This window comes from Streptomyces sp. E-08 (assembly GCF_049913095.1).
Taxonomy (GTDB): domain Bacteria; phylum Actinomycetota; class Actinomycetes; order Streptomycetales; family Streptomycetaceae; genus Streptomyces.
Genome location: NZ_CP183971.1, coordinates 6,906,129 through 6,963,799, shown reverse-complemented (window position 1 = coordinate 6,963,799; position 57,671 = coordinate 6,906,129). Strand labels below are relative to the sequence as shown.

Sequence of the window (57,671 nt, the reverse complement as noted above, 5' to 3'; positions counted from 1 at the left end):
GTGCTGGACGCGCTGACCGTGTGGCCGGAACGTCACTGCCGGGCGCGTCGGCGCGGGCCGGGCGTGGAGTGGAGCCGGTGTGTCGGGCGAAGGCCGGGTGTCAGCGACAGCCGGTGCCGGCGACGCGCACCAGGTCGATGTGGCGGCGCCGGGTGAGGGCGAGTGGTGCGCGGAGGGCGCCCGGCACGTGTCGTGCGTTCATCGCGGGCCTGCTCCTTCCGGCTCGGTGCCGCGGTGGTGTGTTGGCCGGAACCTTGCCACGGTTGTTCCGCCGCCCACAACTCGACTCCCACGATGTGGGATTGCTTATGAACGGAGTGTTTCCGACCTCGCACCGAGCCCGATTCGGCTCCCGCCATGTGGGAGCGTGGGAGCCCGATCACCCACGGGGAGCGAACCCTATGACGACCGAGGCCGGCATCGCCCGACCCCCGGCGGGCGCCCAGGCGGTCCGCCGCGCACTGGACGTGCTGCACTGTTTCCACGACAACGGGCCCGACCTGAGCGCCTCCGACCTCGCGCGCCGGCTCGGCCTCTCGACCTCGACGGCGCACCGGCTGGCCCGCACCCTGCTCGGCGCGGGCTTCCTGGAGCAGGACGCCCGGACCGCGCGGTACCGGCTCGGTCCGGCGATGACCGAGCTGGGCCGCCTCTCGTACCACCAGCGCGGACTGCACCTGGCCGCGCCCGAGCTGTCCGATCTGGCCGAACGGACCGGCGCCACCGTCGACCTGGCGCTGCGCAGCGGCCCGCACGCGGTGATCGTGGCGGGCGGTTCGGTGACCCCGAAGGTGGGGCTGCGCCGGCCGCTGCACTCGACGGCGCTCGGGAAGGTGCTGCTCGCGTGGCCCCGGGCGGGCGAGGGCGGCCCGCGCTCACTGCCTCCGCTGTACGCGTTCACGGAGCGGACCATCGTCGAACCGCCCGCCCTGGCCGCCGAGTTGGCGCGCGTACGGGAGGCGGGGTACGCCCTCAACGACGGCGAGTCGGCCCTCGGGGTGCGGACGGTGGCCGTGCCGGTCCTGGAGCGCACGGGGCACGCGCGGTTCGCGCTCGCGGTCCGTGCGACCCCCGAGCTGATCACCGAGGCGCGGCTCGACTGGTACCTGGCGCAGGCGCGGTCCTGCGCGCGGGCCCTGGAGGTGCTGCTGCTCGCCCCGTCGGAGCGGCGGGACCCGGGCGAGCGGGCCGGGTAGCCCCGGGGCGTCCCGGACGGCTCCGAGATATCCGCACGGTCGTGCGTTCAGTACGATGGGGGCATGAGCGGCAGCACCGGAAGCGGGACCAAGACCGACGGACGCGTCGAGCGGGGCAACCAGACCCGGCGCCTCGTCCTCGGCCGGACGATGGACATCGCCTCGGTCGAGGGACTCGAAGGGCTGTCGCTGGGACGGATCGCGACCGAGCTGGAGCTGAGCAAGAGCGGTGTCTTCGCCCTCTTCGGCTCCAAGGAGGAGCTCCAGCTCGCGACCGTCAGGGCCGCCGTCGCCGTCTTCGCCGACCGGGTCGTCACCCCGCTGAAGGACGTGCCGCCGGGTGCGCGGCGGGTGCGCGAGCTGTGCCGGAACTGGCTCGCGTACTCCAAGGGGCGGGTCTTCGCGGGCGGCTGCTTCTTCTCCGCGGTCTCGGCCGAGTTCGACGCCCGTACGGGACCGGTCCACGACGCCGTCGCCGGGACCCGCCGCGACTGGACCGCGTACGTGGAGGGGACCCTGCGGGAGGCGCGCGCCGCCGGGGAGCTCGCCGGGGACCTGGACGTGGAGCAGCTCGCCTTCGAGGTGATCGCCCTCATGGAGACGGCCAACGCGCAGTCCGTGCTGTTCGGCGACCCCGGCGTGTACGCCCGCGCCGAGCGGGGCATCACGGCCCGTCTGCTCTCCTCGGCCACGGAGAAGGGCCGCGAGGCCCTGGCCGATCCGGCCTGACGGCGACGGCGGGGGCCGCCGCCCCCGCGGTCACACCGCCGGGCCGACGCCCTCGCGCGTCCTGACCGCAGGCTCCGTGACGGAACCGGCGGTCGCGAACGCCACCGCCTCGGCCACGACGTCGGGATCCGTGAGGATACGGCGGTGGCCGAGGCCACGGGTGACGACGAGCCGGGCCCTTTCGCCATGGGACCGGGCGAGGAACCGGGCCTGGGCGGGCGGCACCATGTCGTCGCCCTCATCATGGAACAGCAGGACGGGCGCGCCGAGTTCGTCCGGCGCGTGGTCGGCGCCGAAGCGGTCCCAGATGCCCGGCTCGCCCGGGGCCAGGCGCCGCTCGACGTACCCGCGCATGGCGCGGACCACCCTTTCGTCCAGGCCGAGTCCGGCCCGGAAGCCCTCCAGGAGCATGGCGAAGGAGCCGACGCCGCCGAGGCCCACGAAGCGGGCCGTGCGGACGCCGTCGCGGAGGGCGAAGAGGGCGGCGAGGACGCCGAAGGAGTGGGCGACGACGGCCTCGAAGTCACCGTGCCGGGCGCGCAACTCCCGGATGATCTCCCGGTATTCGACGATGTTGGTGGCCCTGCCGGGCGAGTCGCCGTGGCCGGGTCCGTCGAAGGCGACCGGGCTGCACCCGCGCGCGAGGAGCTCCTCGGCGAAGGCGCCGAGCCGCGAGGCGCGGGAGGACCAGCCGTGGACCAGCAGGACGGGCCGCCGGCCGTCGCCCCACGCGTAGGTGACGACCTCCTTGCCCCGCACATGGAGCGTGCCGGTGCGGGCGGCGGCGAGGAGCACCCGTTCCCCGGGTCTGACCTTCGCCCGGCCGAGGGGGCGGACGAAGAGGTGGAAGGCCCAGCGGCCGGCGGGGCCGGGGGCGACGCGTGCGGTGGCGTTCAGGGCGGTGCGGATGAGCGGAGCCATCGGGTACATGCCGGATCTCCTCGGTCGTCCTGCCTGTACGAAAATGCTAGCACGACCGTTCGTGTTGTTTTAGAGTGAACGGCGAGGGCCGGTGACGCCCACCCGGAGGCGTCCCGGCCCTCAGCCCTTCTCGTGACCCTCGGGCTCCTTCTTCGCCCGGCTCGGCTGCACCCGCTTCGGCTCACCCGGCATCTTCGGGTACTCCGGCGGGTACGGAAGGTCGCCCAGGCCGTGGTCCGCCTCGTCCCGCCGGGCCAGTTCGAGCAGCGACTCCAGACTGAACCGCTCGTCGTCCATGTCCGCGTGGACGTCGCCGGCCTCCGCGTACCGGGCGGGCATCGTCCTGATGTCGAAGTCCCGCGGCACGGCGTCGTCGATCTCCTCCCAGCGCAGCGGCGCCGACACCGGGGCATGCGGGCGTGGGCGTACGGAGTAGGCGGAGGCGATCGTGCGGTCCCGGGCCGTCTGGTTGTAGTCGACGAAGATCCGCTCGCCGCGCTCCTCCTTCCACCACTTGATCGTGACCCGGTCCGGCATCCGCCGCTCCAGCTCCCGGCCGCAGGCGATCGCCGCCCGCCTGACCTGGGTGAACGTCCATTCGGGGGCGATCGGCACGAAGACGTGGAGGCCCCGGCCTCCCGAGGTCTTCGGCCAGCCGCGCAGTCCGTGCTCGTCGAGGACCGCGCGCAGCTCGTGAGCGGCGCGGACGGCGTCGCCGTAATCCGTGCCGGGCTGCGGGTCGAGGTCGATGCGGAGCTCGTCGGGATGGTCGGTGTCCTCCCGGCGCACCGGCCAGGGGTGGAAGGTGACGGCGCCGAGGTTGGCCGCCCAGAGCACGGCCGCCGGTTCGGTGGGGCACATCTCGTCGGCCGACCGGCCGCTGGGGAAGGTGATGTGGGCCGTCGGGATCCAGTCGGGCAGGTACTTCGGTGCGCGCTTCTGGAAGAAGGACTCGCCGGTCACCCCGTCGGGGTAGCGCTCCAGGGTGGTGGGGCGGTTCCGCAGGGCGCGGGTGACCCCGTCGCCCACGGCCAGGTAGTACTGGACCATGTCCATCTTGGTGTAGCCGGGTTCGGGGAAGTAGACCTTGTCGGGGTTGGAGACCCGTACGGTCCGGTCGCCGACTTCCAGTTCCACCGCTGCCGCCTTGCCTGCCATGCCGGTCAGCCTAGGGCTCGCCGACAACTCCCGCATACCGGACAATCACCCCATGGATCTTCCGGTGATGCCGCCCGTGAAACCGATGCTCGCCAAGTCCGTGAAGCGGATCCCGCCCGGCATGCAGTACGAGGCGAAGTGGGACGGCTTCCGCGCGATCGTGCACCGCGACGGGCCGGAGCTCGTCATCGGCAGCCGTACGGGCAAGCCCCTCACCCGCTACTTCCCCGAGCTGGTCGAGGCACTCGCCGCCCGGCTGCCGCAGCGCTGCGTCGTCGACGGGGAGATCGTGATCGAGCACGACGGGCGGCTCGACTTCGACCGGCTCTCCGAGCGGATCCATCCGGCCGACTCCCGGGTCCGGATGCTGGCCGCGACCACTCCGGCCCGGTTCATCGCCTTCGACCTGCTCGCCCTCGGGGACGACTCGCTGCTCGACACCCCGCTGAGCGAGCGCCGGGCGGCCCTGGAGCGGATGCTCGACGGGGTCGACGCGCCGGTCCACCTGGCGCCGGCGACCCGGGACCCCGAGCTCGCCGCCCGCTGGTTCGAACAGTACGAGGGCGCCGGTCTCGACGGCGTGATCGCCAAGCCGCTCGACCTGGCCTACCGGCCGGACGCCCGCCTCATGTTCAAGATCAAGCACGAGCGGACGGCGGACGTCGTCGTGGCCGGATACCGCTTCCACAAGAGCGGGCCGGTGGTCGGCTCCCTGCTGCTCGGCCTGTACGACTCCGGAGGCGTCCTCCAGCACGTCGGCGTGTGCGCGGCCTTCACCGCCGCCCGCCGCGCCGAACTCGTCGAGGAGCTGGAGCCGCTCCGGATGGACCCCCCGGACGGGCACCCCTGGGCGGCGTGGACGGACGAGGCGGCGCACGAGGGAGCCAGACTGCCGGGGGCCCCGAGCCGCTGGTCGGGCAAGAAGGACCTGTCGTGGGTGCCGCTGCGGCCGGAGCGGGTCTGCGAGGTCGGCTACGACCACATGGAGGGGGACCGCTTCCGCCACACCGCGCAGTTCAAGCGGTGGCGCCCCGACCGGACGCCGGAGTCCTGCGGCTACGGACAGCTGGACGAGCCCGTCTCGTACGACCTGGCCGGGATCCTCACGTAGGCACGGGACACGGCGGCGGGGAAGGGGCCGGACCGCAACGTGATATGCCACACACTCGGCAGTCGGGAACCGCCCGCGCCCGCCGCGGGGTTCCGGGCGATACGCAAGGACGGTGCGCAATGCGTCCGCCGCCACCCGGCCCCGTACCTGCGGGAACGCCCCGCCGTCGGCCGCCCGCACCGGCCGGTCCGGCCCGCCCGGTCCCCCCGTGGCGTGATCCGCCGTTGCCCGGCCGCGACACGGCCGTGCCGGAACCCGTACCGCGATCCGGTACGTATGGAGAGGAGACCCTTCCGTACCCTCCCCGGACCGACTAGGACTGACCCGTGATCACCTCGCCCTCGCGCCTCGTTCCCGTCCCGATCCCCGACAGCGTGGCCGCGATGATCGGCGCCTGCCTGCCGCTGCACGTCCTCCAGGCCGAGGTCGACGCGGACTGCGCGGCGCGCGAGGTGTACCGCTTCCGTGGACCGCTCTGCGCGGAGGACCGGGCGGACCGCGAGCACGCCCTCGCCGCCCTCGCGCGCGCCAACAAGATCCTCGCCAAGCACCACCCCCGACTGCCCGTCACCCCCTGACGGGGGACGCCGTCCACCCTTGACGCGTACACCCGTTCGGCCGACCCCCTCATGCGTGAGGACAGCGCCGGTGTGACGCTGCGAGAGTGACCACGACCAGCGACGCAGCGCCCGCGCCCCCGGCCGCCACCGAGCCACCCGTGCTCGACAGCCGCCGCCGCAACATCGTCTTCGGCACGATCATGCTGGGCGTCCTCCTCGCCGCCCTCGACCAGACGATCGTCGGCACCGCCCTGCCCACGATCGTCTCGGACCTCGGCGGCGCCGCCCACATGTCGTGGGTGGTCACCTCGTACCTGCTCGCCGAGACGGTCGCGACCGTCCTCGTCGGCAAGTTCGGCGATCTCTTCGGCCGCAAGGTGATCTTCCAGATCTCCGCGATCGTCTTCATCACCGGCTCGTTCCTCTGCGGACTCGCCACCAACATGACGCTGCTGATCGTCTGGCGCGGCCTCCAGGGCATCGGCGCCGGCGGTCTGATGGTCACCTCGATGGCGCTCATCGCCGATGTGATCCCGCTGCGCGAACGCGGCAAGTACCAGGGCGCGATCGGGGCCGTGTTCGGTGTCTCGACCGTCATCGGCCCCCTGCTCGGCGGTCTGTTCACCGACCACCTCACCTGGCGCTGGGCCTTCTACGTCAACGTCCCCATCGCGATCCTGGTCGTCATCGCCGCCGCCCGCACGATCCCGTCCGTACGCTCCGCGAGCCGACCCGTCATCGACTACGCCGGCATCGCGCTGGTCGCCGTCGGATCCAGCGCCCTGATCCTGGCCACCAGCTGGGGCGGCAACGAGTACGCGTGGGGCTCCGCCGTCATCATCGGCCTCTTCGCGGGCGGACTCCTCGCGCTGGCGCTGTTCTGCTGGGTGGAGACCCGGGCGGCCGAACCCATGCTGCCCATGCGCCTCTTCGGGAACCCCGTCTTCACCGTCTGCTCCGTGCTCAGCTTCGTCGTCGGCTTCGCCATGCTCGGCGCGATGACCTTCCTGCCGACGTATCTGCAGTACGTCGACGGCGAGTCGGCGACCATGTCCGGCATCCGCACCCTGCCCATGGTCATCGGCCTGCTCATCGCCTCCATCTTCAGCGGCAACGTCGTCAGCAAGACCGGTCACTACCGGACCTTCCCGATCGTGGGCTGTCTGGTGATGGGCGTCGGCCTCTTCCTCCTCTCCCTCATGGGGCCGGACACCGGCACCTGGCTGGAGTCGCTGTACATGTTCGTCCTCGGCACCGGCATCGGCCTGTGCATGCAGGTCCTGACCATCGCCGTGCAGAACACCGTCGACTACGCCGACCTCGGCACCGCCACCTCCGGAGTCACCTTCTTCCGCACCCTCGGCAGCTCCTTCGGCACGGCCGTCTTCGGCACGATCTACGCCAACTCCCTCAAGCCCAACCTCACGGCGGGGATCGGCGAGGCCGCCGCCGTCGCCGGGAGCCTCGGCATCGACCCCGCCGGGATCGCACAGGCCGCGCAGAACCCGGCCGGGCTGCACTCGCTGCCCGACCGGGTCGCGGAACCGATCGTCCAGGCCTACGCCGACACCCTCCACACCGTCTTCCTCTGGACCGTGCCCGTCGCCGCCGTCGGCTTCGTGGTCGCCCTCTTCCTCAAGCAGGTGACGCTCCGCGACTCGGCGCGCGCCGCCGCCCCCGACATGGGCGAGGGCTTCAGCTCCCCCACCGCGACCGGCGACTCGGAGAAGCTCCTCGAACTGGCCGTCGGCCGCATCCTGCGCCGCACCGACTACGAGACGGCCCGGTCGATCGTCGCCGCCTCCGACACCCGGCTCGACACCGCGGGCGCCTGGGCGGTGATGCAGGTCGAACTCTTCACACGGACGGTCGGGCACGCGAGCCTCGGCCTGATCTCGGCCGGACGGCGGGTGCCGCCCGAGGTGCTGCTGCCCGTCTTCGAGCGGATGGTCGACGAGGGGTTCCTGACCCGCGACGGCAACCTGCTCTCCCACACGGCGGCGGGCAAGCGGGAGGCGGACGTGATCACACACGCCTGGGGCGACTGGCTCTCCGACGTCGTCGCACAGGAGCGCGGCCGGCCCACCGGGCCGGAGCTGCGGATGGCGACGGACGCCATCGCCAAGAGGATCGTCGCCGAGGACCTCGCGAGCGGACTCCCCCGGGGCCGGGTGACGGCGGGCGCGGGGGCTCGCTGAGCGTGCGGCTTCGGCGCGGGGGGCCGCCGGTCCGGTTACTCGATGAAGTCGCCGTCCACGTACACCCACGCACCCTCGTGCCGGGCGAACCGGCTCCGCTCGTGCAGGGAGCCCGGTGCGCCGCCGTGGACGTAGCGGGCCGTGAAGGTGACGGTGCCGTGCTGATGGAAGGCGGTGCCCTCGCCGGTCTCCTCGATCTCCAGGCCCGCCCAGCGCATCCCGGGATCGAAGTCGACCTCGCCCGGCCGGGTCTCCGGCGCCCAGGTGCGCAGCAGGTAGGCCTCGTCGCGGACGACGAAGGCGCTGTAGCGGGAGCGCATGAGGAGCTCGGCGGTGGGCGCCGTACCGCCGGTGCCCGCGTGGAAGCGGCCGCAGCACGCGCCGTACGCGGCGTCGAGACCGCAGGGGCAGGGCGAGGCCGCGGTCACGGCGGGCTCGGGGGCGCCCTGGGCCGTACGGGAGGCCGGGGACGTGCGGGGGCGGGTCTTGCGTCGGGACATGGCGTCATTGTCCCCCACTCCACGCGAGGGGCGGGCGCCCGGCATGTGGACGCCCGCGTGGACGACGGCCCGGAATCCCGCTGCTCAGCGGGCTCGTCCGAGTAGCGTACGAGCATGAAACTGACGATTCTCGGAGGCGGCGGATTCCGGGTGCCGCTGGTGTACGGCGCCCTCCTCGGCGACCACGCCGAGGGGCGGGTCACCCACGTCACCCTCTTCGACCTCGACGAGGGGCGGCTCTCGGCCATCGCGCGGGTCCTCGCGGACCAGGCGGAGGGGGTGCCGGACGCGCCGGCGGTGACGGCCACGACGGACCTCGACGAGGCGCTGCGCGGCGCGGACTTCGTGTTCTCCGCGATCCGGGTCGGCGGTCTGGAGGGGCGGGCCGCCGACGAGCGGATCGCGCTCGACGAGGGCGTGCTCGGCCAGGAGACGGTGGGCGCGGGCGGCATCGCGTACGGGCTGCGGACCGTTCCCGTCGCCGTACGGATCGCCCGGAGGATCGCCGAACTCGCCCCCGACGCCTGGGTCATCAACTTCACGAACCCGGCCGGACTGGTCACGGAGGCGATGTCCCGGGTGCTCGGCGACCGGGTCGTCGGCATCTGCGACTCGCCCGTGGGCCTCGGCCGCCGGGTCGCCCGCATCCTGGGCGCGAACCCGGACGAGGCCTGGATCGACTACGTGGGCCTCAACCACCTGGGCTGGCTGCGGGGGCTGCGGGTCGGCGGCCGGGACGAACTGCCCCGGCTGCTCGCCGACGAGGAGGCGCTCGGCTCCTTCGAGGAGGGCCGGCTGTTCGGCCCGGAGTGGCTGCGCTCGCTCGGCGCGGTCCCCAACGAGTACCTGCACTACTACTACTTCAACCGGGAGGCGGTCCACGCCTACCGGACGGCCGAGCGGACGCGCGGGGCGTACCTGCGCGACCAACAGGGCGTGTTCTACGAGGAGATGAACAAGCCCGACACGCCGGCCCTCGCCACCTGGCACCGCACGCTCGCCGACCGGGAGGCGACCTACATGGCCGCCAACCGGGAGGCCGCGGGGATCGGGGACCGCGACGAGGAGGACCTGGAGTCGGGCGGCTACGAGAAGGTGGCGCTCGCGCTCATGCGGGCGATCGCGCGGGACGAGCGGACGACCCTGATCCTCAACGTGCGCAACGGCTCGACGCTCTCCGTGCTCGACGCGGACGCGGTGATCGAGGTGCCGTGCTTCGTGGACGCGAACGGCGCCCACCCGGTGTCGGTGGACCCGCTGCCGTACCACGCCGTCGGTCTGGTGACCGCCGTGAAGGCGGTGGAACGCGAGGTCCTCGCGGCGGTGGAGAGCGGCTCGCGGGCGACGGCCGTCAAGGCCTTCGCGCTGCACCCGCTGGTGGACTCGGTGGCGGTGGCCCGCCGCCTGGTGGAGGGCTACACGGCGGAGCACCCGGGACTGGCCTGGCTGCGAAGCTGACATGGCCGAACGGCGAACAGACGGCTGACGAACACCTTTACGAGGTCGGGGGCGCGGCCTAGGCTCGCGCCCCATGACCTCACAGAACAAGGGCGTTCGACGTGCGGTGGCCCGCCTCGCCGCGGTCTGTCTGCTGGCCGCCGGCCTGGTGGGAACCGTGCCGGCGGCCGCCGGGACACCCGCGTCCGGTGAGGGGCCGGCCGTCGTGCCCGTGCAGACCACCGGTCCCGCCGACCACCGGTTCAACCTGGTGTTCATGGGCGACGGATACACCGCAGCGGAGATGCCGGCCTTCCGCGCGGACCTGGAACGGCACCTGAACACCCTGTGGAGCATCGAGCCCTTCGCCTCCTACCGCTCGTACGTCAACGTGTGGGCGGTGGAGGCCCCCTCGGCGGAGTCCGGCGTCGACTGCGACCCGGGGCTCTCCGCCCCCGCCCGCGACACCGCGCTCGACATGGGCTTCTGGGGCGGCTGCGACCCGGACAGCGTGCAGCGGCTGCTCACCGTCGACAGCCGGAAGGCCGCCGCGCTCGCGGACCTCGTCCCCGGCACGAGCCGCGCCAACCGTCAGATCGTCGCCCTCGCCCACAGCGACACCTACGGCGGCGCGGGCGGGAGTTACGCCACGGCTTCCGGCGGCAACGCGCTCTCCTCGCTCATCACCCCGCACGAGATAGGGCATTCGCTCGGCGGCCTCCAGGACGAGTACGACTACTACGCGCGCGGCGTCCCGGGCGCCGCCTACGAAGGCTCCGAACCCTCCTCCGCCCACCACACGCTCCTGACGGAGCGCCAGATGCGGGAGCAGCAGGCCAAGTGGTGGCGCTGGCTGGGCGAGGAGAGCGAGTCCGGCGGTGTCATCGGCCGCCACGAGGGCGGCATGTACAGCACGCGGGGCGTGTGGCGACCGAGCCGGCACTCCCTCATGAAGACCCTCGGCTACGCCTTCGACCAGGTGGAGCGCGAGGTGATGGTCCGGGCGATCTCGGCCAAGGTGAACCTGGTCCAGGACCACACCCCGGACACGGCGCCGATCGGGGCGGACCGCACGGTGTGGGTGGACACGCTCCACCCGGTGGGCGGCGCGCTCGCGGTGAACTGGATGCTGGACGGGCGGAGCCTCGACACCCGCGGCGCCCGCACCGTCGACCTGCGGAGGCTGCGGGTCTCCCCCGGCACGCACACCCTGACGGCGACGGTCACCGACCCGACCCCCTTCGTCCGCGACCCGGCCGTCCGCGCCTCGGCGGCGCTCACCCGGACCGTGCGCTGGACGGTGGACACCTCGCTGACGACGGTCCGGGGCCCGGAGGCTCCCGGTTTCACCGGGCACACCCCGACCGGGTCCCCCGTCGGCGCCCGGAGCGTCGTCCATGCGGACACCACGCACGCGGCGGACGACACCCCCGCCGTGCGCTGGCGCCTGGACGGGCGCCCGGTCGCCACGTACGACCACAACGACCGCGACCTGGACCTCCGTTCGCTGCGGATCGCTCCGGGGACCCACACCCTCACGGCCCGTCTCGCGGGCACGGACGAGGAGTTGAGCTGGACGGTGGACGCCCGCCCGGCCGCGGCCGCGTACGAGCTGTCCGAGCCGCTGCGCACGGTACGGCGTCCCGGGCACCCGGTGGAGTACGTCTACGACGGCGCGTTCACGATGCGGCTGACCGCGCGGGACGACCGGGAGGGCGCCGTGGTCAGCCAGTTCAGGGTCGACGGCGACGGCTGGTACACGTACTACGGCTGGCCGACCGACGCCGGCGCGCCGTTCCGCTTCTCGCCGGGCGGCACGGTGATCGACGACCTCGTGTACGGGAAGCTGGGGCGCAGCCGCGCGGTGCCGTGGGACGACGCGACCCCGGACTACGGCACGCACACCGTCGAGTACCGCACGATCGACGCGGCCGGCAACATCGGCCGGCCCGGGAGCTTCCTGGTGACCCTGGTGAAGCCGTAGGGAACGCGAAGGGGCCCGCCCGGCATCGCCGGGCGGGCCCCTTCGCGTACGGATCGGGGTCAGGGCTTGCGTGCCACCGCGGCCCACCCGGGGATGGGGTCGTCGCCCTGGACCGGAACGGGCACGCCCAGCTCCGGGTGCCACTCGGCGGTGAGCGAGACCCCGGGCTCCACGAACTCGAGCCCGTCGAAGAACGCGGCCAGCTCGTCGCGCGAGCGGGGCCGCAGAGTCAGCCCACGCGCCTTGTACATGGCAGCCGCCTTCGCCGCTCCCTCGGGGTCGAAGTCCCCGGTGACGTGGGAGAGGACGAGGTAGCTGCCCGGCGCGAGCTTCTCGACGATCTTGGAGACCAGGTCGTACGCGCCGTCCTCGTCGCCCACGAAGTGCAGCAGGGCGAGCATCGACAGAGCGATGGGCTGGTCGAAATCAAGGACCTTTCCGGCCCTTTCGAGGATGACCTCGGGCTCCCGGGCGTCCGCCTGGATGTACTCGGTGGCCCCCTCCGGGGTCGAGCGCAGCAGGGCGGCCGCGTGCGCGAGCACGATCGGGTCGTTGTCGCAGTAGACGATGCGGGAGTCCGGCGCGGCCTCCTGCGCGATCTGGTGCAGGTTGGGCTCGGTCGGGATGCCCGTGCCGACGTCCAGGTACTGCCGGACGCCGTGGGCGCTGAGCCAGCGGATGGCGCGGTGCATGAAGGCCCGGTTGACGCGGGCCATGTCACGGCCCCGGGCGTCGACGGTGAGCAGCTGCCGCGCCATCGCCTCGTCGACCGGGTAGTTGTCCTTGCCGCCCAGGAACCAGTCGTACATCCGCGCGGGATGCGGCTTGCTGGTGTCGATGCTCTGTCCGCTCTTTGGGGCTGCGGGGTCCTGGGTCATCGGCTCTCCTGGTCGGGATGAACGGGCGGCACTGCAACAAGAGTTACGCGATGGTAGGGGTGAGAGGGAAGGGTTCAGGTGAGCAGAAAGTCAGCCTGGCCGGATTTGGCGCCCTGGATGAAAGCGGCGATCTCCCCGTGGGTGTAGATGAGCGCTGGTCCTTCAGGGTCTGCGGACTGTCGCACGGCGACTCTGCCGTCGGCCAGCTTCATGGCCTCCACGCAGTTGCCCCCGTTCCCGCCGCTCCAGGGCTTGTGCCAACCCTCGGCACCGAGCTCAGCGGCGGGCATGCCGTTGTATATGCGATCCATTCACAGCTCCTTGCGGAGATTCCGGAGAATCTCCTTCGTGCGTTGTGCAGTCGCGGCCTGCGCCGCCATGCGGTCCATGACCTCCAGGTGGGACGCCACCTCGGGACGCGCGTCGAGATAGACGGCGCCGGTCAGGTACTCGCTGTAGACCATGTCCGGGAGTTCGGGCATGGCGAAGCGGAAGAGGACGAACGGTCCGTAGGTGCCCGGATGGTGGCCGGACGCGAACTCCGCGATCTGCAGGGTGACGTTCGGCAGCTCCGACGCCTCGAGCAGCCGGTCGAGCTGGTCGCGCATCACTTCGGGCCCGTCACCGACCGGTCGGCGGAACACCGTCTCGTCCATGATCACCCAGAACTTCGGGGCGTCGTCCCTGGTCAGCAGGGACTGGCGCTCCATCCGGAGGGCTACATGGCGCTCGGCGTCCTCGTCCTTGCCGGCATCGCTGCCGCCACCGACCGCCCCGCTGCGCAGAATGGCGCGGGCGTACTCCTCGGTCTGGAGCAGACCGGGGACGAACTGGGGCTCGTAGGCCCGGATGAGACTGGCCGCCCCCTCCAGGCTGACGTACATGGAGAACCAGCCGGGCAGCACGTCGTGGAACCGCTGCCACCAGCCGGGGAGGTTGGCCTCCTCCGCGAGGGCGACGAAACCCTCCGCCTCGGAGTCCGTGATCCCGTACTCCTTCAACAGGAGCTGCACGTACGGAATCTTCAGCGCGACCTCGGCGGTCTCCATCCGCCGGACGGTGGCCGGGGCCACTCGGAGGATCTTCGCGGCCTCTTCCCGCTTCATGCCGGCCCGCTCGCGCAGGTCCTGCAGTCGCTTTCCGAGGACGACCTGTCCCACCGTGGGGGCGGACCGCGGCTCGCTCACTCTCAGACCTCCCCGACGCACTGTTTCGACGAGTGTGCCACGAAGCAGGGCCAGAGAGAACACAGCACTCTGCAATTTTCAGAGTGCCACTTGCCAAGTGTCCGACTCAGGAGGACAGTGTTCCGGTGAACCAGTACACGCTGCCGCCGTGCGCCACCGCGCCACGGCGACAGCGCCGTACGGCAGTCCTGCCCACTGTTGTGAGGAACCGGTCGTGGCTTCTGGTAACGCGCAGCCCTCAGGTCTCATGAGCCCTCGAGCCCCTCGGGTCATGGCCCAGCGCCCACAGCAGCACACCGATCCCGTCCGCCGTTTCGCCTTCGAGCTCCCGGCCCTCACGGCCTCGGTCGCCCGCGCCCGCCGGCTCGCGGAGGAACGGCTCATCCTCTGGGGCTGCGGCCCCGAGATACGCGACACCGTCGCCCTCGTCGTCTCCGAACTCGTCACCAACGCCGTCGTGCACACCGCCAGCGACCGCGTCGTCTGCGAGATCCGCGAGGGCGAGGAGACGCTGCGGATAGCCGTACGGGACGAGGGCGGCCCCGCCGGGCCGCGGATACGCGACTGCGGCGAGGAGGAACGCGGCCGCGGACTCCTCATCGTCGACGCGCTCTGCACCGCCTGGGGCGCCGACCGCACCGGCCACGGCACCGCGCAGGTCGTCTGGGCGGAACTCGCCCACGGCATGGGGGAACCGTGCTGAGGTCCCTCCGCATCGTCCCGCGCACCCGCAAAGCCTCCGAGGCCACCTCCGTACCTCCCCAGCGCCGGTCACGCGAGCCCCTCCGCGACACGTCCCGGATCCACGAACTCGGAGCCACCCGCCTCGCCGTCCCCGTCGGACTGCACACCGGCCTCGGCTGCGACGCCGTCGGCGTCCCCGCCCGCTTCGGCTTCAAGATCCTCTCCCGGCTCCCCGCCAAGGGCTGCGTCTACGCCGACTCCGACTGGTGGTGGTGGCTCGTCCCCGCCGGCTCCGACCACGACCTCACGTGGCCCCTGCCCGCCTGCTACGCCCCCGGCGCCGAGATCCCGGACCGCCGCCCGCGCCTCATCCACCACCCCGACGGCACCTCCCCCTACACCCCGCCGATCCCCCTCTACCTCCTCGTCTGCCAGCTCACGGGCACCGCCCCGTCCTGGCCGGCGCCCTCCGTACGCAGCGCACTCTGACCCGCACGGTCCGCCACCGCCCGGGGAGTCCCCCGGGTTCCACCCCGTCGGCAGGGCACGCCCTAGGCTCGGAGGCATGTTCACCCCGCAGGGTCCCAGCCTCCGCGAGCTGACCGCCCAGGCCCTCTCCTCGGTCGAGCACGGCTACGACCTGCTCGCGAGCAAGTTCGACGCGACCCCCTTCCGCACCTCCGACCGCCTCCTGACCGCGGTCACCCGCACCCTGGAGACCCTCGGCCCGTTCGATTCCGGCCTCGACGTCTGCTGCGGCACCGGCGCGGGCCTCGGCGTCCTCCGCTCGGTCTGCGCGGGCCGGATCACAGGCGTCGACTTCAGTACGGGCATGCTCACCCGGGCCCGGGACGCCCACCCGACCGCCGATCTGGTCCGCGCGGACGCCCTGGCCCTCCCCTTCGCCCCGGTCTTCGACCTGGCGGTCAGCTTCGGCGCCTTCGGCCACTTCCTGCCTGCCGCCCAGCGCACCCTCTTCGGCCAGGTCCACGCGGCCCTGCGCACCGGCGGCACCTTCGCCTTCCCGCTCCCCGCCCCACCACCGGTGGGCTCCCGCCTCTACTGGACCCTGTGGGGCTTCGACGCGGCGATGCGCGTCCGGAACGCCGTCTGGCGCCCGCCGTTCGTCATGTACTACCGGACCTTCCGCCTCCAGGACGTCCGCGCCCGCCTGGAGGCGTCCGGCTTCGAGGTCTCCCTCACCCCGGTCGAAACCCTGGGCCGCCGGGAGGACGGCAGCCCGCACTGCAGGCTGGTGGTGGCGCGGAAGGGGTAGGGCTATTCCACGAGGACCCAGTCCGTGTCCACCCGAACGAGCTTGACGGCCCTTCCCTTCTCTCCAAGCCAGGGGTGTGGCAGACGGAACCTCAACAGGTCCTCCATCGACACGACGACCGCATCCAGCTGCTCTGCGACATTCAGCATCGCTGTCGGCGCCACCGTAGGAACCGTGACGATCCGGCCTTCCGCCACCTCGTGCTCCAGGATGTGGCGATCATCGTGCTCGACCGCGTCCACAACGGCGGTGCTCAGCACAGTGATCACGCTGTGGCCGGGAAATCGCCGTTTGACCGCAGTAAGCGCCGAACGGAGCAGACGCAGGCTTGGCGGGCGTCGCGAAGACGCGGCTCGGCCTGCGTTCACGATGCCCTGCCCGTCGACCACGACGCGCCGAGCATCGCCATGCGGGACCTCCTCGGCGGCTGCCTCAAGCGTGTGCGACTCCCCGGCAGGAGCTTCCTGCCCTTGCCGGGCCGTGGGCGCAGGTTCGTCGAGCCTCCGGAGCAAGCGCTGCAGTTCCCGATCGAGCCCTTGGGCGATAGGCGTGCCATCGGGCCCAAAGCAATCGAGTTCCTCGTCCAGGATGACGGTTCCGCTGTACCTCAGCTTCGCGTGAATCTTGAGAATGCCACTCCGGTCGTAGTGGTAGTCCACGTCGAACACGTTGCTGGCCGGCTCGGCCTGGGGTCTGGGGACCGGAAACTCGAGGCGTGCCAGGGGAAACGTCCGTTCGTCGTCGGCCGCTCTCTGTCCGTCGCCCTCCACGATCTCCAGTACGACCTTCGATGCCCCTTGCCGTGCAGGCATCGCGCTACGCGAACCGCGCGCCGGCAATGTCGAGTAGCGAGGAATCAGAGTGGCGAACCCGCGCTGGGTTCCTGCCGCGAACGAGAGCCCGAGATCGTGGCTGGTAGCCACCGAAATGGTGGTGTCGGGTACCAGGCCGTCGATCTCGGCGGCAGTGATGGCCGCTCCTCTGGCCACGGCCGTCATCGGGTTACACAGACGCGCGTCCACTACCGGACGCCCCAGGACACGCTCCACCTCCCTGCGTACGAGCGGGATCTGTGACGTGCCACCGATCATGAGTACGGCATCGAGTGCCTCCGGCCCAATGGCCACGTCCTGCAGACATTCCTCAAGAGGCACCAGTGCCTGACGGACGAGACCGCTTACCGCGTGCTCGAACTCATCGCGGTGGATGACGACGGGCTGGTGTCCGCCCATGGGCTCGAACAGCACCTGGTCCGTATCCGGATGCGACAAGGCGATCTTCGTCAGCTCCACATGCCGTCGCCAGCGCCTGGCCTCGGCTCGGCTTAGTCGATCGGGTCGTGTCCCCAGTTTGGCCAGAACCAGCTTGACGAGCTCCTCATCGAACTCGAGCCCGCCCAGAGCGGTGATACCGCGCGAGGCGACCTCGTCGAAGATGCCGTCATAGTGCTCCAGGACTGTGACATCGATGGTGCCGCCGCCCCAGTCGAAGACGAGGAAGCAGCCTTCACCCGGGTAGTCGTGTGCGTAGCTGATCGCGGCCGCGGTCGGCTCGTTGATGAGTGCCTTGACCTTGATGCCGGCGAGACGAGCGGCGGCACGGGTCCGGTAGCGGGCAGCTCCGGTGGCGTTCGCCGGAACGGTGACGACCGCCTCGTCCATGTCGCGCAGGTTCCGGCGTACCCCTGCACGCATCTGGTCAAACAGGGCCGCGGCCATCGTCGTGCTCCGGAACGGCTCGTCACCGAGCCATACCTCGTACTCCTCGGGCACCGTGGTGGAAGTTGCAGAACCGTCGCTGCTGACGGAGCGGGGCCGCGAGGCGAGCATGCGCTTCACAGCGTCCTTCGGATCCGCCGTCTCGCATTTGGCCGACCAGCCGAAGCAGAGGGTGCGCTGCATGTCACGCAGCGAGACGACAGAGGGAAAGAGTTCGTCGAACCCGGGCCGGTTCCACTCGGCCGGAAGCCCCGCGCTGTCCACGCGGATGACTTCAGTCCCATGGCCCGTCCACCGCGCCACGACGGAGTTGCTCGTACCGAAGTCGATTCCGTACGTCACTGTCGGTTCCCGCCCCTCTTCCCCTCACTCGTGGACTGGCGACGCATCTCGCCTCGTTGGACAACGCGTCCGCTTCGGGCGTCCACGTAGGCAGGCGCGAGCACCTCGAACTCGTCTCCGACGACGTCGTCCTCCGATGAGGCGATGTTGAAGATCTCAGGGTCCGGAGTGGTGATGCGTGTGAGGCCCGAGCGGCGCATCTCCGCGTCGATGCGCAGCTGCACCGCTGAGAGATCCCGAGCGGTCTGAGCTGTGCGATCGATCAGGGCGAGCTGGGCGAGGTGTTCCTCGTGGACACGCGTCGCGTTCAGCACCGCTGTACGCAGAGCATCGTCCACGGCCGCCTGGACGGCCTGCTGAACGAGCGTGCCCATCTTGCCCGCGGTGGACTGTGCACCTGCGATGGCCGCGTCGAGCTCCTCGGTCAGCTTGCTGCTGACGATGTTCGCCGCCTTCGTCCCGGCTTTGAGTGCCGCTTGACTGACCCTGTCGGCAATCTTCTCGCTGATCAGCCGGAACATGACGTCGGGATCCGAGCGAAGGTCCGCAAGCGGACCGGGATCCGCGACATCGGGGACACCGGCGCCCTGCTTCTGCCCTTCCGCCGCCAAGGTCGTCTTGGCGTTCTGCCCCGTAGCGCTCTTGGGAGTCGCCGCCGGTCGCCTACTGGCCGTCGGCCCGTAGCCCCTGCCGATCCCGAAGCCGGGAGCCTTCTTGGCGGGGCGAGACGGCTCTCGCGCGCTCTTCTTCTTCGGGTCCATCAGTGGCCGTTCCTCATTCTCGTGGCACAGCGGTCGATCAGCTCTCTCGCCGCTTCTGCGGCGGTCCACGACCGCTCCTCTTGGGTACTTGGGGGCGTGCGGCGCTCGAGTGGGCGGGCGCGAGGCCGAAGGAGATCCCCTCGGTCCTCCGGCACCTGCGCGAACCGGTCGTCCAACGGCAGCCGATAGAATTCCTCCGGCCTTTCACCCGACCGCAACGCCGTTTCCCGGCGCTGGATCCGGTCCTTGGCTCCGTTGATGTACTCCAGCTGGGCCGCTGGCACCTGTCTGCGCAGATCACGCCAGCCCTGCTTCCATTCGCGTGATCCATGCTCGACACAGAGCGCCAGATACGGATTGAGGACGTCACGCGGCCTCGCCACACGCCTGAGCGTCTGAAGCAGCGTGCTGAGTGCCGCCATCCGCCGCCGCAGTTCGCCGCTCACTCCTCCCGGTGGCGTCTTACCGCGTCTCAGGACGTCCTCGACGAGGCCGACCGCCTGGTCAAGCCGATCGCGTTCTCCGGGGCGCGCCGAAAGGAAGTGCAGATAGGCCTGTACTGCCCGCGCCTCGCGGTCCGCTCTGGCCGCGGATCCGTGGTGCTCGTCGGACCGGAGGGCGGCGGCCTGGTGTGCCACGATCCGGATTGCCTCCGCCGCTCCGTCCGGCTCGCACGCCAGGGCCCCATGGGCGTCGTCGAGCAGCCGATACATACGGCGTGCTCCGGCCCAGGCGTGAAAGGCCGTCCGGCCGGCGATCAGACGCCGCTGCGGCAGGAAGTCCTCCATCAGCCCGAAAAGTGACCGATCACGTCCCAGCCACGGCTCCACGGGTTCGCCACGCCGCATGGCGCGGAGGCCTCGGATCAGCCGTGCCAGATCACGGGGAAGCGTCGCTTCGGCGTGGAGGTGCAGATCGTCGAGTACGGAGAGCTCGCCTCCCAGGAGAGCCGAGCGGACGCTCCATTCGTCATGTCCCGAGGGGCCTGATTCCACTCTGCCGCCGATCGACAGCGTGCGGCGATGCACCTCGTCCTGCCACCCCAATGTGACGATTTCGTCATCGCTGAGCTTGTCCGGCTCTATGCGGGCCACTACGTGACAGACGCGGTCGGTGCGGGGAGTCCAGGCATGTGGGCTCTCCCGGCGCGTCAGTGCGCCGCGGTCGAGAAGGTCATCGAGGACGGGCAAGGGCAGGTACTCGACAAGCCGCTGCCAGGCAACCGCCGAGAGGATCGCCTTCCCCTGGGCTTCTGTCGCCTCAAGGTGCAGTTGCCAGGGGCCGACACGGTCCGGATCCGTCTCGGGAGCGGGTAGCCGGCTGCTCCGGATCGCCTCGGCCCGGATGAGCTCTTCGTTCGTCAGAAACGCCATTCCTCCCACGGTCAAATCGGCCAAGTGACCCATTGCCGAGAGCGCTTCCAAGGAATCCAGCAGGCTCAGTACCTGGGTGCGAAGCTCGACCCCTGGATCCGCGGAGCAGTTGACGTTGGCAATCGTCGCGTCGAAGACCCCCGGATCGGCACCCGCTTCGGACACGATCCGCTCCAGCACGGCCTCGACGCGTGCGCTGAGCCGCAATGGTTGAGTTGTGACACGTGGGGCAGCTGACGCCCCCGCACTCGGGGCACCGCCCGCCACAGGCGGACCACCGTAGAGGGTTGCCGCCCGCTCCGGCGGGTTCTGTCGACGGCGTGCACGCAGTCCGGGTATGGCCCCGGATTCGCGAGCCTGCCGGAAGGCCTCGCGACGTTCGAGTTCCGCTTGACGCAGGTCTTCCGTCTCCTCAGCGGCAGCCGATTCCGTCGTCACGTTCCCCCTGTCCAACCCCCATCGCCCTCATGGTCAGGGCGAGATGACCTGTGGGCGCCACCGATCGTAACTCTGCAGTCACACGCCCTCCGTATCAAGCGGTTCGGCGGGTAGTCAGCCCACCTTCTTCCACTCCTGGCAGCGCTGCGTCTGGAAGTACTCGCCTTTCTTCAGGGTCACGCGGCCGGGGCCCTGGAGGTTGTTGTTCGCGATGATCGCGTCGAACTCGCCGGTTGCGTCCTTCAGTCGGGCCCAGTAGCAGCCGAAGGCGTCGTCGGACCCGGCGCTCTTGTACGTGCCGGCCTGGATGTCCTCGCCGACGAGGTACTCGCCGTCGCCCGCGAAGCGGTCAGCGGGGCCGGCGTCCTCGGTGGGCGAGGGCGTGGGCTCCGGCTCTTCCGGCACTTCCGGCTCTTCTGTCGTCGGATCGGGTGCGACCGTCTCGGACACGATCGGGTCGGGGGTGGTGGTGTCCGCGACTGCCTCCTCCGTGGTGGGGGCAGTCGACCGTAGGGGCTTGGCGTCCTCGGAGGTCTCACCGCTGTCACCACCACCGATGGCGGCGCCGATGACGAGGGAGACGAGAGCGACGGCGCCGTGTGTGAGCCAGGGCTTGGCGCGCGAGGGCTTCTTGGCGGGCGGCTGCGGAAGTGGGGGCATGAGCCCCGGGCCGACGTGGGATCCGGAGGTCGGGTGGGAGTCAGGGGCCGGGCTGTTCATCTCAACTACTACTTGGGTGTGGGCGACGCGGGGGCGGGATCAGAAGGCCAGTCCGCGGATCTTGCGGCCCGTCTCCGTCGCCGGGTAGAGGATCGCGTCGGCGACCCGGCCGCCCGAGTCCTTCACGCCGCCACTGAAGTTGAGGCGGCCGGACGAGCCCGTTTTGGCGGCGACGCCGTCCCAGTACGCCGCTTCGCGCTCCCAGCGGATGCCGGCGAGAAGCCGGTCGAAGTCGTCGGCTCCGAGTGCGGTGGCGGGGTCGCTCCAGGGGGTCGTCTGGTGGGCGGCGATGCCGACACCCGCGAGGACGGCGGGCGCGGTGAGAGCACTGCGGTCCGCGAGGTGCGGGAAGTACGCGTCGAAGCCGCCCCAGCAACGGCACGACGACCTGCTCGACCTGCTCCGGGCTTACGTCGTGCGGGAGTTCGTCCTCATGGACCGTCTCGGCGGAGCGCGAAAGACCGGCGCGTCCGTAGACGGTGGTGACGACGAGGGCGCGCAGCGCGGAGAGCGTGACGACCTCCTTGTCGCTCTGGGCGACCTGCCGCTTGCTGGCGTTGACGAGCTGACTGAACGACACACGCTTGCCGTCGAGTTCGACCTTCACGGACTCGGCGACGCGATGAGCGAGCCGGGTCCCGAAGTCCCGCTGATCCATGGACATCGCGAGGTTCTTGGCGACGGCCACGCCCTGGACGTTGCGGTCGTAGAAGATCTGCCGCGCGTCGGCGGGGGCGAGGTCGACGTACAGCTCGAAGGGGATGCGCACCTGCGCGAGCTCGGCGTGCGTGAGCCCGTACGCCTCGGGGTCGTCGTACAGGTCGTGCCAGGCGGTGGTCTGGGTCTCGCCGTCGATCGCGATCACCATCGTGCCGGCGGCGACGGTGAGGGTCCGCAGGCCGGTACCGGCCACGAGTTCGTCGCCGATCGCCGCGAGCGGTCCGGCATGCCAGAGGGTGATCGGCGGCGTGGACCAGCCGGCGCCGAGATCGCCCTTGAGGCCGTCGGCGATGTACTCGGCGTACGGGCCGACGTTCTTGCCCTTCTGCGAGGACTTAAGGGTCCGCTGCACGGTCGAACGGAGTTCGGCGTGGCGGCGCACAAGGCCCGAGGAGGCCTTGAGCCTGCGCGCGTCCTCCTCGGTACGGGGCGAGGGCACGAGCTGCACGAGCGCCGGGACGGACATGGTTCCGATGACCGCGTCGGTGCGGAACGGCATCACGGTGAGCTGGGTTCCCTCGACGACGGCGGTCGGCATGGTGAGGCGCACGGGTGTCTCCCTCAGAGGTGGACGTGGGGTGGCAGGTGCAAGGCGCGGGCTGCCGCACGGCATGACGGTTCGGGCCACGAACACGGCCCGGCCTTTCCGGAGGCGACTCACTCACCTCCGGAAGCAGCATCAGACAACCATGCACATGAAAGCATCGTCAATCACCTTGATGAATTTGACGATCACTGTAGAGTGTTAACCGTTCGCTATTGAGAGGCTCAGGACTTCCGCCATGCCCCAGCCGTCTGCACAGGTGACCGCCGCCGAGATCTCCCGTATCGCGGGGGTCACGCGTGCCACCGTCAGTAACTGGCGCCGTCGGCACGACGACTTCCCGTCCCCCTCCGGCGGTACGGAGAGCAGCCCGCTGTACGACCTGGAGACGATCCGCACCTGGTTGGCCGCCCGCGGCCACACGTCGGCCGCCAACCCTGCGGAGGAGTTGCGCACGACGCTGCGCCTGCACGCGCAGCGCAGCGACGGCGCGGCGGACCTGCTCCCCCTGGTCCCGGCCGCCTCCCGACTCGCCCCGGACGCCCTGACGGCCCTCGGCGCCCTGCCTGACGCCGACCTCGCGACCTACGCCGGCGAGGCGGCGGCCGCGCTCGCCGACACCGTCCCGGGCGCGGGAGCCGTCCGCTTCACGGCCGCCGACGCCAATGTCCTACGAGCCCTGCTCCTGTGCGTACGGGACGAGGGGGGTGAGGCCGCACTCGGCGTCCTGGCGGAGCGGGAGCTGGAGGACAGCGCCGCCAGCGGCACCTACCAGACCCCCCGGCCACTGGCGGACCTCGCCGCCCGGCTGCTCCCGGGCACGGCGATCCGCGTACTCGACCCGGGCTGCGGCAGCGGCACCCTGCTCGCGGCAGCGGCCCGGCACGGGGCGCAGGACCTCTACGGCCAGGACACCCTTCCCGTGCAGGCCCGGCGGAGCGCAGCGACCCTGTTGCTGACCGCACCGGAGGCATCGGTCACGATCCGAACCGGCGACAGCCTCCGCGCGGACGCCTTCCCCGCTCTCATCGCCGACGCTGTGCTCTGCAACCCCCCGTACGGCGACCGCGACTGGGGGCACGACGAGCTGGCGTACGACCCGCGCTGGGCGTACGGCGTGCCTGCACGCGCCGAGTCCGAACTGGCCTGGGTCCAGCACACCCTCTCCCACCTCGTACCGGGCGGCCACGCCGTCCTCGTCCTCCCTCCCGCCACGGCCTCCCGCGCGTCCGGGCGCCGTATCCGGGCGGAGCTGGTCCGCAGCGGGGCACTGCGCGCGGTCGTCGCGCTCCCCGCCGGCGCGGCGCCGCCGCTGCACATCGGGCTGCAGATCTGGGTCATGCAGCGCCCCGAGCCGGGGGGCGCGGAGCGGAAGTCCGTCCTGTTCGTCGACACTGCGGAGGCGGCGGCCACATCGGCATCGGCGATGACGACGGACCCGACCGGTGGAGGGAACGGCGCCGGGCATTCTCGTACGCGCGGCACCCGGCCCCCGCTGGACTGGACGGAGCTCACGGCCCGCGTCCTGGCGAGCTGGGAGGCGTACCTCCGCGCGCCGGACGCTTTCGCGGACGAGCCCGGAGCCGCGCGAGCCGTCCCGGTCATCGCCCTCCTCGACGATGTCGTCGACCTCACCCCGGCCCGCCAGGTCCGCGCCTCCCGGGCCGACGTCGACCCGATGGAACTGGCCGGGCAGGCGGACGACACTCGCCGCGGCCTCGTCCAGGCAGCCGCATCACTCGGCCAGGCGGCCGACCGGACGGAGTGGCACGCCGCCGGCGCCTCGGTACGGGAGTGGCGCACGGCCACCGCCTCCGACCTGGCACGCGGCGGCGCGCTCACCCTGCTGCGTACGGCGCCGGATGCGAAGGACTCCCGGGGCGTGGTGGGGGCGGGCGCTACTGGCCCGGTCCTCACCGGGATGGACATCGCGCGCGGTACAGCCCCGTCCGGCGACCCGGCCGACCTGCGCACGGACGCGGCGCCGGTCGTCGCGGCGGGGGACGTCCTCGTACGAGCCGTGGCCAGCGGCGGCGGGCCGATGGCCCGTGTCGCGGCCCTCGACGACGCGGGCGCGCTCCTCGGCCACCAGGTCCACCTCTTCCGCCCGGACCCGGCGCGCCTGGACCCCTGGTTCCTCGCCGGGTTCCTGGAGACGGAGGAGAACATCGCCGGGGCCTCCACCGGCAGCACCATCCTGAACATCACCCCGGGACGGCTGCGCGTACCGCTGCTGCCCCTGGAGGAGCAGCGGCGGTACGGCGAAGCCTTCCGGCGCGTCCACGAGCTACGGGCGGAGGCGCTGCGCGCCGCACGCCTCGCGGAGGAGACGGCACGGCTGCTGACAGGCGGCCTGACGGGAGGCGCACTGCTCCCGCCCGCTCCTCCCGCTTCTGACTGATTCGGCCTGAACCACACCCAGGCCTTCACCCATCGACCACACTTGTCCGCACCCGCTCCGCTTGGGCGGGACGACGGTCCGAAAGGAATCCGGGGAACCCCTTGAACAGCAGCAAGCACACGGAACTGGCGAACCACGCCTGGTCCGTCGCCGACCTCCTGCGCGGCGACTACAAGCAGTCCGACTACGGCAAGGTAATCCTGCCGTTCACTGTGCTGCGCCGCCTGGAATGCGTCCTGGCGCCGACGCGGGACAAAGTCGTCGAGACCGTGGTCAAGTTCAAGGGCCAGGACATCGACACGGACCGCTTCCTGCGCAGGGCCTCAGGCCACGCCTTCTACAACACGAGCGAGCTGACGCTCCAGAAGATCGCGGGCGACCCGAAGAACGCGGCAGCGAACCTCCAGGTCTACGTGGGGGCCTTCTCCGCCAATGCGCGGGAGGTGCTGGAGAAGTACGACTTCCAGCAGCAGGTGAAGAAGCTGGACGAGGCGAACCTGCTCTACCAGGTCATCGGCGAGTTCACGGACCTGGACCTGCGCCCCGAGACCGTGCCCAACCACAACATGGGTTACATCTTCGAGGAGCTGATCCGCCGCTTCTCAGAGCAGTCGAACGAGACGGCCGGTGAGCACTTCACCCCGCGCGAGGTCATCAAGCTGATGGTCGAGCTCCTCGTCGCCCCTGATACAGATGCCCTGACCCTGCCGGGCGCCGTCCGCACGGTCCTGGACCCGGCCTGCGGCACGGGCGGCATGCTCAGCGCGATGGACGACCACATCGAGGAAGAGAACGAGCACGCCACGGTCGAGGTGTACGGCCAGGAGCTCAACCCCGAGTCCTGGGCGATCTGCCGCTCCGACCTGATGATCAAGGGCCAGGACCCGGACAACATCGCTTTCGGCAACTCCTTCTCCGATGACGGCCACGCGCGGCGCACGTTCGACTACATCCTTGCCAATCCGCCGTTCGGCGTGGACTGGAAGAAGGTCAAGGACGCGGTCGAGTACGAGCACAACACGCTCCGCGAAGCCGGCCGCTTCGGCGCGGGTCTCCCGCGCATCAACGACGGCTCGCTCCTCTTCCTCCAGCACATGCTCTCGAAGATGAAGCCGGTGGACGTCAACGGCGGGGGCGGCTCCCGTGTCGCCATCGTCTTCAACGGCTCCCCGCTCTTCACGGGCGCGGCCGAGTCCGGTGAGTCGAACATCCGCCGCTGGATCCTGGAGAACGACTGGCTGGAGGGCATCGTCGCCCTCCCCGACCAGCTCTTCTATAACACGGGCATCTCCACGTACTTCTGGATCCTGACGAACCGCAAGTCCCGGGACCACAAGGGCAAGGTCGTCCTCCTGGACGCGCGCGACTACTGGGTGAAGATGCGCAAGTCCCTCGGCGACAAGCGCAAGGAGTTGGGCGACGGCAAGAACGGCCGCCCGAACCACATCCGCGAGATCACGAACCTGTACGCGGAGGCCCTGGAGGTCGCGAAGGACCCCGAGCACGCACTGCACGGCAAGGTGAAGGTCTTCGCGAACGAGGACTTCGGCTACCAGCGCATCACGGTCGAACGCCCGCTGAAGCTGCGCTTCGAGCTGACGGAGGAGACGCTGGCGGCGCTGGAAGCATCGAAGGTGGTCCAGAAGCTCCCGAGCGCAGACAGCGTGCTGATGTTCGACGCCTTCGAGTCCATGCCGGTGAGGAGCTGGGCGACGAAGCAGGAAGCGTGGGTCGCCCTGAAGGACGCGGTCGTCCAGGCGGGCGGCACGTGGCCGACGGGCGCGCCGTTCAGCAAGGCGCTGCGGGACGCGATCGGGGTACGGGACCCCGAGGGCGAGGTGCAGAAGGTCAAGGACGCGCCGGAACCGGACGCGGAGCTGCGGGACTACGAGAACGTGCCGCTGGGCGAGGATGTCGAAGAGTACCTGAAGCGGGAGGTCCACCCGCACGTCCCGGACGCGTGGATCGACCATACGAAGACGAAGATCGGCTACGAGATCCCGTTCACGCGGCATTTCTACGTGTACGAGCCGCCGCGGCCGCTGGCAGAGATCGACGCAGAGTTGAAGTCGCTGGAGGCACAGATTCAGAAGCTCTTGAGTGAGGTGACGGAGTGACAACTAGCAGACTTCCGTACGGAGGATCACCGCCGCACTCGTGGGCGGTAGTTCCGCTCAAATACCTCACAACGCTTACGAACGGATACGTCTTCAACGCTGCCGATTGGATCGACGCCGGCACTCCGATCATCCGAATCGAGAACCTCAACGGTTCACGGAACTTCAACCACTCCGGTTCGATGTTGCCCAGTCGATACCGCGTGAAGTCCGGGGACCTACTCTTCTCTTGGTCCGGGAACCCGGGAACGTCGTTCGGCCCGTATCTCTGGAGCGAACCCGGCGACTACTACTTGAATCAGCACATCTTCAGGATGGATGTTTCTGGTTGCGACGCCAGGTGGCTCTACTGGTCCCTGAAGGCTGCAACACACTGGATCGAGCGGGAACTAACGAGCGGCATGATCGGAATGGTTCATGTCACCAAGGAGGAACTGACGGCCGTCCCCATCCCGGTTCCGCCTCTCGAACTGCAGCGCCGAATCGCCAACTTCCTCGACGCCGAGACTTCCCGTATTGACCACATGACGAGGCTGCGGAACGAGCAGTTGCAGCTGTGGAACATGCGACACCAGTCGATTCTCCACAGCCAATTTGTGGCCAGCTCCGCCACCGGCGGAGCCAGTCAGGATTCCACCTGGCTAGGGCGGCTTCCGCTCGGTTGGACTGCGCCCACAATCGGGCGCATCGCCCGCTTCACGATGGGAACCACTTTCCCCCACAATTATCAGGGCCGGAGCCAGGGGGAATACCCATTCATCAAGGTGAGCGACTTCCAGCGGGCCGATTGGGTAGGCAATCTGAGTACGGCCGAGAACTGGGTCTCGCGTGACGTGGCCCACACGCTCAGGGCTCGGATCGTACCGGCGGGATCAGTTCTTTATGCGCGCGTCGGAGCAGCTCTCCTCCTCAATCGCCGCCGCGTCACGACCCGGCCCTCGGTAATCGACGACAACGTGCGTGCGATCACCTTTGCCGGTGGTGTCCCGCACTACTGGCGCGCCCTTCTCTCCCTGCTGGACATGGGACAGCTCGTCAACCCCGGGCCGGTCCCTTCGATCGGCGAGAGTCAGGTGGCAGCCGTCCGTGTGCCAACTCCACCAGAGGTCACGCAGAGGGAGATCGCGGACCGTGTAGAGCAGCACCAACGACAGCTAGACCAGGTCACCTCGGCCATCCAGCGGCAGGTGAATCTACTCGCAGAACGCCGCCAGGCCCTGATTACCGCCGCCGTAACCGGCCAGTTCGACGTATCCACCGCCAGCGGACGCAACGTCACGGACGGAGTCACCGCCTAGCCATGAGTCCCATACACACCGAGTCCGTCTTCGGCGAGGCCATCGTCGCCGCCATGGTCGAGGGTGGCTGGCGCGAGGCGCTGCCTGAGAAGTACACCGCCGATCTCGGCCTGGACACCAACGAGCTGTTCAGCTTCATCCGTGCCACCCAGCCCGACGAGTGGCGCGAGCTCGTCACCCTCTACGGCAACAACAAAGGCGAGGCCGAGCACGGGTTCGCCCGGCGTCTCGATCAGGCCATCGCCACCGACGGTCTCCTCGACGTCCTCCGCAACGGCGTCAAGGACCGGGGCGTCCGGCTTCGTGTCGCCTATTTCAAGCCGAACCTCGTTGCCCACGAGTCCGTCCTGGACGGCTATCGCGCCAACCGCCTCACCGTCGTCCGTGAACTCGTCTACGCGACCAAGCAGGCCGACTGGGGCAACAAGCTCGATCTCACCCTCTTCCTCAACGGAATCCCCGTCGCCACGGCCGAGTTGAAGAACCCGCTCACCCGCTCAGAGACGGAGGACGCCAAGGAGCAGTACCGCACCGAGCGCGACCCCACCGAGCTGATCTTCACGCGGCGCGTCGTCGCGAACTTCGCCATCGACCCGGATCTGGTGTTCGTCGCGACCCAGCTCAAGGGGCCGAAGACCCGTTTCCTGCCCTTCAACATGGGCTCCGCCGGCCCCGGTCAGCCCGGCGGCGCTGGCAACCCGCCCCCCACCGCCTACGGCACGTACTCCACCTCCTACCTCTGGGAGCAGGTGTGGCAGCCGGACAACTGGCTCGACCTTCTCCAGCGGTTCGTGCACCTACACAAGGCGAAGACGCCCGGCGGCGGGTCGGCCAAGACCCTGATCTTCCCCCGCTTCCACCAGTGGGACGTGGTCCGGAAGCTCACCGCTCACGCCGCCACGCACGGCGCGGGGCACGACTACCTCGTCATGGCGTCGGCCGGCTCCGGCAAGTCGAACACCATCGGCTGGCTCGCTCACCGCCTGAGCGACCTTCACACCCCCACCGACCCCCGCGAGCTCGACTCCGAGGCCCTCGCGAAGGGGCTCAAGCCGGGCGTGCCGGTATTCGACAAGGTCATCGTCATCACCGACCGCCGGAACCTGGACGCACAGCTCCGGGAGACGATCGGCAATTTCGAGCAGACCGCCGGCCTGGTCGTGAAGATCGACGAGAAGTACGGCGCGAAGGGCGAGCAGCTGGCCCGTGCCCTCTCCCGTGACACCGGAAAGATCGTCACCGTCACCCTGCACTCGTTCCCGGCGCTGCTCGACTACCTCAAGCGCAACCCCACCGAGATCCAGGGCTCCACCTTCGCAATCGTCGTGGACGAGGCGCACTCCTCGCAGTCCGGCGACGCGGCGACCGCCGTACGGGCCGCGCTGCGTGACCTCGGTCTGGACTCCGACTCGGACGACGCGGGTGCGACCACCGTCACTCTCGACGAGAAGCTGAAGCAGAAGGCCGAGGAGCGGTCCAAGGCCGCGAACCTGTCCTACTTCGCCTTCACGGCCACCCCGAAGGCGAAGACGCTCGAACTCTTCGGCAGCCCGCAGACCGTCGACGGCAAGGCCGTGTATCGGCCCTTCCACACGTACTCCATGCGGCAGGCCATTGAGGAGGGGTTCATCCTCGACCCGCTGCGCACGTACGTCACGTACAACACCTACTGGAAGCTGGTGAACCAGAACCCGGACGAGAAGGAGGTCGACCCCTCCAAGGCCAACGGTCTGCTCGCCCGGTACGCCCTGACCCACGCTTCCACAGTTGCCCAGCACGCACAGGTCATCGTCGAGCACTTCGTCTCGCACACCCGCGGCCGCCTCGGCGGGCGCGCCAAGTCCATGGTCGTGACCGCCTCGCGGCAGTCCGCCGTCGACATGGCCCGCGCGATCAAGAGTTACCTCAAGGACCGGGACTACGACACCAAGTACCCCGACCTTGGCGTCCTCGTCGCCTTCTCCGGCTCGCTCACCGTCGGCGGTCATGAGACCACCGAGTCCAAGGAGAACGGCGGCCTGCCGGAGAGCGCGCTGCCGAAGGCGTTCGCGTACACCCGCGCCGACGACAAGAGCGTCCGCGCCGGCGGGGCAGGACAGAAGGAGTACAGGATCCTGGTCGTCGCGGAGAAGTACCAGACCGGCTTCGACCAGCCGCTCCTGACGACGATGTACGTCAACAAGACGCTCACCGGTATCTCTGCCGTGCAGACCCTCTCCCGGCTGAACCGGACCGCCGACCGGAAGTCGCAGGCCGACCTGGCGGTCCTGGACTTCGTCAACGACGCCGAGGACATCCAGGAGTCGTTCCGCCCGTACTTCGAGGAGGCGATGACCCTCCCCTCCGACCCCAATCTGCTCTACACCGCGCAGAGCCGGGTCATGCGGGCGCCGATCCTGGCCGCCCAGGAGATGGACGAGTTCGCCGCCGCGTACTTCGCCGCCAAGGAGAAGGCCGCCGGATCGCAGGCCAAGTGGGAGAAGCTGCACGCCGAGTTGTACCGGATGCTCTCCCCCGCTGTGGCCCGCTTCGAGGCCCTCCGCGACAGCAAGGACGATGACGACGTGGAGACGGCGGAGGACTTCCGCGCCGACCTCAACGACTACGTCCGCAAGTACGGTTTCCTCGCCCAGATCGTCCCTTACAAGGACCTCGAGCTGGAGCGGCTGCACCTCTACGGCCGCTACCTACTCACCCGACTGCGCGGCCGTACAGACGGCGGCGTGGACATAGGCGAAGTCGACCTCAGTCACCTGCGAGTCGACAAGACCGGCGAGTACGACGTCTCCCTCGCCGCCGACGGGCCGACGATGATGCCGGGCTTCGGCGACGGCTCCGGCGGCGCCCAGGAGGCGGAGAAGTCGCTGCTCTCCGAGCTGATCGAGAAGTTCAACGAGCGTTTCGGCACGGAGTTCACCGAGCAAGACGTCATCCAGCCCTTCGAGGAAGCCAAGGCCGACCCGAAGGTGCGGAAGGCGGCCGTCGCCAACAACGACATGGACAACTTCGGGCTCGTCTTCGACAACGTCTTCGCCGACAAGATGGCCGATCACATCGACACCATCGCCGGTCTCGGCCGCCAGTACTTCGGCCCCGACAAGGGCTTCAAGTCCAGCCTGGACCGCAGCGCCCGCAAGGCCGCGTGGCGGATGATCCGCCGCGAGGAGGGCGTCGACGAGTAGCCCGCCCGTACGAGACGGGGCCCGGTCGTACAACCACCGTTGTACGACCGGGCCCCGTGCCGTCTCGGCTCAGACGGAATGCCCGACGGCCAGCCCGACGAACCCGGCCCAGGCGTCGGACGTAACAGTCAGGACCGGTCCGCCGTACCGCTTCGAGTCCCGGATGTGGACGGTTCCCAGCGCTGCCGCGACCTCCACGCATTCACCGCCCCCGCCGCTGCTGTAGCTGCTCTTGAACCATGCCAGCTTCGGCACGGAGGCTACGGCGTCATCCTGCACGGTCATCTCTCTCCCAGCAGTTTCTCGATGAAGGCCAGCGACTCACTAGGGGTCAACGCCTGTGATCGCAGGATGCCATAGCGGGATTCCAGCTCACGGATCCTTCCCGCGTCGGTGTAGAGCCGGCTGTCGTCCTGTACCTCCGTGTACGCGATGCGCTGCCCTGTCGCCGCGTCGATCAGGTTGAACGGCCCTCCGAGGCCTGCATGGTCCTCGCGGTCGGTCGGCATGACCTGGATCTCCACGTTCCGGTGCTGCCCGATGAGGAGGATCTGCTCCAACTGCTCCCGCAGAACTTTCCGCCCACCGATCGGCTCGCGGAACACCACCTCCTCGATGGTGAACCGGACGTCGCGTGAAGATGTCCTGGCGAGCCAGTCGTGCCGCCAAGCGGTGCTCGATCACTTCGTCGCCCAAGAGCGGGCGTTGCATCTGGAACACCGCACGCGCGTAGTCCTCGGTCTGCAACAGGCCAGGCACGGCAAGTGCCCCGTACACGCAGAGGCCCAGGGCCTTGGCCTCCAACCTCGCCGCGTCCCGGAAGAACGCCGGATACTGCGCCCGCCCCAGCTCCTCCTTCAGCGCCGTCAGCAGCCCGTCCGCTCCCAGTACCTCATCCGCCTTGTCGATGAACCGCGGCGGAGGAATCCGCCGTCCCTGCTCGAACGAGGCCACCGAATCGGCCGCGTACCCGACCAGCTTCCCGAACTCCGCCCTGTCGAGCCGCGCCCGGATCCGCAGCAGTTTCAGCTGCCGTCCGAACGCCGCCACGATCCCCTTGCCCGGCTCGTCCTCCGGCCTCGGCCCCGCGTCCTCGTCCCGGCCGGACTCCCGCATCGGCCCACCACCTTCCACACCTTGCGTACCTACCCGGCGCCGCCACGTACAGCCACCACACGACGGCGCGTCACCACTGGTCACGCTACGCCACCCAAGGCCACCGCGGGGCCATGAGGAACACGAACTTCACCCCCATCCACACCACCCAACTCACCTCCCTCACCCCTCACTTCACGATGTGTTGCAGCTCCACGCCCCGAGGCGCCGCCTGGGGCATTCCGTACGCCTCGGACGCGCACGACGCCGTCACGCTGATCGTGGGCGAACTGGCCGCGAACGCCGTGCAGCACGGTCGTGTACCCGGCCGGGACTTCCGCCTCCTCCTAACGGCCGGCGACGGCTCCGTACGCGCCGAGGTCACCGACACCCGTGCCGAGCGCGTTCCCAGGCGCGCCTCACACCCGGAAGTCGACGGCGGTCGGGGGCTCGTCCTCGTCGCCGCGCTCGCCACCGCATGGGGCTGGCGTCCCCGCACCGAGGGGCCCGGCAAGACGGTGTAGGCGGCATATGCCATCGACACACCGCCGATTTCCGGCCAGGCCTGACCCACTGCCCCCACATCTCGGCTGGACGGAGGATCGCCCCAACGGCCAGACTTGTCCCTTGACACGTCGATGGGGCCATCGAAAACGGGGGCAAGGTGCCAGAGGGGAACGCGCCGGCGCAGGTCGTCGCCGGGCGCTACGAACTCCTGGAGGAGCTCAGCCACGGCGGCATGGGCGATGTGTGGCGCGCGTACGACACCGTGCTCGACCGTCCCGTGGCCGTGAAACGCATCCGGCAGCAGTCCATCACCTCGCCCTCCCTGGCCGAGGAGTTCGCGAAACGCTTCCAACGCGAGGCGCGGATCACCGCGCGGATCCAGCACCCGGGCGTGCCCCAGGTGTACGACGCCGTGCTCGAAGACGCGCACGAGCGGCTGTTCCTCGTCATGGAGCTGGTCGACGGGGTGCCGCTCTCCGCGTACATCGACCCGAAGCGCCCGCTCCCCGTCAGCTGGGCGGCCGCCGTCGCCGCGCAGGTCGCCACCGTGCTGTCCCACGCGCACGATGTGCCGGTCATCCACCGGGATCTGAAACCGGGCAACATCCTGGTGGCGCGGGACGGCACGGTGAAGGTGCTGGACTTCGGCATCGCGGCGATCCTGCGAACCGACGTCACCAAGCTCACGGCGACCGGCAGCCCCATCGGCACGTACCAGTACATGTCTCCCGAGCAGGTCCGCGGCGGCCGGATCACGCCGCAGACCGATCTGTACGCCCTCGGGTGCGTCCTGCACGAGTTGCTCGGCGGGCGTCTCGTCTTCGAGGCGGAGAGCGAGTACGTGCTGATGTATCAGCACGTCAACGCCGCTCCCACCCCGCTGCGCGAGCTCCGCGCGGACGTTCCGTCGGACCTGGAGAGCCTGGTCCTGGACCTGCTCCTGAAGGCCCCCGAGGCACGGCCGGCCGACACGCAGGAGGTGTACGCGCGGCTGCTCCCGTTCCTTCCGGCGCCCGGTCACGAGCCTGAGGCCGGTGAAGCGGGACCTGTCGGCGTGCCCGACCCGACCGCGTTGTTCCGTCGCCCGTACGCGCCCCGCTCTCGCGCCCAGGCCGCCGCTCCGAACGCCCCGGGCGGCCCGGACGGGGTCGCACCGCCCGCCCCGCTCGCACCCGCCCTCGCTGACGTACGCGCGAACATCGATGAGGCATACAAGCACTTCAACGCCCTTCTGGAGGAGGAGCGCTTCTCCCAGGCGGTCGAGGTGCTCGGCGAGGCGATCGAGCCCGCCGCGCGGGCGCTCGGCCCGGAGAACAAGAAGGTCCTGGGCCTGCGCAGGAACCGGGCCGCCATTCGGCTCCTCGGCGGCGACTACCGTGCCGCGCTCCCCGAGTTCGAGGCGCTGGCCGACGTGTACGCACGCGTCTCCGGCCCCAGCAGCAAACCCACCAGGGAATGCCGGGCACAGGCGGCACGCTGTCGTGCCGAGCTCGGCCAGGTGACGGACGCCCTCGCCGAGCTCCAGGGAGTTCTGACGGTCGTACGCGGCGTCGACGGCGACGTCAGCGAGGAGGCCGTCGAGCTGCGCCACGACATCGGCATGCTGCTCCTCGCCCAGGGGCGGGCGGCGGAGGCACGCCAGGTCCTGGAGCCCCTCCACGAGGACCTGTGCATGGTGCTCGGCCCCGACGACGAGATGACCGTCGAGATGGCCGAGGCGCTGGCCCTGATACGGCTCGACCTCGACGGGCCGGCTTCCTGACTCGAACACGTACGACACGCAAGGGGTTCCGTCGACCGGGCCGACCGGTGGCGGAATCCGAGGGAGGGAACGCATCGTGGGCAAGACCAAGGCCGGAAGCGGCCAGGAGGACGTGGTCCTCCAAGTACGGCAGATCGAGAGGGCGCTGCGCACGGTGTACGTGGACAGCGGACTCCTGCACGCGAGCGATCTGGAGGACAAGTCCCCTCAGGAACGCGAACCACGGCTGATCTCACGTGCGCTGACCGCTCAGGCCGTTCGGATGGTCACGGGCTTCAGCCCCAAGGAGGCCGCGGACACCGTCATCGACGGGATCGCGGATCAGGGCATCGACGCCATCGCCGTCGTAGACGGCGACGACCCCCACATCTACCTGGTGCAGGCGAAATGGAGCCAGTTCGGCAAGGCCAAGAGCGAACGCGAAGCGGTCCTCGAACTGCTGGCCGGACTGCGCCTCATCGACGACGAGGACTTCGCCGCGTTCAACCCGCGGGGCCGACAGTTGGCCGAGTACGCGAAGACGGTCATGATGAAGGGGCCCGTACCTGTCACACAGGTCGTCGTCCTCATGCGCGCCGACGAGGTCGTCGAAGGATTCCGGCACGCGCTCGTCAACGGCGAGAAGGAATTCAACCGGTACGGTGCGGTCCTCGACCACCAGATCATCCTCGCGCCCGAGGTGTGGGCCTCGGTACGCAACGACCTGGCTCCCCAGCCCGTCGAGCTCGAGACCGTCCTGTTCCCCTGGTTCGGGATCAACTCACCGTACGAGTCGTATCAGGGGGTCGTCGCAGCGGAGCACGTGGCCGCATGGGCGGAGCACGGCTCACACCTCTTCAACCTGAATATCCGTAACCCTCTCGGGCGAACGTCGATCAACAACGAGCTGATCGGCACGCTCACCGAGGAGCCGGCCCACTTCTGGTACTTCAACAACGGAGTCACCGTCCTGTGCGAATCGGTGGAGAAGATCCACCAGTCGATGCGCACACCGCACACGTTTCCCCTCACCCTGAAGCTGCACAACGCCAGCGTCGTCAACGGCGCCCAGACGGTCCGCTCCGTTGCTGAGGCCGTCGCCGCCGACGAGGGAGCCGCAACCGCGCAGGTACCCGTACGCATCATCGTCACCGGCAAATCGGCGGAGTTCGCGAAGCAGACCACACAGGCGACCAACCGACAGAACCGAGTCGAGGCCCGCGACTTCATCGCCCTCGACCCCGTCCAGGCTTCCATCCTGGCGGAGATGCGGGCCGAGCTCGGGCTGGAGTACAGCGTCCGCCGCAGCGAACTCGACCCGCCGGAGGACACCGGCTGCTCGGTTGTCGAGGCGGCCTGTGCCCTCGCCTGTGCTCACCCCGACAGCCAGTACGCGGCCCGCATGGCAACCACCCTCGACGTTCTGTGGGAACGTGGCTCGCAGGGCATCTACGACGTGCTGTTCCGGCCTCAGCCGGGCGCCTACCTCCTGTGGAACGCGGTCCAGGTCTTGCGCGCCGTGCGCAGCGCGCTGCACAGACTCCGCCCGCGGTACGAAGGGCGCGGTGCCGCACTCATCGAGCACGGCGCGTACCTGATCACCCACCTCGTGTTCCGTCGACTCGACACCGAGTCCATCGACGAACCCGATCCCAAGAACGAGTGGGCGACCGCCGCGCTCGACCGGGTACCCGGCCTGGTCGACGAGCTGCTACCCGTCGTCATCACGACGATCGACGGCCTCTCCGCCGTACGCCCGCAGATCCGTGCCGTGTGCGCGGACGTCGACCGCTGCCGGGACGTCGTCACGCAGGTCCTCGACGGCGCCGCTGCCGCGCAGGACCCCGCCGTACGCGACAAGTACCGGCGAGTTCCGGCGCAGCGCAAGCCCCGGCGACCCAATGCGGTCCACGTGCTGATCGACCAAGGCGTACTCGAAGAGGGAGCCCCGCTCACCCTCACCACGGGCTACCCCTTGGAGGCAGAGGCCCTCAAGGACTGGCTCGCCGGGAACCAGAAGCGCGCCATGGCGACCTGGGTCAGTCACCGCACCAAGCCGATCCTCTGGGGCTACGACGGCAAGCAGTACTCGCCGTCCGGCCTGGTCACACACATGTGGGAACTCGCCGGCTGGGAGAACCGGCCGGTGGCGAACCAGGGCACCGCCCGATGGGTGACCGCTACCGGCGAGACCCTGGCCGACCTGGCCTGGCGGACCCTCGGCAGCCTCGAAGAACCCGACGAGGACGAGACCACCCCACAGAGCTGACAAGAGTCGGGTGGGGCACTGTCCGGGGCCCCACCCGAAGCAGAGCGAGGAGAACGATCCCAGCCATGCCCCATCTCGCATTCGACATCGCCTTCTGCGCCCAGCTCGGCAAGCTCCAGGGCTCGGTGAACCAGGGAGTGTTCGACGCCTGGGAGAAGTTCGAGCGCCTCACCCTGGACCAGCTCTCAAGGACCAGGGCCTGAAACTGGAATCCCTGAAGCGCGCCCGTGATCCGCACATCCGCACGATCCGCATCGACCAGGGCAACCGGGGCGTCGTACTGGCCCCCGACAACGGCGACACGTTCGTGCTGTTGCGGGTGATGGCGCACGACAAGGCGATCGAATGGGCGATCAAGCAGAAGGCGAGCATCAACACCGTCACGCAGGCCGTCGAGATCCGCGACATCGCGATGCTCGACGAACTGACACCCGCCTATGAACGCATCGCCTCAGCGCCCGACCAGCGGCTCTTCGCCAAGTTCTCGGACGGTGACCTGACCGCTCTCGGCATCGACGAGACCACGCTCGCCCAAGCCCGCGTCCTCACCACCAGGGAGCAGCTCGACGTGTTCGCTCCGTTCTTCCCCCAGGACCAGCGAGAGGTCCTGGAGTACCTCGCAGAAGGCTTCTCCGTGGAGGAGGTCTGGCGCGAAGTCGTGTCCGTCAACCTGTCGGCAGCGTCGGAAGCCGTGGACACGACGGACTACGCAACCGCGATCCATCGCACCCACACCCGCATCGCGCTGGTCACCGCGTCCGACGAGCTGCGCGATATTCTCGACAAACCCTTCGCCGCCTGGCGGGTCTTCCTCCATCCCTCTCAGCACAAGGTCGCCTATCGTGCGTCCTTCTCCGGACCGGCCCAGGTCACGGGCGGCCCCGGCACCGGGTAGACGGTCGTCGCGCTGCACCGAGTACGTCATCTGCTGAAGCACCTCCGCGAGGGTGACCGCATCCTCCTCACGACGTACACCAACGCTCTCGTCGCGGCTCTGCGCACCGGTCTCGCCTCGCTCGTCGAAGACGCGGAGCTCCGCGACCGCGTGGATATCACCACCGTCGACGCCTTCGCGAGCCGGATCATCTCGACCTCACGCCGCCCCCTGCGGGGCGGCGAGGACTTGGCCCGCTGGGAGCAGGCTTCGCGGACGACCGGGTTCACCGGCACCGCGCAGTTCCTTGCCCAGGAGTACAAGCACGTCGTTCTCGCTCAGAACCTGCGGAGCCTGGAGGAGTACGAGGCCGCCGAGCGGAGCGGACGCGGCAGCCGCTTGCCGACCAGTGCACGCACCGCGGTGTGGCACACGGTCCAGGCGTTCACGGACGGGCTGGCCGCCGACGGGCTGAGGACATACCTGGGGACCTGTGGGGAGGCCGCCGACGTACTCGACACGAAGGGACCGCTGTACCGGCACGTCGTCGTGGACGAGGCCCAGGACCTTCACCCGGCGCAGTGGCGCCTGCTGCGCGCCGCCGCCCCGGCCCGCCCGGACGACCTGTTCATCGCGGGCGACCCGCATCAGCGCATCTACGACTCGAAGGTCTCCCTCAAGAGTCTCGGCATCAAGGTCACGGGTCGCTCCACCAAGATGCGGAAGAACTACCGCTCCACCCACGAGATCCTTTCCTGGTCCACCGCCCTCCTTGTGGGCCGCCCGATCGCACAGCTGGAGGACGACGCACGCAATGAAACGCTGCTGGGCTATCGCTCAGCACTGCGCGGCAGCGGCCCCGAGGTCTGCGGGGCGGACTCGGAGACCGCGGAGCTGGACTCTCTCGTCGAACGGATCCGCGGCTGGCGGGAAGCCGGCATCGCGCTCGGGGAGATCGGAGTGAGTGCCCGTTTCAACAAGACATGCGACAGGGTGGTGGAGCGGCTCAAGGCAGCAGGCATTCACGCTGTGCGTCTGCGAGGCGACGCACCGGCCGACGCGGACTCTCTCCAGGTCGGCACGATGCACTCCTTCAAAGGCCTCGAATTCAGGTATGTCGCGGTCATCGGCGTGAACGACGGGGCGCTCCCCTACGCGAAGGCTGTGACATCGGCCGATGTCGATCGGCTCCAGCACGAGGCGGACGTGATGGCGGAGCGGTGCCTTCTCTTCGTCGCCTGTACAAGGGCTCGGGACGGCCTGTACGTCTCCTGGTCGGGCGGACCGAGCCGCTTCCTCACGGAATCGGCCGCCAATACGGTCCCGCCCCGCCGCTGACCGGAGGGGACTGGGACGCGCCTGTGGACAGGCTGCCTTGTGGTGTTCAGGCCTTCTTGACCACGCTCGACTTGAGCTGCATCGCGCCGAAGCCGTCGATGCGGCAGTCGATGTCGTGTCCGTCGACGCCGTCGACGAGGCGGATGTTGCGGACCTTGGTGCCGGCCTTGATGCCCGACGGGTTTCCCTTGACCTTGAGCGCCTTGACGACGGTCACGGTGTCGCCGTCGCTGAGCGCGTTGCCGACGGCGTCCTTGATCACACGCTCCCCGGCGGTGTCGGCGGAGCCCGCGGCGCCTTCGGCGGCCGGGACCCACTCGTGGCCGCACTCCGGGCACACCACCAGATTGTTCATCTCGTACGTGTACTCGCCGGCGCACTGGGGGCAAGGGGGGATGTTCTCGTTCACTCCCCCAGGATAGGCGGCGTGCACTCTCCGTCATGTGGGGCGAAGCCACCCTGTGGATAACGAGAAGTGCCGGTCGATACGAGATCGACCGGCACTTTCGTGTGGTGTCCGAGGGGGGACTTGAACCCCCACGCCCGATAAAGGGCACTAGCACCTCAAGCTAGCGCGTCTGCCATTCCGCCACCCGGACAAGGTGTCTGTCGCTCCGGGGTTTCCCCCGTGGCGACAGAGATAACTCTACCAGGGGTTTGAGGTGCCTTTCACCAGCGTTTTCCATGGTCAGTGGGGTGGGACGGCCCTCTCGGCCCCGATCGGGCGCGGACCGTCCGACCCCGTGCACGAGGCGCTCACCTCCGTGCGCGCAGGGTGACGGCGTCGGCCGTCCGGGTCAGTGGCCCTTCTCCCGCAGTGAGTGCAGGTGCTCGCTGGACCTGCGGGCGAAGGAGAGCGAGTCGACGGGGTTGTCGCGCTCGGTCTGCCAGTGGTGGGCGTTCCTGCCGTGGTGGGTGCGGTTGACCGCCGAGATGAAGCGCCGGTAGTCGATGTCCCCGTCCCCGACGTCGGTCATGCGGTAGCCGTAGGGGACGGCCGAGTCGTCGCGGTCGCCGTCCTTGACGTGGAAGAGCGGGTAGCGGTGGGGCTGGGCGAGGACGTAGTCGAGCGGGTCGAACGGCGCGGGGGTGCCGTCCGGGCGCACGGAGTAGCGGTACTGGCCGACGTACGCCCAGAAGATGTCCATCTCCAGGTGCACGAGCTCGGGGTCGGTCTCGGCGAGGAGGACGTCGTAGAGACGGACGTGGGGGCGGTCGGTGGCGAAGGAGAACTCCTCCGAGTGGTTGTGCTGGTAGAACTTCATGCCGCGCTTGCGGGCCTCCGCGCCGAAGCGGTTGAACTCCTCGGCGCAGCGCTTCCATCCGTCGACGGTGGAGCCGTAGCGCCAGGGGCCGGAGGCGGTGCCGATGTGGGGCAGGCCGAGGGCGGCGGCGTCGTCGAGGACCCGGTCGAGGTTCTGCGCGAAGGTGTACGCGGCGGGGTCGTTCGCGTAGTAGCCGACGTGGCTGCCGATGGCCCGGAGCCCGTGGTCGCGGGTGAGGCGCTTCAGCTGGGCGAGGGTCAGCGGTCCGGCGGCGCCCTGCTCGTAGCCGGCGTACTCGACCTCGTCGTAGCCGTACTTCCGCAGTTCGGCGAAGACGGCGGCGAAGCCGAGGGTGGCGACCTTGTCGCGCAGTGAGTAGAGCTGGATGCCGAGGCGCCCGGGCGGCAGGACGGGGCGGCCGTGCCCCTGCCCCTTCTCCTGCGCCGCCGCGTCGGGGGTGGTGGCCGCGGCGGCGGGGGCCGTGGCGCCGAGGAGGGCGGCCGCGGTCGCGCCGGCGGCGACGCCCAGCATGTTGCGCCTGCTGAGCCGGTGGGTGAGTTCGGGGTCGGCGGTGGCGTCGGTGCGGCGGATGCGATTCATCTGTGGATAACTCCTTGGCTGTCGTCGGGGTCTGCTTCACTGGAATCCGGTCGGGGCCTCATACGACTCCGGCCAGCCTGAGCAGCAGGTTCTTCACATCGGTGGCCGCGACGCGGCCGCTTACGGCGCGGGGGGTGGAGCACAGAATGAGCGGACTCTCGTCCTCGCTCGTGGGGAGGCGGCCATGGCTGCCGCGAAAAGGTGACGGGTCGAGAGGGACGACCGCGAGCCGGTAGCGCATGCCGAGCTTCTTGCGGGCGATCTCCTTGGCCGCCCTGATCCGGACGTACGGGTCGAGCGGGTCCATGAGCAGTTCGGCGGGGTCGTAGCCGGGCTTGCGGTGGATCTCGACGAGCTGGGCGAAGTCGGGGGCGCGGGCGTCGTCGAGCCAGTAGTAGTACGTGAACCAGGCGTCCGGCTCGGCAAGGGCGACGAGCTCGCCGGAGCGCGGGTGGTCGAGGCCGTGTTCCTTCTTGCCGTCGTCGTCGAGGAGCGTGTCGAGACCCGGGAGGTCCGCGAGCGCCTCCCGGACGGCCGGCAGGTCGCCGGGGCGCCGGACGTAGACGTGGGCGATCTGGTGGTCGGCCACGGCGAAGGCCCGGGAGGTCATGGGGTCGAGGTACTCCATGCCGTCCTGTGTGTGGACCTCCAGGAGGCCGGCGCGGCGCAGGGCGCGGTTGATGTCGACGGGCCGGTCGACGCGGGTGATGCCGTACTCGGAGAGGGCGACGACCGTGCGTCCCTCGGCCCTGGCCTCGGCGAGGAGCGGGGCGAGGACGGTGTCGAGCTCGGCGGCGGCGCGGAAGGAGCGGGGGTCGTCGGGGCCGTAGCGCTGGAGGTCGTAGTCGAGGTGCGGGACGTAGCAGAGGGCGAGGTCGGGGCGGCGGGTGCGGAGGATGTGGCGGGTGGCGTCGACGATCCACCGGCTGGAGACCAGGTCGGCGCCGGGGCCCCAGAAGTGGAACAGGGGGAACGTGCCGAGCGTGGCGGTGAGTTCGTCGTGGAGGGCGGGGGGCCGGGTGTAGCAGTCGGGTTCCTTGCGTCCGTCGGCGTAGTAGACGGGACGGGGGGTGACGGTGATGTCGGTGTCGGCGCCCATGGCGTACCACCAGCAGATGTTGGCGACGGTGTAGCCGGGGTGGGCGCGGCGGGCGGCGTCCCACAGGCGGTCGCCGGTGACGAGGCCGTTGTGCTGGCGCCAGAGGAGGACGTCGCCGAGGTCGCGGAAGTACCAGCCGTTGCCGACGATGCCGTGCTCGGCGGGGAGGGTGCCGGTGAGGAAGGTGGTCTGGGCGGTACAGGTGACGGCGGGCAGGACGGTGGAGAGCGGGGCCTGGGATCCGGCGCGGGCGAGGGCGGCCAGGTGGGGCATGTGCGGGAGGAGTCGTGGGGTGAGACCGACGACGTCGAGGACCAGGAGGGGGGTGGGCCGCTTGTCGGTCATGGCAGCTCCTTGAGGCCGGGGTCGGTCATGGGAGTTCCTTGAGGCCGAGGTCGGTCAGCAGGTCGCGGGCCAGAGTCAGTTCGGCGGCGATGCCGTCGGCGAGGCGGGCCCGGGTGCGGGGCCTGCGGTCGGGAGGGAGGGCCTGCCAGGTGTAGGTCTCGACCTCCAGGTGGTGGGTGCGGGGGTGCGGGCCGCCGACGAGGAGGGCGAGCGTGTCCCGGAGGACGGGCAGCGTGGAGGTGAGCGGAGGAGCGGGGGGAGCGTGCAGGGGGACGTGGAAGTGGGCGCGCCAGGGCGTCGCGTCGGGGAGGCCTGGTCCGGCGGCGTGGGGCGCACCGGGGCCGTGGTCCGGGGTGGCGAGGGCCTCGGGGAGGTCGTCGGTGCCGCGCAGTCCGGCGGCGGTCCTGGTGCGGGTCTGGTGGAGGAAGCGGGGTTCGGCGAAGGCGGCGAGCGCCGCCCTGACCTCGGGGAGGTGCGGGTGTTCGGCGTGGAGCGCGGCCGAGAGCTGGGCCTTGGGGACGCCGATGCCGGCGGCGGCGAGCGATGCCAGGGCGGTGTGTGGGTCCTCGAACGACGTCGCGAGGTGGCAGGTGTCGACGCAGACGCCGATCCGGGGGCTCGGGAGGCCCGGTGGGGCGGTGAGGGCGGCGACGGCGTCGGTGACGGTCTCGACGGTGCAGCCGGGTTCCGGTTCGAGGCCGATGCGGATGCTCTTCCCGGTGAGTTCCTCCAGGGCGTCGAGACGCCCGGCGAGGGTGGTCAGGGCGGTGCGGGCGGTGGTGGCGGCCCGGGCGGTCCAGGGGGTCCGCCAGGCGAGCGGCAGCGTGGAGACGGATCCCTCGGTGACGTCGTCGGGGAGGAGCGCGGCGAGGAGGTGGGCCAGGTCGGTGGTGTGGGCGAGGCGTTCGGGTCGGGTCCAGTCGGGCCGGTAGACGCGGTGCTTGACCTCGTCGGCGCCGAAGCCCTCGTAGGGGAAGCCGTTGAGGGTGACCACTTCGAGGCCCCGGCGGTCGAGTTCGGCGCGCAGGGCCCGGAGCGAGGCCGGGTCGGTGGTCAGGGAGTGCGCGGCGTCACGGGCGAGCCAGAGGCCGATGCCGAGGCGGTCGCGGCCGAGGCGGCGGCGGACCGGCTCGCAGTGGTCGCGGAGCTGGGCGAGGACGCCGTCGAGGGTCTCGGCCGGGTGCACGTTGGTGCAGTAGGCGAGGTGGACGGTGGAGCCGTCGGGGTGCCGGAAGCGCATCCGGGGGCCTCATTCCCCGCCGCGCAGGACGGAGTTGCCCTCGTGCAGGTCCGGTGGGGTGGGGAGATCGAGGTGGAGACGGCCGCTGAGGCCGTAGAAGGCGACGGGGTTGCGCCACAGGACCTGGTCGACGTCGTCGTCCGTGAAGCCGCCGGCGAGCATGGCGTCGGCGACCGCGCGGGTCTTGAGGGGGTCGCTCCTTCCCCAGTCGGCCGCCGAGTTCACGAGGACGCGGCCGGTGCCGTACTCCTTCAGGATCGCGACCGTCCGCTCCTCGTCCATCTTGGTGTCGGGGTAGACGGAGAAGCCGAGCCAGGCGCCGCTGTCGGCGGCCTCCTTGACCGTCGTCTCGTTGAGGTGGTCGAGGAGGACGCGGTCCGGGGCGAGCGCGGACTCCCGGACGACGCCGATGGTGCGGCGCAGACCGGTGAGCTTGTCGCGGTGCGGGGTGTGGACGAGGGCGGGCAGGCCGTGGTCGGCGGCGAGCTGGAGTTGGGCGGCGAGGGCGGTGTCCTCGGCCGGTGTCAGGGAGTCGTAGCCGATCTCGCCGACGGCGACGACGCCGTCCTTGGCGAGATACCGGGGCAGCGCGTCCAGGACGGGGACGCAGCGGGGGTCGTTGGCCTCCTTGGGGTTGAGGGCGAGGGCGCAGTGGTGGGCGATGCCGTACTGGGCGGCGCGGAACGGCTCCCAGCCGAGGAGGGCGTCGAAGTGGTCGAGGAAGGAGGCGGGCGAGGTGCGGGGCTGGCCGAGCCAGAAGGAGGGTTCGACGAGGGCGCGGACGCCGGCGTCGTGCATCGCCGCGTAGTCGTCCGTGGTGCGCGAGGTCATGTGGATGTGGGGGTCGAAGATGCGCATCAGGACTCCTCGGCGGGGGCCGTGAGGGCGAGGACGCGGGACAGGTCGGCGGGGAGGGGGCGGCCGGCGGCGGTGCGTTCGGCGGCGTGGTCGGCGAGCATCCGGGCGAGTTCGGTGTCGCCGGCGGCGCGCTCGGCGAGGCCGGCGACGGCGGTGACGGGCACACCGGTGAACAGGCACTTCAGGATCGCGTGGCGCCAGGCGTGGGGGGTGAGGTGGGTGGCGGCGTAGGGGCCGAGGGCGGCGGCGGCGAGGGTGGTGTCGTGGGTGCGCAGGGCGTCCTCGACGAGGGGCAGGGCCTCGGGGCCGGTGACGAGGGCGGGGAGGGCCAGGAGGACGGCGCGGCGTTCGGCGGCGGTGCCGTGGTGATAGAGGCGGGTGAGGGTGTCGGGCTCGGCACCGGCGGCCCGGAGGAGGCGGGTGCGGACCTCGTCGGCGTGCGCGGGGCCGCAGTGGCGTCCGGCGGCCACGAAGTACGGCTCCCAGGCGGGGGTGCCGGTGGCGGCCTCGGCCAGGGCGGAGTCCAGCCAGGCGCAGGTGGTGTCGGTCAGCATGCCGAGAGCTCCTGGCGCAGGAAGGAGAGGGAGGAGCGGGCGAGTTCGGGGCCGGCGTGGGAGTGCCGGGGCAGTTCGACGACCGTCAGTCCCGGATAGCCGGAGGCGGTGAGTTCCGTGAGGGCGGCCAGGACGGGCGGGAAGTCGATCTCTCCGTCGCCGAACGGGAGGTGCTCGTGGACACCCCGTCGCATGTCCTCGATCTGGACGTGGTGGATCCAGGGGGCGGCGGCGCGGACACAGTCGGCGGGAGGGAGGGGTTCGAGGCACTGGCAGTGGCCGATGTCGAGGGTGAGGCCGAGGACGGCGGGAGGGGGGTCGCCGAGGAGTGCGCGGAGGTGGTGGAAGTCGTCGAGGGTGGAGAGGAGGTGGCCGGGTTCGGGTTCGACGGCGAGGGGTACGCGGGCGGCTTCCGCGGCTTCCAGGACGGGGGTGAGGGAGGAGGCGAGTCGCTTCCATGCGTCGTCGGGCGGGGTGCCGGCGGGGAGGGTGCCGCTGAAGCAGTGGACGGCGTGGGCGCCGAGGTCGGCGGCCACGCGTACGGCCCGCAGGAGGAGCCGTACGCGGGACGCGCGGTCCTCCGGGTCCGGGTCGAGCAGGGACGGGCCGTGCTTACGGCGCGGGTCCAGGACGTAGCGGGCTCCGGTCTCGACGGTCACGCCGAGCCCGAGTTCGCCGAGGCGGCGGGCGACCCGAGCGGTGCGGGCGGCCAGGTCGGGCGCGAGGGGGTCGAGGTGCATGTGGTCGAGGGTGAGCCCGACTCCGTCGTAGCCGAGGTCGGCGAGAAGCCCGAGGGCCTCGTCGAGTCGGAGGTCGGTGAGCCCGTTGGTGCCGTAGCCGAGACGGGGGGTGGGGCAGGGGTGGGGATGGGGGCGGGGGTGGGGGCGGGCAGGGCTCATGTCGGGCTCACCTTCCGGGCGAGGGCGCGGGCCGCCGGGATCAGGCCGAGGAGCGCGAGCGCGGTCCCCGGCGCGCCTCCCCGGGCGGCGAGCGCGGCCTGGAGCGGGATCGTGGCCCGGATCCCGCCTGCGACGGCCCGCTCGGTCAGCGCCGCCGACGGGTTGAGCGCGGCGTGCAGCAGGAGGGTGGCGGGGGTGCGGGCGTAGGTGAGGGCGAGCAGGGTGCCGAAGGGGCTCGCGCCGGCACCGGAGGTTCCCGCGGCCACGGCCAGGGTCACGGCGAGGGCTGCGAGGGGGGTGCGGGTGGAGCCGCCCCGGGTCTCGTGGCGGGAGGTGGCGGTGACGGCGTAGGCGTGGGCGCCGAGCAGGGCCGCGGCGGGCAGAGCCCGTGCGGGGTGCGGGCTCGCTCCGGCGGGGGTGGCGGTCGTCGAGGCGGTGGCAGCAGGGGTCGAGGCGACGGCGCCGAGGAGGAGGTCGAGGGCGCGGGCGGTGGCCATGGTGGCGGGGCCGGCCGGGGTGTGTTTGAGGCCGAGGTCGTAGGCCCAGACGGTGGTGGCGAGGGCGGTGGCCGTCGCGAGGGCCAGGCGGCCCGCACGGGAGGCGAGGCCGAGGCCCGCGAGGGTGAGGGCGGCCGAGGCGGCCAGGGCGGCGGCGGGGGTGACGCGGCCGGAGGGAAGGGGCCGGTGGGGGCGTTCGCGGGCGTCCTCGTCGCGGTCGGCCCAGTCGTTGAGGGCCATGCCCGCCTCGTACAGGCAGAGGGAGGCGCCGATCGCGTGGAGCGTGCCGCGTCCGGGGCGGGCCCCGGCGGTGGCGGCTCCGGCGAGGGCGTCGCCGGGTACGGAGAGGAGTGCGGACACCCGGAACAGGTCCGCCCAGGCGCGTGCCCTTCCGCGGGCGTGGACGCGGCCGCTCATCGGGGGCCCTCGCCCGTGCCGGTGTCGCCGAGGGTCCGGGCGAAGGCGAGGAGGCGGTGGTACTGGTCGGCGAGGGCGGCCGGTGGGGTTCCTTCGGGGTCCTTGAAGTAGAAGGCGAGGTCGTGGAGGGGGCCGGCGCGGCCGGTCTCGTGGGCGCGGGCGGTGAGGCGGGCGAGGTCGAGGACGAGGGGGGCGGCGAGGGCGGAGTCGCAGCCCTGCCAGAGGGTCTGGAGGATCATGCGGGTGCCGAGGAAGCCGTCGAAGGCGATGTGGTCCCAGGCGGTCTTCCACTCCCCCAGGGCGGGGACGTCGTCGATGTGGACCTGGCCCTCGACGGTGGTGCCGAGGGTGTCGGTGAGGACGCGTTCCTTGCCGGCGTTCTTGGCGGCGGCGGCCGCCGGGTCGGCGAGGGCGGCTCCGTCGCCGCCGCCGAGGAGGTTGCTGCCGGACCAGGCCCGTACGGTCAGGGCGCGCTGGCGGAACATCGGGGCGAGGACGGCCCGGAGGAGGGTCTGTCCGGTCTTGCCGTCGCGGCCCGCGTGGGGCAGTCCGCTCGCGGCGAGGGGGGCGGCGAGTGCGGGGTGGCGCAGGCCGGTGGAGGGGGTGAAGTTGACGTACGGGGACCCGGCGCGGAGTGCCGCCGCGGCGTAGAGGGAGCTGGGTGGGAGCCCGGCGCCCCCCGACGCCGGCTCCGTGGAGGCCACATTGACGACCACGACGCGGTCCAGGCCAATCCTTCGGCGGAAGTCCGTCAGGTCGGCGGTGAAGGCGGTGATGAGCTGTTCGTCGGTGCGGGTGTCGCCGGGGGCGGGTCCGCCGGGGCGGATCTCGCGGTCGGCGGCTTCGAGTTCGGTGGTGACGGCGTGGGCGAGGCCGTGCGGGAGGACTCCGGCGGTGGTGAGCTGTTCGGCGCGTTTGGGGAGGGGGCAGTCGGTGGTGTCGTGTCCGCCGAAGACGAGGGAGGCGAGCGGGGGGAGCCCTGCGTCGGCGAGGTCGGGGGTCTCGGTGGCCATGCCGGTGGGCGGGTGGAGTCCAGCGACGAGGGCGGCGCAGCCGGCCACGGTGGTGGTGGCGACGGAGCCTCTCGCGCCGATGAGCCAGATTCCCGTGCGTGGTGCGGTGGTCACGTCGTCGGCCTCCCTCGGTGGGAATCGGTGGGAAATCGCTGGGAAAGCGGTGGGAAATCGGTGGGCGATCGGCGGGAAAGCAGGGGAAAGCGGCGGGAAAGGCGGAGAGCGGTGGGCGAAGGGGGGTGGTGACGGTGGGCGGGGGGTACGGCGCCTCCCCGCCCACCGTCGTCTGGTGGGGCTCCCGTCAGGAGGGGAGTTCCTTGATCCGGATGTCGCGGAAGGCGGCCTGGTCACCGGCTCCGTGGTTCTGGATGCCGATGTGTCCGCTGGTGAGGCTGCGGGCCGGGTCGGTGTTGGTGAAGTCGTTGATCTTGATGCCGTTGAGGAAGACCTGGAGGCGTTCGCCCGTGACGCGGAGTTCGTACGTGTTCCACTGGCCGGGCGGGCGGAGGGCCTGGTCGCGGGCCTTGAGGGTGGCCGACTTGAAGCCGTAGACGGCGCCGGTGGTGCGGTCGGGGGTGTCGGTGGCGTCGATCTGGATCTCGTAGCCGTTGTTCACGGCGGACCAGGGGTCGTCCGAGGCGGGGAAGCCGAGGAAGACGCCAGAGTTGGAGTCGCCGGTGAGCTTCCAGTCGAGGGTGAGGGAGTACGAGCGGAACTCCTTGGCCTGGTACCAGAGGAGACCCATGCCGCCGGTGCTGCGGAGTTCGCCGTCGGCGACGTCGAAGGCTCCGGGTCCGGCCTGCTTCCAGCCTTCGCGGGTCTCGCCGTTGAAGAGGGCGCGGGAGCCGGTCTGCGGCCGGCAGTCGGCCTTGGTCCGGCCGGTGGCGTACCGGAGGCCGCCGAGGAGGTGCTGCCGGAAGGCGGGGTCGGTGTAGGACTCCTGGGTGTGGCCGCCGCCGGTGTAGAAGGAGCGGCCTCCGCCGTAGGTCTGGCACCAGGCGATGGGGTGGTCGCCCTTCATGGTGCCGCCCTGGTAGGTGGTCTCGTCGAGGGTGGCGAGGACGCGGGCCTGGTCACGGGGGTTGGTGCGGTAGTTGTACCACTCGTCGGTGCGCTGCCAGGTGCCGCCGAGGTGGGCGGTGGCGGGGTGGTCGTGGTCCTCGACGCGGACGGTGGCGGGCTGGATCTGGGGGTGGGACTGGAAGTGGGCGCCGACGAGGCCGCCGTAGAAGCCCCAGTCGTATTCGGTGTCGGCCGCGGCGTGGATGCCCATGTAGCCGCCGCCGGTGGAGATGTAGTTCTCGAAGGCGGTCTGCTGGTCGGCGTTCAGGACGTCGCCGGTGGTGGAGAGGAAGACGACGGCGTCGTACCGGGCGAGGTTGCCGGTGGTGAACTGGCGGGGTTCTTCGGTGGTGTCGACGACGATGTTGTCGCCCGCGCCGAGTTCCCTGAGGGCGGTGATGCCGCCGGGGATGGAGTCGTGGCGGAAGCCGGCGGTCCTGGAGAAGACGAGGACGCGCTTGGTGGTGCGGTCGACGGGGGTGCTGGAGAGGGTGAAGTCGTCGAGGTCGTAGAGGGCTCCCGCGGCGCCCTTGAAGACGAGGTAGAGCGTGGTGGTCTTGCGGGGTGCGGCGCGTAGGGGGACGTCGACGTCCTGGAAGGACTCCCAGCCGCCGGTGACGGGGACGGGGGTGGAGCCGAGGAGGGTGCCGGTGGGTGAGCCGGTGCGGACTTCGAGGAAGCCGCCGGCGCCGCCGGAGGAGACGCGGGCCGTGAGCTTGGTGGCGCCGCCGAGCTGGTAGGGCGTGAAGGCGATCCAGTCGCCGTTGTCGATGTCGCCGACGGTGCGGCCGCCGTGGGCCTCGGTCTTGTCGTAGGTGCGGATGCCGCTCTGTGTGTCGAAGTGCTCGGCCTGGCGGTGGCGGGGCTGGAGCTTGGCCTGGTCGCTGCCGGTGAGGGCGGCCTGTCCGCCGCCTCCGCCGTCGGTGTACTCGGCGTTGAAGACGGCGAAGATGTTGGCGTCGTCGTCGTGGCCGCCGTCGGCGGAGGTCTTGATGGTGCCGGTGCAGCCGTTGGCGGTGGTGACGGGGTGGCCGTGGCTGTCGTGACCGAGGACGTAGGTGACCTTGACCTTGGCGCAGTCGACGGTGCCGTCTTCGGGGTCGGTGACGGTGACCTTGAAGGGGATGTCGTCGCCGAAGGTGAAGAGGGCTCCCTCGGCGGGGAGTTGGAGGGTGACCTTGGGGGCGGTGTTGCCGACGGTGATGTGGACGGAGGCGGATCCGGTGCGGCCGGTGGTGTCCTTCGCGGTCACGGTCGCCACGTAGGTGCCGTTGGTGCGGTAGGTGTGGGTGGGGTTGGCGGTGGTGGCGGTGGCGCCGTCGCCGAAGTCCCAGCTGTAGGTGAGGGCGTCGCCGTCGGCGTCCGTGCTGCCGGCGGAGGAGAAGGTGACCTTGAGGGGCGCGGTGCCGGAGGTCTTGGTGGCGCTCGCCTCGGCGACGGGTGAGTGGCCGCCGGTGGCGTTCTCGATGCGGTAGAGGCCGGAGTTCTGGTCGCCGCCGAACCAGGCGGTGCCGTAGTCGAGGACGTAGAGGGCGCCGTCGGGGCCGAAGGCCATGTCCATGATCTGGGTGCCGGTCCAGGGGACGGGGCTGATGGACCGGACGGTGCCGTCGGCGTCCTGGTCGACGCGCTTGATCCAGCGGCGGCCGAACTCGCCGGCGAAGAAGTCGCCGTCATAGGCCTCGGGGAACTTCACCGGGGAGGTGCTGGCGGGGTCGTAGCGGTAGACGGGGCCGCCCATGGGCGATTCGGAGCCGGTGCCGAACTCGGGGACGGAGCCGCCGTCGTAGGGGATCCAGGCGGGCTCGGCCGGGGGCAGGTCGACGAGTCCGGTGTTGTACGGGGACTCGTTCTTCAGCGCGCCGCAGTCGAAGGTGGCGCCGGAGGTCTTCGTGGCGAAGTCGTAGGCGACGTAGGGGTCGTTGGCGCCGGTGCAGAAGGGCCAGCCGAAGTTGCCGGGCTTGGTGACGCGGGCGAACTCGACCTGGCCGGCCGGGCCGCGCTTGGGGTCGGCGGCGCCGGCGTCGGGGCCGTAGTCGCCGACGTACAGGATGCCGGTGGCCTTGTCGACGCTGAAGCGGAAGGGGTTGCGGAAGCCCATGGCGTAGATCTCGGGGCGGGTCTTGGCGGTGCCGGGGGCGAAGAGGTTGCCGTCGGGGACGGTGTAGCCGCCGTCGTCGGCGACCTTGATGCGGAGGATCTTGCCGCGGAGGTCGTTGGTGTTGCCGGAGGTGCGGCGGGCGTCGAAGGCGGGGTTGCGGCCGGGGCGGTCGTCCATGGGGGTGAAGCCGTCGGAGGCGAAGGGGTTGGAGTCGTCGCCGGTCGACAGGTAGAGGTTGCCCTGGGCGTCGAAGTCGATGTCGCCGCCGACGTGGCAGCAGATGCCGCGGGTGGCGGGGATGTCGAGGACCTTCTTCTCGCTGCTGTTGTCGAGGGTGAAGTCGGCGTTCAGCGTGAAGCGGGAGAGGCGGTTGACGCCGTCGTACGGGGCGAACTGCGCGGGGGTCCCGCTCTCGGGGGCGTCGCCGGCGGGGGTGTCCAGGGGCGGGGCGTAGTAGAGGTAGACGGCCCGGTTCCGCGCGAAGTCCGGGTCGATGCCGATGCCCTGGAGGCCCTCCTCGTCGTGGGAGTAGACGGGGACGGTGCCGATGACGGTGGTGTTGCCCGCGGCGTCGGTGCGGCGCAGTTCGCCGCCGCGGTCGGTGTGCAGGACGCTGCGGTCGGGGAGTACGGCGAGGGACATGGGTTCGCCGGTCTCCTCGCCGCCCTTGGCGAGGGTGACCTGCTGGAACTCCTCGTCGGCCGAGGCGGCCGAACCGGCCGAACCGGCCGAGGTCGTGGCGGCGGGGGCGGCGGGAGCCTCCGGTTCGGCCGCGAGGCCCTGGGGGGCGCCGAGGGCGAGCAGGCCCACGGTGAGGAGGGCGAGGGTCTTCCTGGCTCGGAGTCGTTGTCTGTGCACGGATGTCCTCCGGAGTAGGGGTGTGCGGATGTCCGGGGACCGGCGCGCGCCGTCACGCTGGTCGAATGGGCCAGTTACGCCATGTACACATCAGGGACCGTAGCGAGGTTCGTCCACTCCGTGAACCCCTTGTGCACGCTTCGATCGAACTTTCCACCGTGAGAGGACAAAGACTCCCGCGGTGGAGTCCGGGGGACCTCAGTCACCGCTCCCGAAGGCGGCGTCGAAGGAGGCCGCCGGCGGGTCGAAGTCGTACCGCTTGAGGAAGGACAGCGCCTCGGGCGCGCCGGTCAGCCGGTCCATGCCGGCGTCCTCCCACTCGACGGAGACGGGTCCGCCGTAGCCGATGGACCGCAGCATCCGGAAGACGTCCTCCCAGGGCACGTCGCCGTGCCCGGCGGAGACGAAGTCCCAGCCGCGCCGCGGGTCGCCCCAGGGCAGATGGGAGCCGAGCCGCCCGTTGCGGCCGTCGAGCCGCTTGCGGGCCTCCTTGCAGTCCACGTGGTAGATCCGGTCGCGGAAGTCCCACAGGAAGCCGACGGGGTCGAGGTCCTGCCAGACGAAGTGGCTCGGATCGAAGTTGAGCCCGAAGGCGGGCCGCCGCCCCACGGCGTCCAGAGCCCGCTCGGTGGTCCAGTAGTCGTACGCGATCTCGCTGGGGTGCACCTCGTGGGCGAAGCGCACGCCCTCGGCGTCGAAGACGTCGAGGATCGGGTTCCACCGTTCGGCGAAGTCCTCGAAGCCGCGCTCGATCATGCGCTCGGGGACGGGCGGGAACATCGCCACCAGGTGCCAGATCGACGAGCCGGTGAAACCGACGACGGTGTCGACGCCGAGCGCCGCCGCGGCCCGCGCGGTGTCCGCGAGCTCACGGGCGGCCCGCCGGCGCACGCCCTCGGCGTCGCCGTCGCCCCAGATCCGGGCGGGCACGATCGCCTGGTGGCGTTCGTCGATGGGATGGTCGCAGACCGCCTGCCCCACCAGGTGGTTGGAGACCGCCCAGCACTTCAGGCCGTACGCGTCGAGCAGTTCGCGCCTCCCCTTGACGTACGCGGGATCGGCGAGCGCCTTGTCGACCTCGAAGTGATCTCCCCAGCAGGCGAGTTCGAGGCCGTCGTAGCCGAAGTCGCGGGCGAGCCGGCAGACCTCCTCCAGGGGCAGGTCGGCCCATTGGCCGGTGAAGAGGGTGAAGGGTCGGGGCACGTCACGGCTCCTGTCGGGGTACGGGGGTGTACACGGCGTTCTTCTCCGCGCTCTCCTCCACCGCGGCCAGCACCCGCTGGACCTGGAGCCCGTCCGCGAAGGACGGCGCCGGGGCGGTCCCGGTCGCGACGGCGATGACCAGGTCGCGGGCCTGGTGGGCGAAGGTGTGCTCGTAGCCGAGTCCGTGGCCGGGCGGCCACCAGCCCTCCAGGTACGGGTGGCCGGGTTCGGTCACGAGGATGCGCCGGAAGCCGGCCGAGACGGCGGGCTCGGTGTGGTCGTGGAAGGACAGTTCGTTGAGCCGCTCCAGGTCGAAGGCGAGCGAGCCCTTCGCCCCGTTGATCTCCAGGCGCAGCGCGTTCTTCCGGCCGGCCGCCATCCGGGTCGCCTCGAAGGACGCGAGCGCTCCCGAGGCCAGCCGCCCGGTGAACAGGGCCGCGTCGTCGACCGTCACGGCACCGTACGCGCCGGATCCCGGGCCCGCCGAGAGACCGGCCGCGGCCCCGGCGAGCAGCGGCCGCTCCCGTACGAAGGTCTCGGTGAGCGCCGACACCCCGACCAGGTACTCCCCCGCGAGGTACTGGGCCAGGTCCACGGCGTGTGCCCCGAGGTCCCCGAGCGCCCCCGACCCGGCGTGCTCGCGCTCCAGGCGCCAGGTCAGCGGGAAGCCGGGATCGACGAGCCAGTCCTGGAGGTACGTGACCCGCACGTGCCGCAGGGCGCCGAGCCGGCCGTCGGCGATCAGCCGCCGGGCGTACGAGAGGGCCGGCAGCCGGCGGTAGTTGAAGCCGACCATGGCGACCTGGCCCCGGGCGGCGGCGGCCTCCGCGGCGGCCGCCATCACCTCGGCCTCGGCGACGGTGTTGGCGAGCGGTTTCTCGCACAGCACGTGCTTGCCCGCCTCCAGGGCGGCGACCGCGATCTCCGCGTGGCTGTCGCCGGGCGTGCACACGTCGACGAGCTGGACGTCGTCCCGGGCGACGAGGGCCCGCCAGTCGGTCTCCGCCGCCGCCCAGCCGTGCCGGTCCGCCGCGGCCCGCACGGCGGTGGCGTCCCTGCCCGCGACGGCGGCGAGCACCGGCCGCAGCGGCAGGTCGAAGGCCCGCCCCACGGTGCGCCAGCCCTGCGAGTGGGCGGCGCCCATGAAGGCGTAGCCGACCATCCCGACGCCAAGCGTCTCTTCCATCTGTGTTCCTCCCGTTTCGTGGTGCGTGCCGGCGTCGGTGGTCAGTTGAAGCCGGTGGGCAGGTACTCGTCGACGTTCTCCTTGGTGACGACGGCCGAGTAGAGGGTGATCGAGGCGGGGATCTCCAGCTCGGACATGCCGCCGATCCCCTTCTTCTGGCCGAGGGCGCGGGCGAGGTCGATCGCGGAGGCGGCCATGGTCGGCGGGTAGAGGACGGTGGCCTTGAGGACGCTGTCGTCGGCCTTGATGGCGTCCATGGCGGACTTGGCGCCCGCGCCGCCGACCATGAGGAAGTCCTTGCGGCCGGCCTGGGCGATGGCGCGGAGCGCGCCGACGCCCTGGTCGTCGTCGTGGTTCCACAGGGCGTCGAACGCCGACTGGGCCTGGAGGAGCTGGGCCATCTTGGCCTGGCCGGACTCGACGGTGAAGTCGGCGGCCTGGCGGGCGACCTTGCGGATGTTGGGGTAGTTCTTGAGGGCGTCGTCGAAGCCCTGGGTGCGCTGTCGGGTGAGTTCCAGGCTGTCCATGCCGGCGAGTTCGACGACGGTGGCGTCCGGCTTGTCCTTGAGCTGTTCGCCGATGTAGCGGCCGGCGTTGAGGCCCATGCCGTAGTTGTCGCCGCCGATCCAGCAGCGGTAGGCCTGCGGGGAGGCGAAGATCCGGTCGAGGTTGACGACGGGGATGCCGGCCTTCATGGCCTGGAGGCCGACCTGGGTGAGGGCCTTGCCGTCGGCGGGCAGGACGACGAGGACGTCGACCTTCTTGTTGATGAGGGTCTGGACCTGGCCGATCTGGGCGGCGGTGTCGTTGGAGCCCTCGGTGATCTCCAGGGTGACGTCGGCGTACTTCTCGGCGCGCCGCTTGGCGTTCTCGTTGATGGCGTTGAGCCAGCCGTGGTCGGCCTGCGGTCCGGCGAAGCCGATGGTGACGGGGGTGCCGGGCTTGTCGCCGGCGGCGGGGGCGGCGCTCGCGACGGGAGCCTGGTTCTTGGGCTCGTTGCTCGTACAGGCGGTGAGGAGGGCTCCGGCGGAGACGGCGGCGCCGCCGAGGAGGAGGTGTCTGCGGCTGGTTTCGGGCATGGCGGATCAACCCTTCGGAGGGGAGGAACTGCGGGGGGCGTGCGGGAGGAGAGGTCAGGCGTCGCCGTCGCGGGCCGTGCGGCGCTGGACCAGGACGGCGGCGACGATGATCGCGCCCTTGGCGATCTGCTGGACGTCGCTCTGGAGGTTGTTGAGGGCGAAGATGTTGGTGATGGTGGTGAAGACGAGGACGCCGAGGACGGAGCCGACGATGGTGCCGCGGCCGCCGCTGAGGAGGGTGCCGCCGATGATGGCGGCGGCGATGGCGTCGAGTTCGTACAGGTTGCCGTTGGTGTTCTGGCCGGAGCCCGCGAGAACGATCAGGAGGAAGGCGGCGATGCCGCAGCACAGGCCGGACAGCAGGTAGAGGTACAGGCGCTGGCGGCGGACGTCGATGCCGGCGAGGCGGGCGGCCTCGGGGTTGCCGCCGACGGCGACGGTGCGGCGGCCGAAGGTGGTGCGGTTCAGCAGCAGCCACCCCGCCGCGGTGACGGCGGCGAAGACGAGGACGAGCGGCGGGATCCCGAGGACGTAGGCGTCGGGGACGCCGAGGTCGAGGACGGACGGGACGGTGACGATCTGCGTCTTGCCGTCGGTGATCTGGAGGGCGAGGCCGCGGGCGGAGGCGAGCATCGCCAGGGTGGCGATGAAGGGGACCATCCCGCCGTACGCGACGAGGACGCCGTTCACGAGGCCGCAGCCGAGTCCGACGGCCACCGCGGTGAAGAGGATTCCGGCGAAGCCGGACTCCTGGGTGGCGAGGGTGGTGGCCCAGACGGAGGCGAGGGCGACGATCGCTCCGACGGAGAGGTCGATGCCGCCGCTGGTGATGACGAAGGTCATGCCGACGGTGACGACACCGATGACGGAGGCCTGGGTCAGGACCAGCTGGAGGTTGGATCCGGCGAGGAACTCGGCGGGCCGGGTGAGGCCGCCGACGAGGATCAGGGCGGCGAGGACGCCGAGCAGGGACAGGTTGCGGACGTCGGCTCTGAGGCCGAGCGCGCGCCTGCGGCGGTCCCGGGCCGGCACCTCGGCCGGGGTGGTGAGCGTCATGCGGTCGGACTCCCTTCCATCACGAGGTCGAGTACGCGGTGTTCGTCGAGGTCAGGGGCGGGCGCCTCGTGCACGACCCGGCCCTCGCGCAGGACCAGGACGCGGTCGGCGAGGCCGAGGACCTCGGGCACCTCGCTGGAGACGAGGAGGACGGCGAGGCCGTCGTCGGCGAGCCGGCGGATGACGGCGTACAGCTCGGCGCGGGCGCCGACGTCGACGCCCCGGGTCGGTTCGTCGAGGAGGAGGACGCGGCAGCCGCGGAGCAGCCAGCGGGCGAGGACCGCCTTCTGCTGGTTGCCGCCGGAGAGGGTGCGGATCCGGGCCTCGGGGTGGTCGGGGCGGAGGGACAGCTCGCGGGTCGCGGTCCTGGCGGTCTCGCGTTCGGCGGTGCGGTCGACCCAGCCGGCCCGGGAGAAGCGGGCGAGGGAGGAGACGGAGACGTTGCGGGTGACGGATTCGAGGAGGAGCAGGCCCTGCGCCTTGCGTTCCTCGGGGGCGAGGCCGAGACCGGCGCGGACGGCGGCGGGCACGCTGCCGGGCCGCAGCGGCCGTCCGTCGACGAGGACCCGTCCGGCGGTGGGTCTGCGGGCCCCGTAGACGGTCTCCAGGATCTCGGAGCGGCCGGAGCCGACGAGGCCGGCGAGTCCGACGATCTCCCCGGGGCGCAGTTCCAGGTCGAGCGCCTCGAACTCCCCTTTCCTGGCCAGGCCCTGCACACGGAGGACGGGTTCGGCCGTGCGGGTTCCACCGGGCCTCTCGGGGAAGACGTACGGGACGTCCCGGCCGGTCATGAGGGCGACGACGTCCCGGGTGGGGGTGGTCGCGGCGGGCAGTCCGCGGGCGACGGCCCGGCCGTCCTTGAGGACGGTGACGCGGTCGCCGATGCGGCGTATCTCCTCCAGGCGGTGGGAGATGTAGACGACGGCGACGCCTTCGGCGGTGAGGTCGGCGACGATCCGGAAGAGGTTGGCGACCTCGTCGGGGTCGAGGGCGGCGGAGGGTTCGTCCATGACGATGAGGCGCACGTCGTGGGAGAGGGCACGGGCCATGGAGACGATCTGCCGCTGGGCCGCGGAGAGTTC

General features: G+C 70.7%; 45 protein-coding genes, 1 tRNA gene and 2 pseudogenes (1 of these 48 only partly in view). 18 read left to right on the top strand and 30 right to left on the bottom strand.

The window, feature by feature from the left end; translation table 11 throughout:
- Positions 1-100 precede the first annotated feature (100 nt).
- Positions 101-202 (bottom strand): putative leader peptide, encoded by a 102-nt coding sequence (locus ACN9MM_RS32025; RefSeq protein WP_383788040.1) that lies wholly within the window; start codon positions 200-202, stop codon positions 101-103.
- Between the two features lie 199 nt (positions 203-401).
- Between ACN9MM_RS32025 and ACN9MM_RS32020 the strand changes: the two genes are divergently transcribed.
- Positions 402-1,196: an IclR family transcriptional regulator gene (locus tag ACN9MM_RS32020; protein WP_383669409.1), complete on the top strand. Its 795-nt coding sequence runs from the start codon at positions 402-404 to the stop codon at positions 1,194-1,196.
- 63 nt (positions 1,197-1,259) lie between these two features.
- Positions 1,260-1,925 carry a TetR/AcrR family transcriptional regulator gene (locus ACN9MM_RS32015; protein WP_426367202.1) on the top strand — a complete coding sequence of 222 codons (666 nt, stop codon included), beginning with the start codon at positions 1,260-1,262 and terminating at the stop codon, positions 1,923-1,925.
- A gap of 30 nt (positions 1,926-1,955) precedes the next feature.
- On the opposite strand, the gene ACN9MM_RS32010 is transcribed toward ACN9MM_RS32015, so the two are convergent.
- Both ACN9MM_RS32010 and ligD read right to left on the bottom strand, forming a co-directional pair.
- Positions 1,956-2,855 carry an alpha/beta fold hydrolase gene (locus ACN9MM_RS32010; RefSeq protein WP_426367201.1) on the bottom strand — a complete coding sequence of 300 codons (900 nt, stop codon included), beginning with the start codon at positions 2,853-2,855 and terminating at the stop codon, positions 1,956-1,958.
- 111 nt (positions 2,856-2,966) lie between these two features.
- On the bottom strand, positions 2,967-4,004 hold the full coding sequence (gene ligD / locus ACN9MM_RS32005) for a non-homologous end-joining DNA ligase (RefSeq protein ID WP_426367200.1): 1,038 nt from the start codon (positions 4,002-4,004) through the stop codon (positions 2,967-2,969).
- A gap of 52 nt (positions 4,005-4,056) precedes the next feature.
- Here ligD and ACN9MM_RS32000 point away from each other — a divergent pair, with 52 nt between their 5' ends.
- The 3 genes from ACN9MM_RS32000 (at position 4,057) to ACN9MM_RS31990 (ending at position 7,873) form a co-directional block, all read left to right on the top strand.
- Complete coding sequence (locus ACN9MM_RS32000) at positions 4,057-5,115, top strand: ATP-dependent DNA ligase (protein ID WP_426367199.1); 1,059 nt, start codon at positions 4,057-4,059, stop codon at positions 5,113-5,115.
- Between the two features lie 383 nt (positions 5,116-5,498).
- Positions 5,499-5,693, top strand: a complete 195-nt coding sequence (locus ACN9MM_RS31995; RefSeq protein ID WP_221518607.1) for a hypothetical protein — start codon at positions 5,499-5,501, stop codon at positions 5,691-5,693.
- A gap of 86 nt (positions 5,694-5,779) precedes the next feature.
- The gene (locus ACN9MM_RS31990; RefSeq protein ID WP_426367198.1) at positions 5,780-7,873 is read left to right on the top strand and encodes an MDR family MFS transporter; all 2,094 of its coding nucleotides are present in this window, start codon (positions 5,780-5,782) and stop codon (positions 7,871-7,873) included.
- A gap of 35 nt (positions 7,874-7,908) precedes the next feature.
- On the opposite strand, the gene ACN9MM_RS31985 is transcribed toward ACN9MM_RS31990, so the two are convergent.
- Positions 7,909-8,373 (bottom strand): YchJ family protein, encoded by a 465-nt coding sequence (locus ACN9MM_RS31985; RefSeq protein WP_426367197.1) that lies wholly within the window; start codon positions 8,371-8,373, stop codon positions 7,909-7,911.
- Positions 8,374-8,487: 114 nt separating this feature from the next.
- On the opposite strand from ACN9MM_RS31985, the gene ACN9MM_RS31980 reads away from it, so the two are divergent.
- Together ACN9MM_RS31980 and ACN9MM_RS31975 are read left to right on the top strand one after the other, a co-directional pair.
- Complete coding sequence (locus ACN9MM_RS31980; RefSeq protein WP_426367196.1) at positions 8,488-9,831, top strand: 6-phospho-beta-glucosidase; 1,344 nt, start codon at positions 8,488-8,490, stop codon at positions 9,829-9,831.
- 73 nt (positions 9,832-9,904) lie between these two features.
- On the top strand, positions 9,905-11,794 hold the full coding sequence (locus ACN9MM_RS31975; protein WP_426367195.1) for a M64 family metallopeptidase: 1,890 nt from the start codon (positions 9,905-9,907) through the stop codon (positions 11,792-11,794).
- A 59-nt stretch (positions 11,795-11,853) separates the two neighbouring features.
- Here the strand turns inward: ACN9MM_RS31975 and ACN9MM_RS31970 are convergent, their stop codons facing one another.
- From ACN9MM_RS31970 to ACN9MM_RS31960, 3 genes are all read right to left on the bottom strand, one after another.
- Positions 11,854-12,672, bottom strand: coding sequence for an SAM-dependent methyltransferase (locus tag ACN9MM_RS31970; RefSeq protein WP_426367194.1), 819 nt, complete (start codon positions 12,670-12,672; stop codon positions 11,854-11,856).
- Between the two features lie 74 nt (positions 12,673-12,746).
- Positions 12,747-12,983, bottom strand: coding sequence for a DUF397 domain-containing protein (locus tag ACN9MM_RS31965; RefSeq protein WP_015037566.1), 237 nt, complete (start codon positions 12,981-12,983; stop codon positions 12,747-12,749).
- Positions 12,984-13,859 carry a helix-turn-helix domain-containing protein gene (locus tag ACN9MM_RS31960; protein ID WP_351186256.1) on the bottom strand — a complete coding sequence of 292 codons (876 nt, stop codon included), beginning with the start codon at positions 13,857-13,859 and terminating at the stop codon, positions 12,984-12,986.
- A 271-nt stretch (positions 13,860-14,130) separates the two neighbouring features.
- Between ACN9MM_RS31960 and ACN9MM_RS31955 the strand changes: the two genes are divergently transcribed.
- From ACN9MM_RS31955 to ACN9MM_RS31945, 3 genes are all read left to right on the top strand, one after another.
- Complete coding sequence (locus ACN9MM_RS31955; RefSeq protein WP_426367193.1) at positions 14,131-14,562, top strand: ATP-binding protein; 432 nt, start codon at positions 14,131-14,133, stop codon at positions 14,560-14,562.
- Between the two features lie 98 nt (positions 14,563-14,660).
- Complete coding sequence (locus ACN9MM_RS31950; RefSeq protein ID WP_426368877.1) at positions 14,661-15,032, top strand: hypothetical protein; 372 nt, start codon at positions 14,661-14,663, stop codon at positions 15,030-15,032.
- A 76-nt stretch (positions 15,033-15,108) separates the two neighbouring features.
- Complete coding sequence (locus ACN9MM_RS31945) at positions 15,109-15,819, top strand: class I SAM-dependent methyltransferase (RefSeq protein WP_426367191.1); 711 nt, start codon at positions 15,109-15,111, stop codon at positions 15,817-15,819.
- Between the two features lie 2 nt (positions 15,820-15,821).
- Here ACN9MM_RS31945 and ACN9MM_RS31940 read toward each other — a convergent pair whose 3' ends face one another.
- From ACN9MM_RS31940 to ACN9MM_RS31920, 5 genes are all read right to left on the bottom strand, one after another.
- Entirely contained in the window at positions 15,822-17,879 is a 2,058-nt protein-coding gene (locus tag ACN9MM_RS31940; RefSeq protein ID WP_426367190.1) for an Hsp70 family protein, read from the bottom strand.
- On the bottom strand, positions 17,876-18,640 hold the full coding sequence (locus ACN9MM_RS31935; protein WP_426367189.1) for a hypothetical protein: 765 nt from the start codon (positions 18,638-18,640) through the stop codon (positions 17,876-17,878). The genes ACN9MM_RS31940 and ACN9MM_RS31935 overlap by 4 nt, the downstream gene beginning before the upstream one ends.
- Positions 18,640-20,220 (bottom strand): hypothetical protein, encoded by a 1,581-nt coding sequence (locus tag ACN9MM_RS31930; protein WP_426367188.1) that lies wholly within the window; start codon positions 20,218-20,220, stop codon positions 18,640-18,642. The genes ACN9MM_RS31935 and ACN9MM_RS31930 overlap by 1 nt, the downstream gene beginning before the upstream one ends.
- A 345-nt stretch (positions 20,221-20,565) precedes the next feature.
- Entirely contained in the window at positions 20,566-21,111 is a 546-nt protein-coding gene (locus ACN9MM_RS31925; RefSeq protein WP_426367186.1) for a hypothetical protein, read from the bottom strand.
- Between the two features lie 61 nt (positions 21,112-21,172).
- The gene (locus tag ACN9MM_RS31920) at positions 21,173-22,441 is read right to left on the bottom strand and encodes a DNA sulfur modification protein DndB (RefSeq protein WP_426367184.1); all 1,269 of its coding nucleotides are present in this window, start codon (positions 22,439-22,441) and stop codon (positions 21,173-21,175) included.
- A gap of 232 nt (positions 22,442-22,673) precedes the next feature.
- Here ACN9MM_RS31920 and ACN9MM_RS31915 point away from each other — a divergent pair, with 232 nt between their 5' ends.
- The 4 genes from ACN9MM_RS31915 to ACN9MM_RS31900 all read left to right on the top strand — a co-directional run bounded on the left by ACN9MM_RS31915 (position 22,674) and on the right by ACN9MM_RS31900 (position 31,433).
- A complete protein-coding gene (locus ACN9MM_RS31915) occupies positions 22,674-24,836 on the top strand; it encodes an N-6 DNA methylase (protein ID WP_426367183.1) in 2,163 nt (720 codons plus the stop codon).
- A gap of 101 nt (positions 24,837-24,937) precedes the next feature.
- Positions 24,938-26,953: a type I restriction-modification system subunit M gene (locus ACN9MM_RS31910; protein ID WP_426367181.1), complete on the top strand. Its 2,016-nt coding sequence runs from the start codon at positions 24,938-24,940 to the stop codon at positions 26,951-26,953.
- Positions 26,950-28,251, top strand: a complete 1,302-nt coding sequence (locus ACN9MM_RS31905) for a restriction endonuclease subunit S (RefSeq protein WP_426367180.1) — start codon at positions 26,950-26,952, stop codon at positions 28,249-28,251. Before ACN9MM_RS31910 ends, ACN9MM_RS31905 begins: the two co-directional genes overlap by 4 nt.
- Positions 28,252-28,253: 2 nt before the next feature.
- On the top strand, positions 28,254-31,433 hold the full coding sequence (locus ACN9MM_RS31900) for a type I restriction endonuclease subunit R (RefSeq protein ID WP_426367179.1): 3,180 nt from the start codon (positions 28,254-28,256) through the stop codon (positions 31,431-31,433).
- Positions 31,434-31,502: 69 nt separating this feature from the next.
- Here the strand turns inward: ACN9MM_RS31900 and ACN9MM_RS31895 are convergent, their stop codons facing one another.
- Both ACN9MM_RS31895 and ACN9MM_RS31890 read right to left on the bottom strand, forming a co-directional pair.
- A complete protein-coding gene (locus ACN9MM_RS31895; RefSeq protein ID WP_426367178.1) occupies positions 31,503-31,718 on the bottom strand; it encodes a DUF397 domain-containing protein in 216 nt (71 codons plus the stop codon).
- Positions 31,715-32,549: pseudogene (locus ACN9MM_RS31890) on the bottom strand (helix-turn-helix domain-containing protein). The gene ACN9MM_RS31895 and the pseudogene ACN9MM_RS31890 overlap by 4 nt, the downstream one beginning before the upstream one ends.
- A 113-nt stretch (positions 32,550-32,662) precedes the next feature.
- Between ACN9MM_RS31890 and ACN9MM_RS31885 the strand changes: the two are divergent.
- The 4 genes and pseudogenes from ACN9MM_RS31885 to ACN9MM_RS31870 all read left to right on the top strand — a co-directional run bounded on the left by ACN9MM_RS31885 (position 32,663) and on the right by ACN9MM_RS31870 (position 39,257).
- The gene (locus tag ACN9MM_RS31885) at positions 32,663-33,052 is read left to right on the top strand and encodes an ATP-binding protein (RefSeq protein ID WP_426367177.1); all 390 of its coding nucleotides are present in this window, start codon (positions 32,663-32,665) and stop codon (positions 33,050-33,052) included.
- A gap of 215 nt (positions 33,053-33,267) precedes the next feature.
- Positions 33,268-34,797, top strand: a complete 1,530-nt coding sequence (locus ACN9MM_RS31880; protein ID WP_426368876.1) for a protein kinase domain-containing protein — start codon at positions 33,268-33,270, stop codon at positions 34,795-34,797.
- Between the two features lie 76 nt (positions 34,798-34,873).
- Positions 34,874-37,045, top strand: a complete 2,172-nt coding sequence (locus ACN9MM_RS31875) for an AIPR family protein (RefSeq protein WP_426367176.1) — start codon at positions 34,874-34,876, stop codon at positions 37,043-37,045.
- A gap of 65 nt (positions 37,046-37,110) precedes the next feature.
- Positions 37,111-39,257: pseudogene (locus ACN9MM_RS31870) on the top strand (UvrD-helicase domain-containing protein).
- Between the two features lie 46 nt (positions 39,258-39,303).
- On the opposite strand, the gene ACN9MM_RS31865 reads toward ACN9MM_RS31870, so the two are convergent.
- The 16 genes from ACN9MM_RS31865 to ACN9MM_RS31790 form a co-directional block, all read right to left on the bottom strand.
- Positions 39,304-39,666 (bottom strand): zinc ribbon domain-containing protein YjdM, encoded by a 363-nt coding sequence (locus ACN9MM_RS31865; RefSeq protein WP_426367175.1) that lies wholly within the window; start codon positions 39,664-39,666, stop codon positions 39,304-39,306.
- 102 nt (positions 39,667-39,768) lie between these two features.
- Positions 39,769-39,856: transfer RNA gene (locus ACN9MM_RS31860), tRNA-Leu, on the bottom strand.
- 198 nt (positions 39,857-40,054) lie between these two features.
- A complete protein-coding gene (locus ACN9MM_RS31855) occupies positions 40,055-41,122 on the bottom strand; it encodes a sugar phosphate isomerase/epimerase family protein (RefSeq protein ID WP_426367174.1) in 1,068 nt (355 codons plus the stop codon).
- Positions 41,123-41,180: 58 nt separating this feature from the next.
- Positions 41,181-42,566, bottom strand: a complete 1,386-nt coding sequence (locus ACN9MM_RS31850) for a nucleotide pyrophosphatase/phosphodiesterase family protein (RefSeq protein WP_426367173.1) — start codon at positions 42,564-42,566, stop codon at positions 41,181-41,183.
- A gap of 25 nt (positions 42,567-42,591) precedes the next feature.
- Positions 42,592-43,806, bottom strand: coding sequence for a metabolite traffic protein EboE (gene eboE / locus ACN9MM_RS31845; protein ID WP_426367172.1), 1,215 nt, complete (start codon positions 43,804-43,806; stop codon positions 42,592-42,594).
- A 9-nt stretch (positions 43,807-43,815) separates the two neighbouring features.
- The gene (locus ACN9MM_RS31840) at positions 43,816-44,664 is read right to left on the bottom strand and encodes a TatD family hydrolase (protein ID WP_426367171.1); all 849 of its coding nucleotides are present in this window, start codon (positions 44,662-44,664) and stop codon (positions 43,816-43,818) included.
- The gene (locus ACN9MM_RS31835) at positions 44,664-45,218 is read right to left on the bottom strand and encodes an EboA domain-containing protein (RefSeq protein ID WP_426367170.1); all 555 of its coding nucleotides are present in this window, start codon (positions 45,216-45,218) and stop codon (positions 44,664-44,666) included. The genes ACN9MM_RS31840 and ACN9MM_RS31835 overlap by 1 nt, the downstream gene beginning before the upstream one ends.
- On the bottom strand, positions 45,212-46,117 hold the full coding sequence (locus ACN9MM_RS31830; RefSeq protein WP_426367169.1) for a sugar phosphate isomerase/epimerase family protein: 906 nt from the start codon (positions 46,115-46,117) through the stop codon (positions 45,212-45,214). Before ACN9MM_RS31830 ends, ACN9MM_RS31835 begins: the two co-directional genes overlap by 7 nt.
- Complete coding sequence (locus tag ACN9MM_RS31825) at positions 46,114-47,031, bottom strand: SCO3242 family prenyltransferase (RefSeq protein WP_426367168.1); 918 nt, start codon at positions 47,029-47,031, stop codon at positions 46,114-46,116. The genes ACN9MM_RS31830 and ACN9MM_RS31825 overlap by 4 nt, the downstream gene beginning before the upstream one ends.
- On the bottom strand, positions 47,028-48,158 hold the full coding sequence (locus tag ACN9MM_RS31820) for an inositol-3-phosphate synthase (RefSeq protein WP_426367167.1): 1,131 nt from the start codon (positions 48,156-48,158) through the stop codon (positions 47,028-47,030). The genes ACN9MM_RS31825 and ACN9MM_RS31820 overlap by 4 nt, the downstream gene beginning before the upstream one ends.
- Before the next feature lie 187 nt (positions 48,159-48,345).
- On the bottom strand, positions 48,346-52,065 hold the full coding sequence (locus ACN9MM_RS31815) for a ThuA domain-containing protein (RefSeq protein ID WP_426367166.1): 3,720 nt from the start codon (positions 52,063-52,065) through the stop codon (positions 48,346-48,348).
- 198 nt (positions 52,066-52,263) lie between these two features.
- Complete coding sequence (locus ACN9MM_RS31810) at positions 52,264-53,268, bottom strand: sugar phosphate isomerase/epimerase family protein (RefSeq protein ID WP_426367165.1); 1,005 nt, start codon at positions 53,266-53,268, stop codon at positions 52,264-52,266.
- 1 nt (position 53,269) lies between these two features.
- The gene (locus ACN9MM_RS31805; RefSeq protein ID WP_426367164.1) at positions 53,270-54,454 is read right to left on the bottom strand and encodes a Gfo/Idh/MocA family protein; all 1,185 of its coding nucleotides are present in this window, start codon (positions 54,452-54,454) and stop codon (positions 53,270-53,272) included.
- A 41-nt stretch (positions 54,455-54,495) separates the two neighbouring features.
- Entirely contained in the window at positions 54,496-55,533 is a 1,038-nt protein-coding gene (locus tag ACN9MM_RS31800; protein ID WP_426367163.1) for a substrate-binding domain-containing protein, read from the bottom strand.
- Positions 55,534-55,587: 54 nt separating this feature from the next.
- Positions 55,588-56,589, bottom strand: a complete 1,002-nt coding sequence (locus ACN9MM_RS31795; RefSeq protein WP_426367162.1) for an ABC transporter permease — start codon at positions 56,587-56,589, stop codon at positions 55,588-55,590.
- Positions 56,586-57,671, bottom strand: partial view of a sugar ABC transporter ATP-binding protein gene (locus ACN9MM_RS31790; protein WP_426367161.1) — the 3' portion only. 435 nt of this gene lie beyond the right edge of the window; 1,086 of the gene's 1,521 nt are visible here — the last part of the coding sequence; its start codon lies beyond the right edge, outside the window; it ends in the stop codon at positions 56,586-56,588. Before ACN9MM_RS31790 ends, ACN9MM_RS31795 begins: the two co-directional genes overlap by 4 nt.

Excerpts from the sequence above, each read along its gene's own strand:
- ACN9MM_RS32025 (WP_383788040.1), bottom strand. The coding sequence starts at position 202 with ATGAACGCACGACACGTGCCGGGCGCCCTCCGCGCACCACTCGCCCTC.
- ACN9MM_RS32020 (WP_383669409.1), top strand. The coding sequence starts at position 402 with ATGACGACCGAGGCCGGCATCGCCCGACCCCCGGCGGGCGCCCAGGCG.
- ACN9MM_RS32015 (WP_426367202.1), top strand. The coding sequence starts at position 1,260 with ATGAGCGGCAGCACCGGAAGCGGGACCAAGACCGACGGACGCGTCGAG.
- ACN9MM_RS32010 (WP_426367201.1), bottom strand. The coding sequence starts at position 2,855 with ATGTACCCGATGGCTCCGCTCATCCGCACCGCCCTGAACGCCACCGCA.
- ligD (WP_426367200.1), bottom strand. The coding sequence starts at position 4,004 with ATGGCAGGCAAGGCGGCAGCGGTGGAACTGGAAGTCGGCGACCGGACC.
- ACN9MM_RS32000 (WP_426367199.1), top strand. The coding sequence starts at position 4,057 with ATGGATCTTCCGGTGATGCCGCCCGTGAAACCGATGCTCGCCAAGTCC.
- ACN9MM_RS31995 (WP_221518607.1), top strand. The coding sequence starts at position 5,499 with ATGATCGGCGCCTGCCTGCCGCTGCACGTCCTCCAGGCCGAGGTCGAC.
- ACN9MM_RS31985 (WP_426367197.1), bottom strand. The coding sequence starts at position 8,373 with ATGTCCCGACGCAAGACCCGCCCCCGCACGTCCCCGGCCTCCCGTACG.
- ACN9MM_RS31980 (WP_426367196.1), top strand. The coding sequence starts at position 8,488 with ATGAAACTGACGATTCTCGGAGGCGGCGGATTCCGGGTGCCGCTGGTG.
- ACN9MM_RS31975 (WP_426367195.1), top strand. The coding sequence starts at position 9,905 with ATGACCTCACAGAACAAGGGCGTTCGACGTGCGGTGGCCCGCCTCGCC.
- ACN9MM_RS31970 (WP_426367194.1), bottom strand. The coding sequence starts at position 12,672 with ATGACCCAGGACCCCGCAGCCCCAAAGAGCGGACAGAGCATCGACACC.
- ACN9MM_RS31965 (WP_015037566.1), bottom strand. The coding sequence starts at position 12,983 with ATGGATCGCATATACAACGGCATGCCCGCCGCTGAGCTCGGTGCCGAG.
- ACN9MM_RS31955 (WP_426367193.1), top strand. The coding sequence starts at position 14,131 with ATGGCCCAGCGCCCACAGCAGCACACCGATCCCGTCCGCCGTTTCGCC.
- ACN9MM_RS31945 (WP_426367191.1), top strand. The coding sequence starts at position 15,109 with ATGTTCACCCCGCAGGGTCCCAGCCTCCGCGAGCTGACCGCCCAGGCC.
- ACN9MM_RS31935 (WP_426367189.1), bottom strand. The coding sequence starts at position 18,640 with ATGGACCCGAAGAAGAAGAGCGCGCGAGAGCCGTCTCGCCCCGCCAAG.
- ACN9MM_RS31925 (WP_426367186.1), bottom strand. The coding sequence starts at position 21,111 with ATGCCCCCACTTCCGCAGCCGCCCGCCAAGAAGCCCTCGCGCGCCAAG.
- ACN9MM_RS31915 (WP_426367183.1), top strand. The coding sequence starts at position 22,674 with ATGCCCCAGCCGTCTGCACAGGTGACCGCCGCCGAGATCTCCCGTATC.
- ACN9MM_RS31900 (WP_426367179.1), top strand. The coding sequence starts at position 28,254 with ATGAGTCCCATACACACCGAGTCCGTCTTCGGCGAGGCCATCGTCGCC.
- ACN9MM_RS31895 (WP_426367178.1), bottom strand. The coding sequence starts at position 31,718 with ATGACCGTGCAGGATGACGCCGTAGCCTCCGTGCCGAAGCTGGCATGG.
- ACN9MM_RS31885 (WP_426367177.1), top strand. The coding sequence starts at position 32,663 with ATGAGGAACACGAACTTCACCCCCATCCACACCACCCAACTCACCTCC.
- ACN9MM_RS31880 (WP_426368876.1), top strand. The coding sequence starts at position 33,268 with ATGGGCGATGTGTGGCGCGCGTACGACACCGTGCTCGACCGTCCCGTG.
- ACN9MM_RS31855 (WP_426367174.1), bottom strand. The coding sequence starts at position 41,122 with ATGAATCGCATCCGCCGCACCGACGCCACCGCCGACCCCGAACTCACC.
- ACN9MM_RS31850 (WP_426367173.1), bottom strand. The coding sequence starts at position 42,566 with ATGACCGACAAGCGGCCCACCCCCCTCCTGGTCCTCGACGTCGTCGGT.
- eboE (WP_426367172.1), bottom strand. The coding sequence starts at position 43,806 with ATGCGCTTCCGGCACCCCGACGGCTCCACCGTCCACCTCGCCTACTGC.
- ACN9MM_RS31840 (WP_426367171.1), bottom strand. The coding sequence starts at position 44,664 with ATGCGCATCTTCGACCCCCACATCCACATGACCTCGCGCACCACGGAC.
- ACN9MM_RS31835 (WP_426367170.1), bottom strand. The coding sequence starts at position 45,218 with ATGCTGACCGACACCACCTGCGCCTGGCTGGACTCCGCCCTGGCCGAG.
- ACN9MM_RS31830 (WP_426367169.1), bottom strand. The coding sequence starts at position 46,117 with ATGAGCCCTGCCCGCCCCCACCCCCGCCCCCATCCCCACCCCTGCCCC.
- ACN9MM_RS31825 (WP_426367168.1), bottom strand. The coding sequence starts at position 47,031 with ATGAGCGGCCGCGTCCACGCCCGCGGAAGGGCACGCGCCTGGGCGGAC.
- ACN9MM_RS31805 (WP_426367164.1), bottom strand. The coding sequence starts at position 54,454 with ATGGAAGAGACGCTTGGCGTCGGGATGGTCGGCTACGCCTTCATGGGC.
- ACN9MM_RS31800 (WP_426367163.1), bottom strand. The coding sequence starts at position 55,533 with ATGCCCGAAACCAGCCGCAGACACCTCCTCCTCGGCGGCGCCGCCGTC.
- ACN9MM_RS31795 (WP_426367162.1), bottom strand. The coding sequence starts at position 56,589 with ATGACGCTCACCACCCCGGCCGAGGTGCCGGCCCGGGACCGCCGCAGG.